This is a genomic window from Streptomyces mexicanus (genome assembly GCF_902506575.1).
Taxonomy (GTDB): domain Bacteria; phylum Actinomycetota; class Actinomycetes; order Streptomycetales; family Streptomycetaceae; genus Streptomyces; species Streptomyces mexicanus.
Genome location: NZ_LR732544.1, coordinates 2,702,232 through 2,748,109, shown reverse-complemented (window position 1 = coordinate 2,748,109; position 45,878 = coordinate 2,702,232). Strand labels below are relative to the sequence as shown.

Genomic DNA, 45,878 nt, shown 5'->3' with positions numbered 1-45,878 from the left:
GCTCCCACCCCGCCTCTTCCCAAGTCACCGTCATGCCGCGACGCTAGCTTCCCGGGACCGTCCTTGCCGCAGCCGTACCCGGCAGCCGTACACTGGGCGCGGGAATGCTGGCACTCGTATGCGCCGAGTGCCAGGACGGGCGGAGAGCCGAGGAAGGACTCTGGAGGTGTGCGCGATGCTCAGTGAGCGACGGCTTCAGGTACTCCGCGCCATCGTCCAGGACTACGTCGGCACGGAGGAGCCGGTCGGCTCGAAGGCGCTCACCGAGCGGCACAACCTCGGCGTCTCCCCGGCCACGGTCCGCAACGACATGGCGGCCCTGGAGGAGGAGGGCTACATCGCCCAGCCGCACACCAGCGCGGGCCGCATCCCCACCGACAAGGGCTACCGCCTGTTCGTCGACAAGCTGGCCGGGGTCAAGCCGATGACCGCGCCGGAGCGGCGCGCCATCCAGAACTTCCTCGACGGCGCCGTCGACCTCGACGACGTGGTGGCCCGCACGGTGCGGCTGCTGGCGCAGCTGACCCGGCAGGTCGCGGTCGTCCAGTATCCGTCGCTGACCCGTTCGACCGTGCGGCACGTGGAGCTGCTGTCGCTGGCGCCCGCGCGGGTCATGCTGGTGCTGATCACGGACACCGGGCGGGTCGAGCAGCGGATGATCGACTGCCCGGCCCCGTTCGGGGAGACCTCGCTCGCCGACCTGCGGGCGCGGCTGAACAGCCGGGTCGCCGGCCGCCGTTTCACGGACGTGCCGCAGCTGGTGGAGGACCTGCCGGACGGCTTCGACGTCGAGGACCGCGGGACGGTCTCGGCGGTGCTGTCCACGCTCCTGGAGACGCTCGTCGAGGAGAACGAGGAGCGGCTGATGATCGGCGGCACCGCCAATCTGACCCGCTTCGCCCACGACTTCCCCCTCACCATCCGGCCCGTGCTGGAGGCACTGGAGGAGCAGGTCGTCCTGCTGAAGCTGCTCGGTGAGACACAGGATCCGGGCATGACCGTGCGCATCGGTCACGAGAACGCCCACGAAGGACTCAACTCCACGTCCATCGTGTCGGTGGGCTACGGTTCGGGCGGCGAGGCAGTCGCCAAGCTCGGCGTGGTCGGACCGACCCGCATGGACTACCCGGGAACGATGGGAGCGGTACGCGCAGTGGCACGGTACGTCGGACAGATCCTGGCGGAGTCGTAAGTGGCCACGGACTACTACGCCGTCCTCGGCGTGCGCCGCGACGCGTCGCAGGAAGAGATCAAGAAGGCCTTCCGGCGGCTCGCACGCGAGCTGCACCCGGACGTCAACCCCGATCCGAAGACCCAGGAGCGGTTCAAGGAGATCAACGCCGCCTACGAGGTGCTCTCCGACCCGCAGAAGAAGCAGGTCTACGACCTCGGCGGCGACCCGCTCTCGCAGTCCGGCGGGGCCGGCGCGGGCGGCTTCGGGGCCGGCGCCTTCGGCAACTTCTCCGACATCATGGACGCCTTCTTCGGCACGGCGTCGCAGCGCGGACCGCGCTCGCGCACCCGCCGCGGCCAGGACGCCATGATCCGTCTGGAGGTCGAGCTGGACGAGGCGGCCTTCGGCACCACCAAGGACATCCAGGTCGACACGGCCGTCGTCTGCACCACCTGCAACGGCGAGGGCGCGGCGCCGGGCACCAGTGCCCAGACGTGCGACATGTGCCGCGGCCGCGGTGAGGTCTCGCAGGTCACCCGGTCCTTCCTGGGACAGGTCATGACCTCCCGCCCCTGCCCGCAGTGCCAGGGCTTCGGCACCGTCGTGCCCAACCCGTGCCCGGAGTGCGCCGGCGACGGCCGCACCCGCGCCCGCCGCCCCCTGACGGTGAAGATCCCCGCCGGTGTGGACAACGGCACCCGTATCCAGCTCGCGGGTGAGGGCGAGGTCGGCCCGGGCGGCGGCCCGGCCGGTGACCTGTACGTGGAGATCCACGAGCTGCCGCACCCGGTCTTCCAGCGGCGCGGCGACGACCTGCACTGCACGGTCACCCTCCCGATGACCGCGGCGGCCCTGGGCACCAAGGTGCCCCTGGAGACGCTGGACGGCATGGAGGAGGTCGACATCCGCCCGGGCACCCAGTCGGGCCAGTCGATCCCGCTGCACAACCGCGGTGTCACCCATCTGCGCGGCGGCGGGCGCGGCGACCTCGTCGTCCACGTCGAGGTGCAGACTCCGACCAAGCTCGACCCCGAGCAGGAGCGCCTGCTGCGCGAGCTGGCCAAACTGCGCGGCGAGGAACGCCCGCAGGGGCAGTTCCAGCCCGGGCAGCAGGGGTTGTTCTCGCGGTTGAAGGACGCGTTCAACGGCAGGTGACGGCCGGTGGCCGGCGGGCTGGGGGTCCGGGGGTCGTCCCCCGGGCGGGCACAGTCGGCCCGGGCAGCAGGGGTTGTTCTCGCGGTTGAAGGACGCGTTCAACGGTCGCTGAGGCGCGTGCGGCGGCTGCCTCGAGGCCGCCGCACCACCGAGTCGTACGCGGAGGCGGTCACGGCATCACCCGCCTGGCCGCCTCCGGCACATGCCGGAGGTCGGGCCGATTCGGAGCCGTCCCCGGGACGTGACACCATGCGGTCATGTCCTCCGCACTGACCGATCTCTTCCCGCACCCGATCGTGCAGGCGCCGATGGCGGGCGGCCCCTCCGTACCGCGGCTGGCCGCCGCCGTGTGCGACGCCGGCGGGCTGGGGTTCCTCGCCGCCGGCTACAAGACCGCCGACGGCATGTACCAGGAGATCAAGCAGCTGCGGAGCCTGACCGCCCGCCCGTTCGGCGTGAACGTGTTCATGCCGCAGCCGGAGCACGGGGAGTCCGGCGCGGTGGACCTGTACGCCCAGCAGCTGGCCGGCGAGGCCGCCTGGTACGAGACCGAGCTGGGCGACCCGGAGTGCGGCGGCCGGGACGACGGCTACGACGCCAAGCTCGCCGTGCTTCTGGAGGACCCCGTTCCGGTGGTCTCCTTCCACTTCGGCGTGCCCGCCCGCGAGGTCGTCGACGCCCTGCACCGGGTCGGCACCTACACCCTGGTCACCGCCACCACCGTGGAGGAGGCCCGGGCCGTGCAGCAGGCCGGCGCGGACGCGGTCGTCGCCCAGGGCGTGGAGGCCGGTGGCCACCAGGGCACCCACCGCGACCTGCCGGAGAACGACGGCGCCGGCATCGGCGTGCTGTCCCTCGTCGCGCAGCTGCGCGAGGCGGTGCACCTGCCGATCGTCGCCGCGGGCGGCATCATGCGGGGCAGCCAGATCGCCGCCGTGCTCGCGGCCGGGGCGAGCGCCGCCCAGCTGGGCACCGCGTTCCTCGCCACCCCCGAGTCCGGCGCGCACGACCTGCACAAGCAGGCCCTGACCGACCCGCTCCACCCGCACACCGAGCTGACCCGCGCCTTCACCGGGCGGCCGGCCCGCGGCCTGGTCAACCGCTTCCTGCGCGAGCATGGCCCCTACGCGCCCGCCGCCTACCCGGAGGTCCACCACCTCACCTCGCCGCTGCGCAAGGCCGCCGCCAAGGCGGGCGACCCGCAGGGCATGGCGCTGTGGGCGGGCCAGGGCCACCGCATGGCCCGGGCGCTGCCCGCCGGACAGCTGGTGGAGGTGCTGGCCGCCGAGCTGGAGGAGGCCCGGGCGGCGCTGGCGGGCCGCCGGCCCGCGGGAGGGGGCGCGCGATGACGGCACCGGTGTTCGTGGTCGACGACCTCGGCCGCATCGGACCGGAGTTGGTGCTGGACGGCCCCGAGGGGCGGCACGCGGTCTCCGTGAAGCGGCTGCGGCCCGGCGAGGACGTGGTGCTCACGGACGGGCGCGGCCGCTGGACGCAGGGCGTGGTCAAGGCCGCCGAGGGCAAGGACCGGCTGGTCGTCATGGACCTGGAGACCGTGCGGGAGGAGCCCGCCCCGTCGCCGCGGATCACCGTCGTGCAGGCCCTGCCCAAGGGCGACCGCGGGGAACTGGCCGTGGAGACCATGACGGAGGTCGGCGTCGACGCGATCGTGCCGTGGGCCGCTTCCCGCTGCATCACGCAGTGGAAGGGCGAGCGCGGCCTGAAGGCGCTCGGCAAGTGGCGCGCCACCGCCCGCGAGGCCGGCAAGCAGTCCCGGCGGGTGCGCTTCCCCGAGGTCGCGGACGCGGCGACGACCAAGCAGGTGGCGCGGCTTCTGGCCGAGGCGGACTTCGCCGCCGTGCTCCACGAGAGCGGCGAGGAACCCCTGGCCACCGCCGAACTGCCCGCCGAGGGCGAGATCGTGCTCGTCGTCGGCCCCGAAGGGGGCGTCTCGCCCGAGGAGTTGGCGCTGTTCGCGCAGGCGGGCGCGCGGCCGTACGTCCTCGGGCCCACCGTGCTGCGTACCTCGACCGCGGGTGTCGCGGCCACGGCCCTGCTGCTGGGCCGCACCGGCCGCTGGTCCTGAGGACGCGGTTTCTCGATCCAGGAGGGGGACGACTGTGGAACTCACCCAAGTGCGGCTGCTCGTCGACGACTTCGCCGCCTGCTACCGCTTCTACGCCGACGTGCTCGGCCTCGAACCGCAGTCCGGCGCGGACCGGGGCCCGTACGAGAAGTTCAGCCCCGGCACCGGCTCCGCGGGCATCGCCCTGCAGGACCGGGCGATGATGGCCCGGGTGCTGGGCGCACTGGGCGACCGCGCCACCGGTCACCGCTCGCTGGTGGTGCTGCGCGTGGACGACCTGGACGCCTACTGCGCCGAGATCACCGGGCGCGGCGCGACCCTGCTGCACGGCCCGGCGCCCATGACGGACCGGATGCGGGTGGCGCACCTGGAGGACCCGGAGGGCAACCTCGTGGAACTCCAGCAGTGGCTGCGGCCGCGCGCCTGAAGACACACGGGCGGCGCAGGCGTGCGGCGCGCGGACGTACGGGCGCAGGGGGCGCGGACGCAACGGGCGTACTGCACGCGGACGCACGGGCGCGCGACCGCGGAGTCGTGCGCGGGTGCGGGGCAAGTGATCCGACCCCCTGTCCCCGTCGGCCGCCACTGCATAGGGTGATCGGGTGACTCAGTCCGCATCGTCTGCATCGTCTGCATCGACCACGCCGTCCGCGCCGTCCCAGCCGTCCGCACCGTCCGTGCAGCCGTCCGGGTATCTCCGATTCCCCCACCTGCACGGCGAGTTGGTGGCCTTCACCGCCGAGGACGACGTGTGGCTCGCGCCCCTGGACGGTGGGCGTGCCTGGCGGGTCAGCGCCGACAACGTGCCGGTGAACCACCCGCGCATCTCGCCCGACGGCACCACCGTCGCCTGGACCTCCACCCGGGACGGCGCTCCCGAGGTGCACATCGCCCCGGTCGCCGGCGGACCCGCCAAGCGCCTGACGCACTGGGGCAGTTGGCGTACCCAGGTGCGCGGCTGGACCCCCGACGGACGGGTGCTGGCGCTGTCCACCCAGGGCCAGGCCAGTCTGCGGCGCAGCTGGGCGCGGGCCGTCCCGCTGGACGGCGGGCCGGCCGACACGCTGCCCTACGGGCCGGTCGGCGACGTCGCGTACGGGCCGCGCACCGTGCTGCTGTCCGCGCCGATGGGACGCGAGGCGGCCTGGTGGAAGCGGTACCGGGGCGGCACGGCGGGCAAGCTGTGGATCGACGCCGAGGACGACGGCGAGTTCGTACGGCTGCACGCGGACCTGGACGGCAACATCGAGTACCCGCTGTGGGTGGGGACGGGAATCCCCCCTGTCCCAGCGGATCCGGGAACGTGGGGGAGGATCGCGTTCCTCTCCGACCACGAGGGCACCGGCGCGCTGTACTCCTCCCTCGCCGACGGCTCCGACCTGCGCCGGCACACCCCGCTCGACGGTTTCTACGCGCGCCACGCGGCCACCGACGGCACCCGTGTCGTGTACTCCAGCGCCGGTGAACTGTGGATCCTGGACGACCTGGAGGGCGCCGAGCCGCGCCGCCTGGACATCCGGCTCGGCGGCCCCCGCGTGGACCTGCAGCCCTACCCGGTGAACGCGGCCCGCTGGTTCGGTTCCGCCGCGCCCGACCACACCGCGCGCGGCAGCGCGGTCGCGGTACGCGGCGCCGTCCACTGGGTCACGCACCGCTCGGGTCCGGCCCGCGCGCTGGCCGCCGAGCCGGGCGTGCGGGCCCGGCTGCCGCGCACCTTCCGCTCCGAGGGGGAGGAGTGGGTGGTGTGGGTGACGGACGCCGAGGGCGAGGACGCCCTGGAGTTCGCGCCCGCCACCGGCCCGGCGCCCGGCGCCACCCCGCGCCGGATCGCCGCCGGGCAGCTCGGCCGGGTGCTGGAGCTGGCCATGGCCCCCGACGGCAGCCGCGCCGCCGTCGCCTCGCACGACGGGCGGCTGCTGCTCGTCGAGCGGGAGACCGGGGAGGTCCGTGAGGTGGACCGCAGCGAGCACGGCGACGTCTGCGACCTGGCCTTCTCGCCGGACTCCGCCTGGCTGGCCTGGTCCCACCCCGGTCCGCGCCCGCTCAGCCAGCTGCGGCTGGCGAGCACCACGGACCTGACGGTCACCGAGGCGACCCCGCTGCGCTTCCACGACTACGCGCCCGCGTTCACCCTGGACGGCAAGCACCTCGCCTTCCTCTCCCACCGCTCCTTCGACCCGGTCTACGACGAGCACGTCTTCGACCTGGCGTTCGTGGAGAGTTCCCGGCCGTACCTGATCACGCTGGCCGCGACCACGCCGTCCCCGTTCGGACCGCAGCGCCACGGCCGCCCCTTCGAGGTGTCCGACAAGGAGGAGACTCCCGACAGCGAGGGCACTCCGGCGACCCGGATCGACCTCGACGGCCTGGCCGACCGCATCGTGCCCTTCCCGGTCGAGGCCGCCCGCTACTCCAACCTGCGCGCCGCCCGCGACGGCGTGCTGTGGTTGCGCCACCCGGTCACCGGCGTGCTCGGCGCCTCCCGCGCCACGCCCGACGACCCGGACCCGAAGACCGAGCTGGAGCGCTACGACCCCGCCCAGCAGCGCATCGAGCACCTCGCCGCCGACGCCGACCACTTCGAGGTCAGCGGCGACGGCAAGCGGATCCTGCTGTGGACCGACGGCAAGCTCAAGGTCGTCCCCAGCGACCGGCGTCCCTCCGGCGACGACGACAGCGACTCCAACATCACCGTCGACCTCGGCCGGATCCGCCAGACGGTGGACCCGGCCGCCGAGTGGCGGCAGATGTACGAGGAGACCGGCCGCATCATGCGGGACAACTTCTGGCGGGCCGACATGGGCGGCGTCGACTGGGACGGCGTCCTGGACCGCTACCGGCCCGTCCTCGACCGCCTGGCCACCCACGACGACCTGGTGGACCTGCTGTGGGAGGTGCAGGGCGAACTCGGCACCTCGCACGCCTACGTCACCCCCTTCGGCGCCTACGGCGACGGCGCCCGCCAGGGCCTGCTGGGCGCGGACATCTCCCGCCACGAGGACGGCAGCTGGCGCATCGACCGGATCCTGCCCTCGGAGACCTCCGACCCGCAGGCGCGCAGCCCGCTGGCCGCGCCCGGCGTCGCCGTTCGCGCCGGCGACGCGATCGTCGCGGTCGGCGGCCGGCCCGTCGACCCGGTGACCGGGCCGGCCCCGCTGCTGGTCGGCACGGCGGGCAGGCCCGTCGAGCTGACGATCTCGCCGGCCGGCGGGGGAGAGCCCCGGCACGCGGTCGTGGTGCCCCTGGAGGACGAGGAGCCGCTGCGCTACCACGCCTGGGTCGCCGACCGCCGCGCCTACGTGCACGCCGCCTCCGGCGGCCGGCTCGGCTATCTGCACGTGCCGGACATGCAGGCGCCGGGCTGGGCGCAGATCCACCGCGACCTGCGGGTGGAGGTGGCCCGCGAGGGCCTGGTCGTGGACGTGCGGGAGAACCGCGGCGGCCACACCTCCCAGCTGGTGGTGGAGAAGCTGGCCCGGCGGATCGTCGGCTGGGACCTGCCGCGCGGCATGCGCGCCGAGAGCTATCCGCGGGACGCGCCGCGCGGGCCGGTGGTCGCCGTCGCCAACGAGTTCTCCGGTTCCGACGGCGACATCGTCAACGCGGCGATCAAGGCGCTGGGCATCGGGCCGGTCGTCGGCACCCGCACCTGGGGCGGTGTCATCGGCATCGACAGCCGCTACCGCCTGGTCGACGGCACCCTGGTCACCCAGCCGAAGTACGCGTTCTGGCTGGAGGGCCCGGGCTGGGGCGTGGAGAACCACGGCGTGGACCCGGACGTGGAGGTGGTCCAGCGCCCCCAGGACCACGCGGCGGGCCGCGACGTCCAGCTGGACGAGGCGATCCGCATCGCGCTTCAGGCTTTGGAGACCACGCCCGCGAAGACCCCGCCGAGCCTGCCGTAGGGCCGGGTGAGGGCGGGCACCGCGCGGTCCCCGCTCGATACGATGCACCACAAGAAGATCACCACGTGAGGAGAACCATGGCAGGGGAACCGCAGGACGACTGCCTGTTCTGCAAGATCGTCGCGGGTCACGTCCCCGCGACGGTCGTCCGCGAGACCGACACCACCGTCGCCTTCCGTGACATAAACCCCCAGGCACCCACCCACGTCCTGGTGATCCCCAAGGCGCACTACGAGGACGCCGCCGCCCTGGCCGCCGGTGCCCCGCAGCTCGCCGCGGACGTGCTGCGCGAGACCCGGGCCGTCGCCGACGAGGAGAAGCTGGACAGCTACCGCATCGTCTTCAACACCGGCCCCGGCGCCGGGCAGACGGTCTGGCACGCGCACGCCCACGTCCTGGGCGGCCGCGGCCTGCAGTGGCCCCCCGGCTAGGGACGGCGGCTTCGTGTCCGTCCGTGAACTGGTCGTCCTGGGCACCGCCAGCCAGGTCCCGACCCGGCACCGCAACCACAACGGCTATCTGCTGCGCTGGGACGGCGAGGGCATCCTGTTCGACCCCGGCGAGGGCACGCAGCGGCAGATGCTGCGCGCCGGGGTCGCCGCCCACGACGTGAATCGGATCTGCGTCACCCACTTCCACGGCGATCACAGCCTGGGCCTGGCCGGGGTGATCCAGCGGATCAACCTCGACCAGGTGCCGCACGAGATCACCGCGCACTACCCGCGTTCGGGCAAGCGCTTCTTCGACCGCCTGCGGTACGCCACCGCCTACCGCGAGACGGTCGCCCTCACCGAGGCCCCCGTCGACGCCGACGGCACCCTCGCGACGACCCCGGCGTACCGCCTGGAGGCCCGCCGCCTGTCCCACCCGGTGGAGTCCTTCGGCTACCGGCTGGTCGAGCCCGACGGGCGGCGCATGCTGCCCGAACGGCTCGCCGCGCACGGCATCACGGGCCCGGACGTGGGCCGCATCCAGCGCGAGGGGTCCCTCGGCGGGGTGCCGCTGGAGGCGGTGAGCGAGGTCCGGCGCGGGCAGCGGTTCGCGTTCGTCATGGACACCCGGCTGTGCGAGGGCGTGCACGCGCTCGCCGAGGGCTGCGACCTGCTGGTGATCGAGTCCACGTTCCTCGACGCCGACGAACCGCTCGCCGTGGAGTTCGGGCACCTCACGGCCGGGCAGGCGGCCCGGGTGGCCCGGGACGCGGGGGTGCGCCACCTCGTCCTCACCCACTTCAGCCAGCGCTACACCGACCCGGGAGAGTTCGAACGGCAGGCGCGCGCCGCCGGGTTCGAGGGCGAGCTGACCGTGGCCCGCGACCTGCTCCGGGTGCCGGTTCCCAAACGCCGCTGACCAGGCCGTACGATGCTCTGATGCCCCTGCCCAAAGCCGAACTGCACCTGCACGTCGAAGGCACCCTGGAACCGGAGCTGGCGTTCGAGCTGGCCGCGCGCAACGGCGTGAAGCTGCCGTACGCGGACACCGACGAGCTGCGCGAGGCCTACCGCTTCCAGGACCTGCAGTCCTTCCTGAACCTGTACTACGAACTCATGGCCGTCCTGCGCACCGAGCAGGACTTCGAGGACCTGGCGAACGCCTATCTCGCGCGGGCCGCCGCGCAGGGCGTGCGGCACGCGGAGATCTTCTTCGACCCGCAGGCCCACCTTTCGCGCGGTGTGGAGATGGGCACGGTCGTCGAGGGGCTGTGGCGGGCGCTGGGCCGCAGCGAGGAGGGCCACGGGATCTCGACCCGGCTGATCCTGTGCTTCCTGCGGGACGAGTCCGCCGAGTCGGCGATGGAGACCCTCCAGGCCGCCCGGCCGTACCTGGACCGGATCACCGGTGTCGGCCTGGACTCGGCCGAGGTCGGGCATCCGCCGGTGAAGTTCCGCGAGGTGTACGAGGCCGCCGCCGCTCTCGGGCTGCGCCGTGTGGCGCACGCCGGGGAGGAGGGGCCGCCGCAGTACATCACCGAGGCCCTCGACGTGCTCGGCGTCGAGCGCGTCGACCACGGCCTGCGCTGCATGGAGGACCCGGAGCTGGTCGCCCGCCTGGTGCGCGAGCGGATCCCGCTGACCCTGTGCCCGCTGTCGAACGTCCGGCTGCGCACCGTCGACACCCTCGCCGACCACCCGCTGCCCGCCATGCTGGACGCCGGGCTGCTGTGCACGGTCAACTCCGACGACCCGGCCTACTTCGGCGGCTACGCCGGCGACAACTTCGACGCCGTCCAGCGCACCCTGGGCCTGACCGAGGAGCGGCTGCGCGAGCTGGCCCGCAACTCCTTCCTCGCCGCCTTCCTGGACGACGACGAGGAGCGCAGGCAGCGCTACCTGGCCGAGGTGGAGGCCTACACGTTCCCGTAGGCCGCGGGCCGTGCACGGGAGGCGGGCCGGCCGGGCGCTCAGCGCCAGTGCGGGCCGCCTCCCGCGCCCGGCGCCGACGCCTCGATGCGGGCCCGGATCTCCCGCATCACCGCGACGATCCGCTCCTCGTGCGCCGGGGTCAGCCGGGCCACCGGCACCGAGCAGCTGATCGCGTCCAGGGCGGGGGTGTCGTAGCGCAGCGCGAAGCCGAAGCCGACGATGCCGAGGACGCCCTCCTCGCGGTCCACGGCGTAGCCGCGCTCGCGCACCCCGGCCAGATCGGCGGCCAGCGCCTCGCGGCTGGTGCGGGAGTTCGGGGTCAGCGCCTCGTAGGGGCCCTCGGGCAGGTCCGCGTCGGGGCGCTCGGCGAGCAGCGCCTTGCCGAGCGCGCCCACGTGTGCCGGCAGCCGCCGCCCCACCCGGCTGATCGTCCTCAGGTACTCGTGCGACTCCCGCGTCGCCAGGTACGCCACGTCCCGCCCGTCCAGCCGGCCCAGGTGGATCGTCTCGCCCAGTTCCTCGGACGCCTGGTCCAGATAGGGCCGCACCAGGCGCACGCGCGGGTCGGAGTCCAGGTAGCCGGTGCCGGTGAGCAGGGCGCGGAGGCCGATGCCGTAGAGCGAGCCGGTGATGTCCGTGCGCACCCAGCCGCGCGCGATCAGGGTCTGCAGCAGCGCGTACATCGAGCTGCGCGGCACGCCGAGGGCGTCCGCCAGTTCCTGCAGCCGCGCCGGGCGGTCGCCGCGCGCCGCGAGCAGTTCCAGCAGCTCCACCGTCCGCGCCGCGGACTTCACCTCGCGCACGCCCGCGCCCTCCGCTGTCCCCGGCATGCCCCAGATCGTAATCGCGCCGGCGACCGTGGCCCCGGCCGCACCGTTGACGCCCTCTGTTCAGCTGCCTAACCTCTGTCTCCATACGTAGATGTCATCTACATAGGGAGATGAGCGTGCGCCGCGACCTGAGCCCCGCCCCGAGCCGCGACCTGACCGTCACCGACGTGCGGCTGACGCCGATCCTGGTCGCCGACGCGCCGCTGCTGAACACCCAGGGCGTCCACCAGCCGTACACGCCCCGCCTGATCGTGGAGGTGGTCACGGCCGGCGGGGTCACCGGCGTCGGCGAGACCTACGGCGACACCCAGTACCTGGAACTGGCCCGCCCGTTCGCCGAAAAACTGAAAGGGCATCAGATCAGCGACCTCAACGGCCTGTTCACCCTCGCCGAGCAGGTCGCCGTGGACGCCTCCCGGGTGCGCGACGCCGTGGACGTCGGCGGGCTGCGCGGTGTGCAGACCGCCGACAAGCTGCGCCTGTCCGTCGTCTCCGGCTTCGAGGTCGCCTGCCTGGACGCCCTCGGCAAGGCCCTCGGCCTGCCCGTGCACGCCCTGCTCGGCGGCAAGGTGCGCGACTCGGTCGAGTACAGCGCCTACCTGTTCTACAAGTGGGCCGCCCACCCCGAGGGCGTGCCCTGCGAGCCGGACGACTGGGGCGCCGCCCTCGACCCCGCGGGCGTCGTCGCCCAGGCACGCCGGTTCAAGGAGCGCTACGGCTTCACCTCCTTCAAGCTCAAGGGCGGTGTCTTCCCGCCCCAGGAGGAGATCGCCGCGATCCGGGCGCTGGCCGAGGCGTTCCCCGGGCACCCGCTGCGGCTCGACCCCAACGGCGCCTGGTCGGTGGCGACCTCGCTGAAGGTGGCGGAGGAACTCGGGGACGTCCTGGAGTACCTGGAGGACCCCACGCTCGGCACACCCGCCATGGCCGAGGTCGCCGCCCGCACCGGGGTGCCGCTGGCCACCAACATGTGCGTGACGACCTTCGCCGAGATCGAGGAGGCGTTCACCCGGGGCGCCGTGCAGGTCGTGCTCTCCGACCACCACTACTGGGGCGGCCTGCGCAACACCCAGCAGCTCGCCGCCGTCTGCCGCACCTTCGGCGTCGGCGTGTCCATGCACTCCAACACCCACCTGGGCATCAGCCTCGCCGCGATGACCCACGTCGCCGCGACCGTCCCCGGCCTCCACCACGCCTGCGACTCCCACTACCCCTGGCAGTCGGAGGACGTCCTGACCGAGCGCCTCGCCTTCACCGGCGGCCACGTCACCGTCCCCGACGCGCCCGGGCTCGGCGTCGAACTCGACCGGGACAAGCTGGCGTTCCTGCACCGCCGGTGGCTGGAGGACGACGGCGCGCTGCGCGACCGCGACGACGCGGCGGCGATGCGCGTCGCCGACCCGGGCTGGGTCACCCCGGCCGTACCGCGCTGGTGAGGGACCCGGCGGGGCGTGCGACCGCCGCCCCGCACCCGGGCGCGCCGCCCGCGGCGGGGCACACCCCCGTCCCGCACCCGACCGCGCCGCCCCCGGCGTGACCGCCTCCACCTTGTCGGTGCTCTGGTGCACACTGGCCTGATCCGCACCATGTCAGGAGCGCACCGTGACCGCGTCCCATACGCCCGCCGGAGAGGATCCGCAGTACCCGCAGGACAGGGAGTACATCGTCGGGGCACCGCACGCCCCCGTCGGCCCGCAGGTCGATCCGCTGGCCGCGATCCGCTCGGCCGACGACCCACCCTGGGACGTGTACCTGACCGGAACCGTCTTCCTCGACATCATCTTCACCGGACTCGACTCCGCCCCGGTGCGCGGCACCGAGTCCTGGGCGCGCGGCATGGGGTCGAGCCCGGGCGGCGTGGCCAACATGGCGACCGCGCTGGCCCGCCTGGGCCTGCGCACCTGCCTGGCGGCCGCGTTCGGCGACGACCACTACGGCGAGTACTGCTGGGACGCGCTGGAACAGGGCGAGGGCATCGACCTCTCCCCGTCCCGCACGGTCGCCGGCTGGCACTCGCCGGTCACCGTCTCCATGGCCTACGAGGGCGAGCGCACGATGGTCTCCCACGGCCACGAGCCGCCCCCGGAGGAACCCGCCCCCGACGGACGGTGGGGTCCCAGTCCGTCCGGTACTCGTACTTCTTGACGTCGCTGACACGCCGTTGCCGAGGGTGAAGGTGCCTTGGGTCCGCGCGGCGCGGGTGTCCGCGGGCCAGCCGTCGCTGCCGTCGGGGAACTGGGCCGATGTGAAAGGGACCTTCGTTCTGATGCGTCTGGCCCGCACCGCACCGCACTGCGGCCGTCGCTCTGCTCCTGCCCGCCACCGCCCACATCGCCACCGCCACCGCCCGCACAGCCGGCGCGGTCACCGTACCGCTGCGCGCCCCGGGCCAGAGGGTGACCCTGCCGGTCCGTGACGCTCTCGCCCAGCTCCCGTACGCGCGGAGGACCGCACCGGCTATGAGCGCAGCAAGTTCAAGCACTGGGTGGATGCCGACCATGACGGCTGCAACACCCGCCAGGAGGTTCTCAAGGCGGAGGTGGTCGTCACATCCGGGCATGGGCGCGCACTGCACCCTGGCCGGGGGCCGCTGGTACTCGCCCTACGACGACCGTTACATCGACGGTGCCGCAGTGTGGTGTCTGCGGCTTCGAACCGGTCGAAGGCGGACCAGGACCCGGCCACGTGGCTGCCGTCGGCGGCCGGGTACCGCTGCCAGTACGTCACCGACTGGGTGGCCGACAAACTCCGTTGGGGCCTGAGTATCGACGCCGACGAACAGATGGCCCTCGCGCAGACGTTGGGCCAGTGCCCGGACCGTCCTGTCACGGTCATTCCGGCCCGGTAGGGAGGGCAGTCTACAAGGGGCTGCTGGCGGTCATAGGCCGCCAGCGCGCCGACTGGCCGTTCGTAGGGCGGGCGCCGGATCGCGGTGATCCGAGCGTTCTCGCCGATCGCTCGCCGACACCACAGGCATCCTGTTGCCGAGCAGAGAACCAGACGTCTGGCGGGCTGCTGCGGAGGAGGATTTCGATGGAGATTTTCAGGGCCGGTCAGACGGTCGTGCGGCGTGACGTGCACTGCTCCGGCCGGGTGTGGAGCGAGCATGCACTGCGCGTTGTCGCTGACACGAGCCAAGCCCTGGTGGCCGCCTGCCCGCCGGGCGCCGAGACCCGCTGGCCTGCCCTGTACGTCAAGGCTCGTGACGACGGCGACCGCTCGGTGCGGATGGAGGTGTTCGACGCGATGGCGAGCGGCACGTGGGAGCTGGCGGCTTCAGTGTGGCAGGAGACCGAGCTGCTGATGTGGAAGCCGCCGGCTGCCTGGTTCAGCATCAACGCCTTCTACACGGGCGGCGGGCTGCGGAACTGGTACGTGAACTTTGAGCGCCCCGCCATCCGCACCGGCGACGGGTTCGACACCTTCGACCTCACCGTGGACCTGATCGTCGACCATGACTTGACCAGATGGCAGTGGAAGGACGAAGACGAGTACGCGCATGTGCGGCGGCTCGGCATCGTCACCGACACCGAGCACCGCGCCGTGGACGCCGCCCGCGAGGAAGTGCTTGCGATGCTCGCCGAACGCTGCGGGCCCTTCACCGACCTCGCGGCGTGGTCAGCCTGGCGGTGGAACCCGGCCTGGCCCGCCCCGCGACTGCCGCAGCCCGCGGCGGGCACGGGCAGTGCTGCACCGGCATGCGGCTGAGCCGGGGATTCAGACGGCCGGGACGCCACCGGCCGCGCGCAAACCCCGCTCGCCCCGCCGTAGCCGCCCACCCGGCCCTGCGGATAGCCCGCCGTCGCTGAGGTCCGCGCGGACGCTGCGGTCGATGCGGGGCGCTATCGGCACCCAGTTCGTCTCCTGCGGGCTGACAGCTGGTCGACGATCTCACCCCGCATCACACCCCGCGGTTCTGGCGCTGATTCCCCAGCGCCGGAGCCCGACGGAAGCTGGCTCACTCCGTGACGCCCAGCTTCTGCGCGAGCTTCTGCCCCATCAGGTAGTGCTCGCGCAGCGTCGGCAGGGCGTCCAGGGCAGCCTGCTTCAGCGACGGGTTATCACCGTCCTTGGCTTCCTTCTCGAACGCGGCGATGCCGATCCGGTGCGCCTCCAGACCGAGCTTGCGCACGTAGGCGCGGTCGAAGTCGGCGCCGACCAGGGGGCGCAGTGAGTCCAGGAGGGCGGTGTCGCTGTTGTCCTTGGGGACGGTCACGCCCTCAGGGGCGGTGCCCTTCAGCTGCACGGTCAGCCGCATGAAGTCGGCGATCATGTGCCGCGCGAAGGACCGCACGTCGGCGTTGCTCGTGTTCTTGTGGGCCGTCTTCCCCGCGTCGATCTGGGTGCTGTACAGCACCGTCGCGGCCTGGACGAAGTTCTGGTCGACGGGCGAGAGCGTGTTGTCCGCGGGGGTGGCGGCATCCTCGGTGGTCATGATGTGCTCCTTACTCGGTGATGCGCCGCACGCGACCGGACGGCCGGCGCGGCGTTGACGGTGATCGTCCAGGCTGCAGCCGCAAGTGTCCGACAGACACAGTGCACGGGGCCTGGGCGCTGTGTCGTACAGACTGCTCAGGCGCTGGTGAGGTACCAGGCCTGCGTGAAGTCGTTCTGGTCGGCCGGCTGCAGACCGGCCAGGGGCGGGAAGACGCCCAGCTTGTGCAGGCCGACCCCAGATCCGTACCGGAGGAGGCGTTGCGGACGGTGACGATGCCGTTGTCCAGCTCCTCCACCTGCCGCTGCCGCGCCTTTCCGGCCCGTGCGCACGGCGCACGGGCCGGCGGCACGCCGCGGGGTGTGTCCTCTGTGGCGCCTCGGCGGTGTTCCTTCAGGAGAAGACGACGGAGCGCAGGAGCAGGCGGTCGGATGCGCCCGTGCCGGCGGGCAGGGTGTAGTAGGTGTCGCCTTCGCAGTCGGCGTCGAGGAAGACGGTGGCGGTGGCGTCCGTGCGGTTCTTGGGTGCCCTGGAGGCCGTGCCGGGGGCGGAGCCCGGCGCGGGCAGGTTGATGCATTCACCGCTGGCGGGGTTGTTGAGGAAGCCGACGGCCTCGTATCCCTCGGCGGTGGTGTAGGTGTAGCGGAACTGGCCGGTTGCCGCGGAGGCTGAGCCGGGTGCGGCCAGAAGCAGAACGAAGGCGCTGCAGGCGGCGCTGACGGCCGCCGTGATCGATCGACGGGTCACGGTGGTCTCTTCCTGTCGGTGCTTGGGCGTTCCATGCCAGTGATTCCTGAGGAGGCGGGTGGCCACGGCAACCGGGCGGGGGCGGTCGGTGCCGACCCGCTGCAGCCGGGCTGGCCTCCGGTGAAACGGGTAGATCTCGCCGCCGGCGTAGATGTGCCAGACGGTGCCGTCGGCGGCTGCGCCGATGGCGGTCGCGCCGCCGCGGACCTTCTGTCAGGGGAGGCGTCGTTGTTGGTGCAGCGGTAGATGTTCCCGCCGGCGTTCACCCCCCACGTTCGTGCGTGAGCCTGCCGCAATCCGTACGAGAGCGCCGGAGACCCGCTGCCACTCAGCCATGGCGTTGACTCCCTTGTCGAGGAGGACTGTGCGGGGAAATGCTGACGGCATAACCGGAAGATACGGAAGGTCGGAATACGCATCCGAATTATTCTTTCGACGTAAAAGCGATGTTTGCTGGTTGAGGAGCGTGTTCCTGCCTGACCTCCGGCCCGATCCGCTGGGAAATGGATGGCCCGATGCAGGTCGCTCGCGTGGGCTACCCCAGCCCCAGCCGGTGCGGTGGTCCTTGGCTGTGCGGCGGGAACTGTCTGCCACCGGGGTTGCCCCCTCCAGCGACCGCAGGCCACTGCAGCAGTCACCCGGCTGCCACGGCCCCGCCCCCCGCCGCTACGCCATCTCCGGCGAACGGGAAACTGTCGCGTTGGTGGCGCCCGGGTTTCGGCCGCGGGGTGACGTAGCAGTCGCGGTCCCGGCGCGGGGGCGGGATCCGGCTTGTTCACTCGCTCGAATGGATCGTTCCGTTTCTGCGGTTCGTGTTCTTTGCGTGCGGTGCAGCATCGCTCTGCGGTGACCGTGACCAAGACGCCGACGGCACACGGTGCCGAAGCGTGGGGCGAAGGGGAGGGCGCTGCAGGCTATGTCGTTCGAGAAGATCTGCGGGTACCTCGGATGCCTGCACCAGCCATGCTTGATCTGGTGAATCACCTACGAAATTAGCTAGGTTGCGAGCGCCTGACTCGACGTCCGCAGGGGAGCGGCAGCCATGAGCCAACAGCAGAAGACCTTCCGTGCTATCGAGGTTGGCGACGGAAGTGACGGGCGATGGGCTACCCATACGCAGGCCCTGTGGCCGCTCGCGGAGGGGTGGATGACCGAGGAGAGCCGCACTTCAGAGGGCGCGGATCGTGCTCAGAGGCTGTTCGAGGCGCACATGCCCGAGCTGCTTCCCGTGCTCGACCGTCTCGCCGGTCAGCTCGACCGGCCTGAAGCGAAGACCTTCCTCACCCTCGCGACCTTGCGACCGTTCTTCTCGGGCTGCACCCAGATCGGCGGCAGTGGCAACCTGCTGCGCAACTACGACTTCAGCCCTGACGAGTGTGAGGGCACCATTGTCTCCTCCCACTTCCTTCGGCCGGTGATCGGAATGCAGGATGCCGCCTGGGGCTTGTTGGACGGGATGAACGATGCCGGGCTCGCGGTCTCACTCACCTTCGGTGGTCGATTCGCCCCACGGCCCAGGCTTCGCCATCCTCATCGTCCTGCGCTACTTGTTGGAGACGTGTAGCACCGTTGATGAGGCCGTCAGCAAGTTGAAGTCCATACCGATCGCCATCCCGCAGAACGTCACCCTTGTCGACCCCGAGCAGGCACTGACGGTGTTCGTGGGGCCGGACATCCCGCTGACTGAGGCCCCGGACGCCTGCGCTGCCAACCATCAGCACATGCCGGTGCCCGACGAGCAAGAGCAGTCCTCCCGGACCCAAGAGCGGCTGAGCGCTCTTCGCGCGGCCGGCACGGACGTGGCGGCGATGCTGAAGCCGCCGCTGTATCAATCCGCGTACGACAAGGGGCTGGGAACCCTCTACACCGCTCACTACCGACCCTCTGAGGGCTGTGTGACCTACTACTGGCCTGGCGAGTCCTGGGAACAGTCCTTCGGCGACTTCGTTCCGGGATCCCGCACCGTGGCCATCGGTCAAGCCGGCTGAGAAGGTCCTCTTGGCCTTGAGCGGAGGAACACCACGCCGACGAAAACCGGGTGGGTCCGGTCCGGCATCGGACGCTGCTCAGTGGCCGACGGGACCGAGCAGGCCCAGTACGGTGCAGGCACCGGCCGCCGGTTCGCGGTCGGGGGCCGGCGGGCCGAGGTCCGCGGGCGCGCCGTGCAGGAGAGCCGGGCGCCGTCCAGGTCGCCGTCGAGGGCGGTGGCCTGGGCGAGATTGACGTAAGTGACGAGGGCGGCGGTGTCACCGGCTGCGGCCGGCGCAGGGCGCTCAGTCCGCCGGCGGCGATGCCCGGTGCGCCGGCGGCGACTTTGCCGCTGCTGAGGCGGCCCAGCAGTTCGTCGTCCGCTTCCCCTTCCTGGGCACATCGCTCCAGCAGGGCGCGGCCGGCGCGGTCCGGCGCCCTCCGTGCCGGGACGGCCGGAGGGGGCCCGTGGTCCGAGCGCCCTGCGCGGCGTCAGACTCTGTCCACGGCCTCGTGCCGGCTGCGCCACTGCGGCGTGGCCACACCGGCGAGAACGACCTCCACGACGTCCTCGGCCAGGGTGGGGGTGAGCGGCAGGTGCCCGAAGAGCACCCGGTAGTAGGCCGTGGCGCCGAGCAGGTCCAGCAGCAGGTCGATGTCCGCGTCGGGGCGGATGTCGCCGCGCTGGATGCCCCGGCGCAAGGCGGCGGCCGTGGCAGCGCGACGCGGATGGAACAGCTCGTTCAAGAACTCCGACTCCAGTTCCGGGTCGTCCGTGAGGTCCGCGATGAGCGCGGGCAGCGCCCGCCGCCCGATGGTGGTCGTGAAGGCGTGGCTCAGGGTGCGGATCCCGGCGATGAGGTCGCAGTGGGTGCAGCCGGTGTCAGGGGTGGGCGAGGAGCCCATCGTCTGCACCAGCGCGCTGACCACGAGGTGCTGCCGGGAGCGCCAGCGGCGGCGCAGGGTCGGCTTGCTGGTGCCCGCCCGGGCGGCGACGGCCTCCAGCGTCAGCCGGCCGTAGCCGACCTCGTTGAGGATCTCGATCACCGCCTGCCGTACCGCCGCGTCGATGCGTTCGTCGCGCGGTCGGCCTCTCGAACGCTGCTGCGCCGTCAGCGGGGCGGCACCCGCGGCGCCCTGTGGCGTGCTCACCATGCCTCCAGTATGTTTATGATTCCGTTCCGCATCGGAATGTAATTCTCTCACACGAGGTGACGTCATGTCCCAACACGTCGGCGAGTTACCCGAAGACCGGGAAGGGCCCGCCGCCTCCGCACAGGCCACGCGGCCGAAGCCTGCCGAAAGCGTCTTCTCGGGCCCGTACCGGGCGCTCAGCCTCGGCGTGATCCTGTCGGTGAGCATGGTCGCGTTCGAGTCCCTGGGCGTGGCCACGGTGCTGCCCGACATCGCCCGCAGCCTGGACGGCCTCGGTGCCTACGGGTGGGGCCTGTCGGCGCTGATGCTCGCCAACATCATCGGCACCGTGCTCGCCGGGCGGGCCGCCGACCGCCGCGGCCCCTGGGGGCCGGTCGCGGCGGGCACGGCCGTCTTCGCGGTGGGCTGCGCGGTGGCCGGGGCGTCCGGCTCCTGGCGGCTGTTCCTGGTGGGCCGCTTCCTGCAGGGCCTGGGCGTCGGCGCCGTGATGGCCATGGCGTACACAGTGATCGGGCTGGCCTACCCCGAGCATCTGCGGGCCCGGATGTTCGCCCTGCTCTCCTCCGCCTGGACGATCCCGTCGCTGATCGGCCCGGTCGTCGCGGGCACCCTCGCGGACAGCGTCAGCTGGCGCGCGGTGTTCCTGCTGATGCTGCCGATCGTGGCGGCCGCGGCGCTGCTCACGCTGCCCGGCCTGCACCGCCTGGAGCGCCCGCGGGACCAGGGGCCGGCCGGGCCCGCCACACCGTGGTGGAAGGGCCCGCTGGCCAGTGCCGTGCTGCTGACCCTCGGCACCGGCGTCATGCTCCAGGCGCTGCTGCTGAAGAACGTGGGCCTGCTGGTCGCGCTCGCGGTGGTGGGCATCGCCGTCGCCCTGCCGGCGCTGCGCCGGGTCACCCCCGAGGGGACCCTCACGGCGCGCGCGGGGCTGGGTGCCGGTGTGGTCATCCGGGGGCTGCTGTGCGGGGCGTACTTCGGCAGTGAGGCCTATCTGCCGCTCGGGCTGCAGGAATTGCGCGGCCAGAGCGCCTGGGCAGCCGGTCTCGGCCTGTCGGCGGGTGCGATCACCTGGGTGCTGGGCTCGGCCTGGCAGGCCAAGCGGGACGCCGAGGCGGGCGGGCGGACCGCGAGCGTGGCTCTCGGGTTCGTCGTCCTGCTGCTGGGCGTCGCCGTGATCGCCCTGGCCATCCTGTCCGACACCGTGCCGGCGTGGATCGCGGTGGCCGGCTGGGCCGTCGGCGGCATCGGGATGGGTGTGGCGTTCAACGCGGCCACCACCGACACCCTCGAACAGGCACCGGCGGAACGGCAGGGCGAGATGAGCGGGGCGCTGCAGCTCGCGCAGACCCTCGCCACGGGCGTGGTGGCCGGCCTGGGCGGCGCGGCGCTGGCCGTCGCCAGGCACTACGACTCCTCGGCCCGTACGGCGCTGGCCGGGCTGTTCGCCTTCACGGCGCTGCTGGCCCTGGTCGGCGTCCTGCTCTCCCGGCGACTGCGGCCCACCGCGGCGTCCGGGTGAGGGCCGGCCGTGCCCCGGGTCCGGCCGAGAACGGCCGGTGCCCCGAAAAGCTCCGGCAGCGCGGCCCAAGGGGTGCTCCGCCGCTCGGGCCGCCGCGGGAGCACCGCCGTCCCGAGACGTCCGGCACCCCGGCGAGCGGACGTGCCGGACGCCGACGGCCCGCCGTGCGCACGAGGGCGGCAGGGCGGGCCGTCGCCTCTGCCTCTTCGAGCTGCGATTCCCCCTTGAGCTGCCGCCGGGTCGATCCGGGCGGACGGTGGGCGCGTTCCATTCCCCCGTCGCGCGCCGCCGGACCGAACCGGTGAAGCCCGGCGGCACAAGGAAGTCCTCGTCCTGCCGTTGCGCATGGCAGGACGAGGACTTCCGCCTTCTGTGTCCGGGCAGCGCGCGGTCAGGCCCGGCCGTGGAACTTGGTCAGCGGCGCGTTGGCGCGGGCACGGATGGCTTCGCTGATGGTCCGCACCGCACGGTCGACAGCTCGCACCGTGGCCTCGGGGGCGAGCTGTTCGGATCTGTAGATGAACGCTGTGGAGCCGCGTTGGCTGCCGCAGTAGTCCACGATGCCGTGCTCGATCTGCGTCCGCAGTGCGCTCTCGTACCCGTGGCGCTCGTACGCACCGCAGTCGTCGCCGGCGATGGGGAGAAGATGTGTGGTGAGACCCTGCAGTTTCGGCCGCAGGCCCGAAGCGGGGGAGTATTCGAAGGCCCAGCCGTTGACGAAGACACGGTCGATCCACCCCTTCAACAGTGCGGGCATCGACCACCAGTAAACGGGGAAGACCAACACAAGGTCGGTAGCGCGCTCAAGACGACGGTGTTCAGCCGTGACGTCAGCCGGATAGTTGCCGCCGTCGTGGTACGCCCGACGATCCGCCGGAGTGAACCGGGGGTCGAATCGCTCCTCGGCCAGGTCGGCGATTTCTACCGAACCGGGTTTGAGCGCTGCCTCAAGTCTTCCCAGGACGTAATGCGTCAGGGACCGGGGGGCGGGGTTGGCGGCCACCAGCAGGGTATGCATGGCAATGGCTCCGGTTACGTGAGAACGGACGTCTGGAAGTGGTGTGGGTGCAGGATGGGGTGCGGTGCTCCTCCTCGCGGAGCCCTGTTGCGTTAGGCCGGGCGCGTGGGACTCAGCACCGCCAGGCCTCCGCTGCCGTGGCCCGCAGGAGGCATCGAGGCCGGTGAACGGCTCGGGGACCGCACCCACCGGAAGCGCCAGCTCGCCAGCGGCCGGTGGGACGCGGAAGGGGTGCCCGCCGAAGTCCTGGACGAAGTTCGAGGCACACAGGATGGTCCGTCCCAGCGCCGAGCCGCGTACGGCGTTCTCGGCCGAGCGCATCCAGCCCGAACGCGGAGTCGCACCGGCCGTCGGCGCCGTGACCGGAGAGCAGGACCAGGCGCCGCACACCGGCGGCCTCGGCCCGCGCCACGAAGTCGTGCACAGGACCGGGCACGGGCGGGGGCACCACGTAGGCGGTGGTGACGCCCCGCAGGACCTGGTCCCAGCCGTGCTCGGGGTGGAACCCGTCGAACGGGGTCCGACTGGAACGGGAGGCGGCGCGGATGGGCGTGTCGCGCAGCCGCAACCGGGCGGCCACCCGCCGGCCGGTGTGGCCCGTCGCGCCGAGGACAAGAGTGATGTCGTTGCTCATGACCGCGAGTCAACGGCACGGACGCGGACGGTTCCATAGGTGATGAGCCAGATCACCTGGGTGATCGTCTGAATCGTTTAGCCTTTGCCGGGTGGATGCTTTCGGCGACCTCCTGCGCGGAGTGCGGGCCCAGGGCTCGTTGTTCGGCAGCTCGACCCTGACCCCGCCCTGGTCGCTGCACTTCGTGGACGGCGCGCCGCTGACCTTGTGCACCGTCCTCTCCGGGGGCGGCTGGATCGTGCCGGAGCGCCGTCCGCCCGAGCGTCTGGGCGTCGGCGAGACAGTGATCGTGCGGGGACCCGCGCCGTTCCTCTTCGTCGACGAGGTGAGCACTCGGGCCGAACCCGTCGAGTGCGGTGCGTTCTGCTCGACGCCGGAGCAGGGCGGGACCCGGTACCGGCTCGGATGGCACGACGCCGGTACCGGCGGGGACGACACGACGACCCTGGTCGTCGGTGCCTATCCGGTGCGCGGCGAGATCAGTCGCAGGCTGCTGGACGCACTGCCCGTCGTACTGCGCGTGGGGTCCGGCGACGGGCCCGACCCGGTGTGGGACCATCTCGCCGCCGAGGTCGCCGCCGACACGCCGGGCCAGCAGGTCGTCCTCGACCGGCTGCTGGACTGGATGCTGGTGTGCGCGCTGCGCGAGTACTTCGACCGGCCCGGCGGTACTCCGCCGGGCTGGTACTCCGCAGGGCGCGACCCGGTGGTGGGCGGCGCGCTGCGCCTGCTGCACGAGGAACCGGCAGCGCCGTGGACGGTTGCCTCGCTGGCCCGCCGGACCGGGGTGTCGCGGGCCACGCTGGCGAAGCGGTTCACCGAACTGGTCGGCGAACCGCCGCTGACCTACCTCACCCACTGGCGCATGACGCTCGCGGCGGACCTGCTGACCGAGCGCGAGACGGCGACTGTCGCGGAGATCGCCCGCGCCGTGGGCTACTCCGACGCGTTCGCGTTCAGCGCGGCGTTCAAACGGACCCGCGGCATCAGCCCCAGCGCGTATCGGCGCACCGCGACGACCCCATGCCCACAGCCGACCGGCACACCCCCATGACAAGTCCTCAGGCATCTGCCCCCACGCCCAGGACCTTGGGGTCGCCCACCAGGAGGGGACTGATGGCGGCGGCCGCTTGCAGCAGGGCCACGGGGACGCACCGCCGGAAGCAGATCCACAAGCGGCTGGTCGGTGAGCTCACGCTCATTGGGGCCGGGCAGGCCCGTACGGCTTCGGGCCCATCGACGCCTTGACTTGCGAGACCCCGGGCCTGACAGCGGGCCCGGCCTCTCTGGCAGTGGGGGAGCGGTCAGAGGTTGTCCCAGTAGCCATTGCCACGCGGCGCGGCGGTCCGGGGAAGGATGGGCAGTGAGGTGGCGTGACGCGAAAACGCGGCTCTGGCCGCGTCACGCCGCCGCGCGAGTCCTGTGGGTCGGCCGGCACCGCCCCCGCTGCCGCTGTGGCCCCGGCTACTACGGCTGGGTGGCCGGCAGCTCGTGGATCCGCTGGGCGTGGGGAACAGTGCTGCACGCGCCGCCTGCCAGAAGCCGCGCAGCGGACGTCGGCGTCGTTACCCGAGTGGCCCCGCCTGTCGGCGGCGGGCGTGGCGGGAGGGCGCCGGTGCACCTAACGTCGGCAGTGCACACCAGTGGCGGTGTCCGGGGCGGCTCGGCGTCGTCCGCGGATACCGGTTCGGCGTGGGAGGCCGGTCAGCGATGAGACGCACCACAGCGCGCCGACGCGACGGCGAGGGGCCTCCGCTGGTCGACAAGTGGCGCCGAGCGGCCGACCGTCATCTCTCCTCTGCGCAGCGATCGTTGCTGATCACGTGGATCTCCTTCGGCGTGACCTTCGGCACCGTCCGGGTCATCACGCACGGGATCCGCGGCGGCTGGCTGCCCTGGGGCAACATCTCCACGGGTGGCCAGCACCTGCACCACTACAACATCGGGATCGCCACCCTCGCCGGGCTGGGGCTGATCGCGGTGCGCGGTGACGAACGCGCCGTCGGGCACCCCGCCGTCGCGGTCGCCTATGGCTGCGGTACCGCGCTGATCTGCGACGAGTTCGCGCTCCTGCTGGACCTGCAGGACGTCTACTGGGCCAAGCAGGGTCGGCTCAGCGTCGACGTCTCCCTCGGAGTCCTCTCCACACTGGGCGCCTACCTGACGGCAAAGCCGTTCTGGCACGAGATCGGCCGGATCACCAGGCATCACCTTGTCACCGCGGCTCGTGGCGCCGTCACCACCTGACCGCCCATCGCGTCAGAACCTGACGGGCCATCGGGGCGCGGCCGAGCCGGCCGCCTGACCGGCATCACCCCGCAGACAGCCGGCCTCGTCGACGCCGACCAGGCCGCCCAGCAGATCAGCCTCGGCTCCGCCCGAGAGGCACGCCTGGTCGCCGAGGAGGCCATGGCCCGCGTCCGCGACAGTACGGGCCCGGCCGCATCGATCCGGCCGCCGTCTTTCGCCACGTCTCATGACGCACACACCGGGGCGGTGGACGTGAGGACATGGCGTCAGCCTGGATCGACACGTCCCGGGAACCGGCTGCCAGGACGTGAGCCCAGCTCGTCTTCGGTCTCACGGCGCTGACGGAGCGGCTCCGGCAGCGCAGACTCCGGCGTCTGGGCTGATGGGACGGATCCTGAGCAGGGCTGCGAGCCGCTGGGGCTGGCACACGCGCCGGCGGGGCGCGACGCGGACGCCCACGTGCCGAGCGGAACGCGGCACCCCGCAAGGAACGCGTCCTCCAGCTCAACGGCGCTCGGACCCGGCTGTCAGTCGACGCTCTTGTTCAACACGCGAGTCATCTGCGTGCCCACTTCGCGGGTGAGACCGCCGTCGCACGGGATGCCGAGGGCCAGTGCGAGGTCTTTGCCATGTATGTCGGCGAGGGCTTCGGCGAGATCGGCGAACGCGGAGGCGGCGGCGCGACCCCGGGGGACCGCGGTGACGGCGGCCAGCACACCGATGACCGCGGCGGGCCACCAGCACGCTCCGAGCAGGAGGTAGGCCACCGCCCAGGCGTGCAGGCGAGCGGCCGATCTGAAGGCGGTACGCGCGGCGGAGAGTTCGTCCCGGGTGCCGTCCGGGGCGAGGAGCCACAAGTGTGGCCAGGCGACGGTGAGATCGAGACGGTAGGCGCGCCAGACGCGGTGTTCGGGGGCGGTGATGCGGTCGCCGGTCCAGAACGGGTGGCGGGGCACGGCGAGCGCGATGCGCGAGCGGGCGGCGTGGCGGCGTTCGGCGGCCTCGGTGAGCCGTTCACCGAGAGCCGCGCGCTGTTGTGGTGGTACGCCGAGGAGGTTCGGGGCGAGTTTACCGATGACCCCTGTGACCCGCGGGCGCTGCTGTTCCGGCGGCCGCCACATCGTGATCCGGTAACAGGTCCACTGGCCTGCGGGTCGCAACGTCGAGCAGAGCGGTCCCGTAGACACGGGCCTCGCATCACGTACTCGTCGACGCCGACCACACGCGGGACGTGTGGCTGGGGCTCCGGGAGAGCGTCGACCAACTGTAGGACTGTGTTCCGGCTGACCCTCGTCCCGAAGACGTCGGCCATCCGGACACCGGCGCGACCGGCCAGGGCGAGGCCGACCCTGTGATCACCTACCGCATTCGTTCGGGCCATTGGCTTTGTGGAAGGTCGGGGCCTGGCCGCGCTTGTTCTCAAGGCCGGAAACGTGGTAGCGAGCGGCAGGCCGAGTTGCTCAGGAGGGTCGGCACCCGGACGCCGACCGGCTCGAGCGCGGGCCCTGGCCCAGGGCAAGAGCCCGGCGCAGGCCCAGCGGGCGACTGTGCTGGGCAGGCCCATCGAGCACAACTGCTCACCCAAGACCGACAAGGCCAACGCACCCCTTCGGGTCCTCGGCCGGTGCACCGAAGCTTTCCCGGCCCGGCCAGGAAGGCTGCCGGCCTCGAAGAACCGCCACCTGGCCACCCGGCAGGACGTGGGGGAAAGCCCTCGCCACCGGCGAGGCGTTCAGCCGTCCCGACCACCACAGAGTCGACACAAAACCACGCCGAACTGGATAAATAACAATCTAGGTGGATGTTCCTGAGCGACTGACGATATGAATCGGCGTGTACTCAGTCTGGCTTGTGTCACACTGAGCGCGCGCTTCCCGATTTTATGGAAGTGTATTCAGACAGGCAGAGGCAAAATGGAGATCGAGCGCGTGAAAAGATTGCGCATGAAAAGCAAGCGGATGTGGGCTATAGGGGGGCAAGTGCTCATCGTGTGCGCTGAAGCGCTCATTCAGATTTCTCTGAACGGAGCCTCATGGTTCCTTCGTGCTGGTGCACTCGCTCCTGCGGTTTTGATCTTGTACTTCATTTGGCGGCTTCAAGTGCACCCATATCTGGCTTTCGCTGAAAATTATGTCGTAGTCGAAAATGTTGTAGCCACGTATCGCATCCCGTATCGCATGATTGAAGCATGTGAGGGCAAGCGTAGCTTGCTTATTCGAGTGACGGGGCGAGGGGTCATTCCAGTGCTTGCTTTTGACGCCTCTTTCGTTGGGGGGCGGTGCAAAAGTGCTACTCGAGAAGAACTGCTGCGCCGAATAAACGCAGCAGACTTGAACGGCCGTGAAACCTTCAGCAAGGCGACCGGTATGGGAACGCTGGATATCCTTGCGATTTCTTTCGTCTTTCTGCTCATTGTATTCTACTGGGTTGGCTGATTATTCCGTTTGGGCACCTATTGGGTGACGGTCGGTGCTCCGTAAGGGGCAAGGCTCCCGGCTGGTTGGTCGAGGTGCCTGACCTTTAAGTCGGCCAGCCTGGGCGCGTTGAAACCATTTCGTGGCCCCGGGATGCTTGCCAGGCTGGCCGGGGCCGCGCGGAGGCTCTGCCGTGAGTAGTCGCTGGAGCGTCTGGGCCGAGACCCCGCTTAGGTGGTAGTGCCGAATTAATTCCAGGCGTCCGCGGCTTCGTCGGCGGCACCTTCACGCCTGGCTCCGGGCTGAGTTGGACGCCGTGAAGCTGATGATGCAACAACCACCACCGCCTCGTGGACTGCGGTCTCCTAGGGCGGCCACCGCCACCGATGAACCCCACCTGCAGCCGGGGCTGCGATGACACCGTGACGGCAACTGGGCGGGCCTTCGTTGGCCTGGCGGAGCCCTGACGCTGCTGTCACGGTCGGAGGCTCCGTGCTGCTGCCGGGTGGCCGATGGAGTGGCGTCAGTGACGACGGCCCGCCCATCGGCGTCCGAACCGTCACCGGCGTGCCGTCGAACCGCCCCTGGCCCGTTCACGCACTCGGCGCACCAGTTCCTCGGCGGCCTGCGGCCACTGGGGATACTCGAAGGCGAAGCCCGCCTGGGTGAGACGACCAGGGACGACGCGGCGGCTCTTCAGCAGGAGTTCGGTGTCGGAGCGCAGAGCGAACGCGCCGACCTCGGCCATCCATTTGGTCGCCGGGAGACCCACTGGTACTCCCCACACGGAACGCAGGGTTCGCATGAACACGCGCTGCGGCAGGGGATGGGGAGCCGCCAGGTTGACCGCCCCGGTCAGGTCCTCCCGGTCCATCAGGAACTCCACCGCACGCACGAAGTCGTGTTCGTGGATCCACGACACGTACTGCGCTCCGCCGGCGACCGGGCCGCCGAGACCCAGGCGGGTCAGCCCCAGCAGGACGGCGAAGACCCCGCCGGGGTCCGGACTCATCATCATGGCCGAGCGCAGGGCGACCTTGCGGGTGGCCGGTGTATCGGCCTCTTGCTGAGCCCGCTCCCAGGCCTTGGCAATGTCGACGCTGTACGCCCAGTAGCCCGGCACGCCGGCCTCGGCACCGCCGATCACGCCGGTGGCTTCGTCGTTGGGTGCGTCGAAGCGGTGTGCGTACACCGTGGCGGTGCTCATCTGGAGCCAGACCCTGGGCGGGCGGGCAGCGGCTGCGATGGCGGCGCCCACCACCCGGGTGGAGTCGACCCGGGAGTCCATCATCTCCTGCAGATTGGCCGCCGTGTATCGACAACTCACACTGCGTCCGGCCAGATTGATCACGACATCGCTGCCGTCGACCTCCGCCATCCACGGTCCCAGAGTCTTGCCGTCCCATGGGACCTCGCCCTCGCGCCCGGGACGTCTGGTGACGATCACGACCTCGTGCCCGGCGGCGCCGAGTGCGCGCTTCAAGACCGCGCCGACCTGTCCGGTCCCGCCAGGAATCACGATTTTCATAGGCTCCCCCCTCGCTCAGGGTGAGCCTAGACCAAGGAGTTGAACGCGTTCAAAACCGGGTGCCCGTGAAGTCACGCTCTGAGCCGACCTCGCCGTGCGGCGCACGAGCCTGGACGACGACCTGCGCGACCCTGCGCACGCGGCCGCCCGCCGTCGTCGTACCGGCCTGGTAGCGTCCGGGGCGTTCACTGGGCCGGGCCGATCCTGGCGCTCACCGCTGCGGCCGTGGAGCCGGAAGTGCGGCAGCGAGAGGGCGAGGGTCGTCCGATGCGGTCAGGTGGGGCGCGTGGAGCGTCGGGGGTGCGAGCGGGCGCTCGGCACGCCGCTCCGCGCCACCAGGCGCCGTTGGGCAGTGACCGATCGCGGGCAGGATCGCCGTGGACCCCGACAGAAAGGGCAGGCCGTGGCAAGTGAGTTCCAGCGCGCCAAGCTCGTCAGCATGTTCCGCGCCTTCGACGCCGACGACAACGGCTACCTCGACCAGCGCGACTTCCAGGCCCTCGCGGAACGCTGGAAGAGCCTGCCCCGCGTGCGACCGGGATCCGAACTGGCCGCTCGCGTGGACACGGTCATGCTGCGCTGGTGGGACCACCTCGCGGCCCACGTGGACACGGACAACGACGGCAAGGTCGACCTGGAGGAGATCCTCGCCATGGTGGACCGGCTCCCCACGATGCGCGAGGTCGTGGCGGCGACCGCCGAGACCGTCTTCGACGCCGTCGACGACAACGGCGACGGCCGTATTTCCCCTGCCGAGCATCGGAGGCTGGTCGACACGTGGTACGGCGAGAGCGTCGACGTCGCTGACGTCTTCGACCATCTCGACCAGGACGGAGACGGTTACCTCGGCCGTCCGGAGTTCATTGAGCTGTGGATCCAGTTCTGGACCAGCGACGACCCGGCCGACCCGGGCAACCATCTGTGCGGTCCGGTGCCGACCCGCACCTGACGACCACCGCCCGGACCGCGCCGGAGGCCGGCACACTGAGGCCGGGGAGCGAGGGGCAAGGAAGCCGGCGTCACAGCCCCCTGGCCCCGCTGCCAGGAGCTGTCCGCCCCGGCGCCGCCGCCGACCGGTGACGGGGCCACCCGTGGTGGAGAGCGCCCTGTGCCGGCAGGGCCAGGGTGGTGACGGGCCACTTGCCCGGCCCGGGGGCGATGCCGGGAACCATTCCGTGGGCCGCACTGATTCTGTTGTGCCACCCGGAGCGATCAGGAGGAGTTCCGAGCTTGCTGATCGCTGTTCGAGTCGGCCCGACCCGTAGGGGTGTGGAGCCTCGCCGGCCTTCCGTCGGGTGAAGGGAAGCGGGCACCGGGGTCTCGAAAAATGCTGATTTTGAAAGCGGCAGGATCACCTAAGCTGTGCCGCCATGACGACCTCACCGGACGACAGCATCCGACCTTTCCGAGTCGCGATCCCGGACAGCGACTTAGCCGATCTGCACGATCGCCTCGACCGCACTCGCTGGCCGGACGAGTTGCCCGGCGTCGGCTGGGACTACGGCGTTCCGCGTGACTATCTGCGGGAACTCGTGCACTACTGGCGACACGAGTACGACTGGCGGGCGGCGGAGAGCCGCCTGAACCAGTGGCCGCAGTTCATGACCACGATCGATGGCGCAAACATCCACTTCGCGCACATCCGCTCACCGGAACCGGATGCCATGCCTTTGATCATCACGCATGGCTGGCCCGGGTCCATCGTCGAGTTCGAGCGGATCACCGGCCCGCTCACCGACCCTCGGGCGCACGGCGGTGATCCCGCGGACGCCTTCCATCTGGTCCTGCCGAGCATCCCTGGCTTCGGGTTCTCCGGCCCCACCCGCGAAAGGGGATGGGAGTACCAGCGTGTCGCGGCTGCGTTCGCCGAGTTGATGCGCCGCCTGGGCTACCAGCGTTTCGGGGCCCAGGGCGGCGACTGGGGAGCGGCCGTCTCCCGCGAACTGGGCCGCCTTTGCCCCGACCGCGTCATCGGCGTCCATCTGAACCTGATCCCCGGTGCCGGTGCGACGGCCGAGCCGTCGCAGGAGGAACTCGCTGCCCTCAGCCCCGCGGAACGGGAACGCACCTGGGCCTCCTGGGAGCGGATGCAGGCGTGGAGCCGCGACAAGCAGGGTTATGCGGACATCCAGTCCACACGTCCGCAGACGCTCGCCTACGCACTCTCCGACTCACCGGTCGGCCAGCTCGCGTGGATCGTCGAGAAGTTCAAGGAGTGGACGGATTCCGTGGACCGGCCGGAGGACGCCGTCGATCGGGACCATCTTCTGACCAACGTGATGCTGTACTGGCTGACCGGGACCGCCGGCTCCTCGGGGCGCATCTATTACGAACGCGCTCACTCCGCTTACTGGGGGAAGCCGCCCGAGCCCTCGATGGTGCCCACCGCGTTCGCCTCCTTTCCGCAAGAGAATTTCATCGTTCTGCGTCACATCGCCGAGCGCACCAACAACATCGTCCGCTGGACGGAGTTCGACCGGGGAGGCCACTTCGCCGCGATGGAGCAGCCAGACCTGCTCGTCGGTGACATCCGGGCCTTCTTCCGCAGCCTGCGGAACGCAACCGCATCTTGATCGGGCGAGCTCCGGCCGCACCACGCGGCAGCCAAGCAGAACCTGGTACACAGGCACTGTTCGCCGGGGGTGCGGCCGTCAGCCCGCCTGCTTGAGGACCTGCTGGAGCCGGCCGCTGCGGCCGGCCCGCTCGTGGCCGCGCCACTGCCCTCGCAGGCGCCCCGGACGCGGGCGGCGCCGGCCACGCCCTGCTGCCGGCCGCCACCGTCATCGGCGGTGTCGGGAAGAAACTGGCTTCCCTTGACGGCATCACCGACATCAACCGTGTCCCACCCAAGGCCGGCAGGCGGACGTCCTGTCGACCTTCTACGTCGTCCTCTACCTCGGTGTGGGCGACCCCGTCATCGGATTCGGTTTCCTGGCCACGGCGACCGGCCTGCTGACGGTTGTACAGCTCTTCGCTGCGGTCGTGGCGGCGCTGTGCCTGCTGGACACGCTCGCACTGGCCCGCAAGCGCCGCCGGCTCGCCTGAGCGCCCCAGCCCGAATGTCCACCCGATGTCTCGATTCGTCGGTACAGACGACGGCCTCGTGGTTGCGCTCTGCCGCACTGGCTGTGGGAGAAGCAGGTGTGGCACCTGCGATCAGCGGGGATGTCGACGCCGCAAGCACAGCGAAAGACCTGCGAATGCGTCGATGTCCGCTCATCACGAACGCGAACGGACGTCGCCCGCCTTCGCCGGCCGCATGGATCTTGCAGGCCAACCCGCCGCTCGATCGGCCCAGGCCCTCGTCGAGTCGATGGTGAAGTGGCCGGCCAGGCCGGCGCACGCGGGTCGTAATTCTTGCCGGTGCCGCCGTCCGGCACGACGGCCCGGTGAGTACAGGGCGTTGACATGTCCATCGCTCGACGCGATGCTGGGGCGGGTGGCTTTCATCGGTGCAAGCACTGGCGGAGCCGAGTGGCGGGCGGGATCGCCGCACCGTCTCCTCCAGGCGGTCCGGACCGGACGCCGTCCCCAGGCCGCGGCCTCGCGTCGGCCCGGCGTCGAAGCGGAGGCCGACCAAGGAGCCGGAGGATGATGTCCTTTCGCGGTCTGAGGAGCGCTGCCGCCCTCTTGCTGTCCGGCGTTCTCGCCGCCGCACTGTCCCTGACATCCGCCGAACCCGCCCGGGCCGGCCAGACGAGCCTGCGGGCCGCCGACCCGAGCGTGCTGCGAGTCGGCGGAACCTACGTCGCGGTGCAGTCCGTCGGGGACGGCATCGTAGTGCGGCAAGCGGCCTGGACGGACGCCCTCGCCGCGGCGCCCGCCCGCCGGGTGTGGTCGGACACGCGCAGCCTCGGTGAGGTCTGGGCCCCGGAGATCGTTCGGGACGGCGGCCGCTACTACATCTACTTCACGGCAGGCCGCGGAGCGGCCCACCGGATGTACGTCATCAGCTCCGCCGACCCCGACAGCGGCTACACCGGCGAGACGAAACTGGCCCTGCCGGACGACAAGTGGGCCATCGACGGCTCACTGTTCAGTTTCAACGGGCAGCGGTGGTTCGTCTGGTCCGGCTGGGCCGGTGACACCAACGTCGAGCAGAACCTGTACATCGCCCGTATGAGCAGCCCGACCACGCCGACCGGCGCGCGCTACGTCATCTCGCAGCCGCGCGAGTCCTGGGAACGGGTAGTCGGCGACCCGTTCATCAACGAGGGCCCGGAGCCCATCAAGGACCCGAACGGGCAGCTGCACGTCGTGTACTCGGCCAACGGCAGCTGGAGCGATCAGTACTGCCTGGCCGACCTGAGGTTGCGGGCCGGCGGTGACCCGACGTACGTGTGGGACTGGTACAAGTCCAACGGCTGCCTCTTCGGGTCGAACCGCGCCACGATGATGTCCGGCTGGGACCCGACGCTGGGCGTCAACGGGCCCGGCCACCACAGCTTCGTCCTCCTCGACGGCGACATCGCCACGAGTCCGCCCGCCGGTCCGAGGTTCCCCCTGATGTTTCACGCGGTGCCCAAGGGAACGCCGTACGCCTGGGAGAACCGGTACTGGTACACGGGCACGTTCTGCTGGTGGGGCAACACCACCTACAGCCGCGCCAACGTTCCCGGGCCGAACGCCGACACCGGCTGGAGCCTCAAGTTCTTCGAGTAGTCATGAGTGTTCGTGAGTGGCTCCTGCTCGGCCTGGACGTGTGGTTCTCCCTGGGATGAGCTCGCCCGATGTGGCATGAGCGTGGTCGGGCGGATGTCGCGGTGGCCTAGAGGGGTGAATGATCGCTGCTGGACCGGTGCGGCTGTCCCGCGAGCGGAGTGTCGGTCGTCGGGGGAGACCGCTGCGGTGTCCGGTGGTGTTCAGCACGATGGTGCGGACGGACAGCCGACTGGGCAGGAGCCGGCCGTGGGTGAGCCGGTGTATGAACAGGTCGCTTCCGGGCAGCAGATGTGGGGCGATCCGGGCGAAGGCGCGGCTGGCGCCGAGGGGTCTTCAGCTCGGCTCGCGTTCCGCCAGCCGGTCCCCTTGCTCGATGGCGGCCCCGTACCGTCCCAGGTGCCGGGGCCATCCGCTCCGGCACACCGCCGGCTGTTCATCAGTGCTGCGTCACTCCGCTCTGTTCAGGGTTGTCGGCGGGGGGGAATGCCTCGTAGCCGAGGACGAGGTCGCCGGCGACGGGGGGGTGCAGGTGCTTCGGCGCACCTGCCGCGGCCTGCTGCGTGCCGCGGGCCTCGCGGCGAGCAGCACCGCGCCTGCTGCCGGGGCTGTTGGCAGGGCTTCCAGGACACGGCGGCCGCGTCGCTGGGCGACCTTGCCCTGTGTGCTGCTCACCGAGAAGCAGGATCCGCGCAGGCTTCCCCTTCGCCCCAGGGGGAGAGGCAACCTGTCACGCCGTAGGCGGATTGCAGCACCTTGCCCACACGCTCCGGTGCCTGGACATCGCCGTCGGCGGCAGTGATGACGAGGAGCTGCTGTCCCGGTCCGTTCAGTCACTCGGCTGATGGGGGGCAAGTCCGACTTCTTCGTTGTCCAGTCGGGTCACCAACTGGCGCAGCACGGTGTCGTCGATCCGGCGTTCGTCCCGGAGCCGTACGAGTGTCGCGCGCTCGCTCGCGACGAGGGCCAGCCGCAGGGTCCGGTACTCCTGCTCCTTGCGCAGAGCAGGGTGTTCCTCGTCGCCGTCGGCGCGTGCGCGGATGAAGGTGAGGTGGTTGTCGTACTCCACGCGTAGCCGGTCGGCCACGTCGTCGCTGATGCCGAGAGTGGCGGTGAGCCGGGGAAGGGCCTCGAGGGCCTCCTGCGTGGCGATGGTCTCCGCGAGGTGAAGCTCCTGTTCGGGCGTGGTGTCGCGTGGCAGCTGAGCCCAGCGCACCGCGGCCGGCAGCACGAGACCCTGCAGCAGAGTCAGCACGATCACTCCGCCCGTCACGAACACGATCACGTCCCGGTCCGGGAAAGGGGCGCCAGAGCCGTTGCGGAGGGGCACGGCGAGCACCGCCGCGAGGGAGACGGCGCCGCGGAAACCGCACAGGCCGCTGACCAGCCGGGACCGGTTGCTGAAGCGCAGCGTCCGCTGTTTCGGACGGCGGTCGAGCGAGCGGATGAGATAGGCGCTGGCGTACAGGTGGCACAGACGCACGCCGATCACGACGGCGGTCGCGGCGAGGGTGGGGAACACTGCCCACGACAGGTCGTCAGCGGACAACCTCTTGACGGAGGAGTGGAGTTCGAGTCCGACCAGCACGAACAGGGAACCGTTGAGCAGGTGGGTGGCCACGGTCCAGAACGCGTTCGCCTGCAGGCGCATGTCCGCGCGCACCGCGCGCGGCACCACCTGGCTCATGATCAGTCCGCAGACGACCACGGCGACGACTCCGGAGGCACCGATCTCCTCGGCGATCAGGTAGGTGGTGAAAGGGACCAGCAGCATCAGAGCCTGGCCTTGCAGGGGGTCCTCCCGGATCCGCCGCCGCGCCCGGACGGCCATCCAGGCGATGGCCGCACCGACCAGCGCGCCGCCGGCGTAAGCCCGCACGAACAGCCCCCCCACGTGCGAAGCGACTAGGTGTTCCCGGCCGATCGCGATGCCGACCGCCACGCCGTACACGACCAGCGCGGTGCCGTCGTTGACCAGGCTCTCGGCGCGCAGCACGGTGACCTGGCTCCGCGGAAGCAACCGCCCGACGATGCCGAGGGCCGTCGCGTCGGTCGGGGCCACGGCGGCGCCCAGCACCCAGGCGGGCCCCCACGGCAGGCCCAGCGCGTGAGCGGTGGCGGCGACCGACGCGGCCGTGGTGATGACCAGGACGGTGCTCAGCAGAACGATGCCCCGCAGGTGGATCCGGACCTGGCTCAGCGAGGTGTTCAGGCTCTCCCAGTACAGCAGCACCGGGAGAAACAGCAGCAGTACGACGTCCGGGCGCAGATGCACCTCGCGCAGCGCAGGGATGAAACCGAGCAGCACGCCCGCGACGAGCAACACAACGGGAGGTGTGATGCGCATGTGCTTCGAGAGAACGTTGCCGAGCAGCGTCGCCAAGCCCAGCAGTACGACGAGTTCAAGACCGAGCATGGTGCTCCGGGGTCGGCGGCAGATGGGGCGGCCCGGATGCAGCCCCGGCGGTAGGGCAGCAGGCCCGTCGCTCCGGAGTATGCCGGGCGGGGCGTGTTCCGCGGGTGTGGCAGGGGGCGTGTCGGGTGGCGCGGAGGACTGGCCGGCGTCACTGAGTCCCGTTGCGTCCGCACGACCGACGGTCTCCGGCTGCCGCTCCGCTGCGCCTGCCCTGTCGCACGCGGCGATCACGGCGCACGTCAGCCGGACGGCGGACTACGACCGGGGGTCCGGACAACACGGTGGCCGGATCGGCGAAGGCGTCACTGCCCGAGTCGGCCGACGGCTCCCGGCATGTCCCGCGCCGTCGGCAGCACCGCACCACCGGCCGTATCACCACACGCTCAGTGGTCGCCCACGGGACCGACCGGCAGCACGGGAACAATGCCTTCGCCGTCCGCACCCGGACGAGGCCGACCTCTGTCTCCCCTTCCGACGGACACACTCATGTCACGCAGTCGGTGCCAGGGAAGGGGACACATCGACGAAGTCTTGGATGAACCGGGAGCGGTGCGTGGCGACCCAGGCGAGGCACACCCGGCTCGGACCGATGCCGTCGACGGGTACGGCGACGACATCGGGACGCGTGTAGAAGGCGGCGGTGGAGAGCGGGAGGACGCAGATGCCCGCCCCGGCGGCGACCAGCTCGAGCTTCTCTTCCACGCTGTGCAGGGCAGGGACGTCGTCGCGTTCACCCGTACGCAGTTCGCGTGCCACGTCACGCCACTCGGGCACCGCGTCCGGATCCTGCAAGAGGTGGTCGTCCGCCAGGTCGAGGACCGTGACGGCGGACCTTCCGGCGAGCGGATGGTCGATGGGAAGGACGGCCAGGCGAGACTCGGTGAACAGCGGCTGCACGTGCAGACCGCTCTGGTCGACGGGCAGGCGGATGATGCTGACGTCCGCCCGTCCGTCGCGCAGCACCTCGACCTGGTCGCTCCAGCCGGTCCGCAGCAACCGGACGCTCAACGAGGAATGCCGCGCCTTGAGCATACGCACGGCCGGAGTGACGGTGATACCCGGCATGAAACCTATGGTGAACACGGGCTTCTCCCCAGCGGCGGCGGCGACCCTGCGCACCATCGCCGCCGACGCGGCGAGCAGCGACACGGCATCGTCGAGAAGCTGGGCCCCGGGGGGGGTGAGAACGGTGCCCCGCCGGTCACGGCGGAAAAGCTGAACACCCAGGTCCTCTTCCAGCGCGCGCACCTGCCGGGACAGAGCCGGCTGGGCGACGAAGAGCCGTTCGGCCGCGCGGCCGAAGTGAAGCTCCTCGGCGACCGCTACGAAGTAGCGCAGCTTTCGCAGATCGATGTCCACATCGATTGCGCGTTCCGTCACCATGTGTCCCTGAGTTCTCACGCGCCCACCACCAGGAAACAACGGACATTCTAGCCGTGTGCGAGGACGGACAAGGGATCGGTGTGGGTCGGGACCCACCCGAGGTCGGCACGGGCGCGCGCCGGCGTCAGCTGCTGGTCCAGCGCGAAGGCGTCCGCGATGGGGCCCATCTGCTGACGCGCCTGGTCGATCGTGAGGGAGGTGGTCCTGCCGTCGAATCCCGCGCCGTGGCTGAGGGCCTCGGCGACCTCCTTGGCCGTCGGGTTCACGCCGCCGACACCGACGTAGACGGACCCGGCCGGCGCCCGCAGGGCGGCGGCGTACAGCCTGGCGAGGTCGACGACGTGGACGAGAGCCCAGTGCTGTGTGCCGTCGCCGATGTACGGCATGGCGCCTGCTTCCTTGCCGGGTCGGGTGACGAAGGCGTCGATGAGGCGGTTCACGCCGCCGTACAGCAGCCCGGCCCTGATGATGACGGGCCGGCCGCCGTGAGCGGCTCGGGCAAGGACGGCATCCTCGACGGGACGGCGCCAGGCGACCACGGCGGGCGGGTTCCAGGGGGCATCCTCATCGACGACCCCATCGGTGTCCCCGTAGACCCAGGTGCCACCGGTGTGCACATACGTGCCGACACCGATGCCGTCCTGCATCGCGCCCGCCGCGGCGAGGTCCTCCTCGCCCGTCTCGGCCTGCGCGAGGTGAATGACCGCCTCGGCGTTCGCGGCGGTTTCGTTGAGCAGGTCCACATCCGACAGGCTGCCGCGTACCGGTTCTGCGCCCAGGGCCTGGACCGTTCGTGCGGCCTGCTCGCTGCGGGCCAGAGCCCGAACGGTGTGACCGCTTTCCTGCAGCTCGCCGATGACCGCCTTGCCGATGTAACCGGAGCCGCCGGTGACGAAGACCTTCATGACATACAACCTTTCGTTCGCAACCAGTGCGTTGTTGTCAGCTTGCGCTCGGCCGGGCACCGGCGTCCAAGACCTGTTCCCGTCGCTGTCATGCCGTCTCGGCATCAGCCGTGCGGCTGCTGTCACCACTGGCGCCACCTGGCTGCACACGGTGTGCAACCGCGGACACACCTCCGCCCGTGCGGGCCTACCCCTGCCATGCCACGACCTCGATGGTGGCAAAACGGGATCACGTACCTACCGGTAGCTCCAAGCCGCACTCCGCCGGGCTGCTCGCACACGGAGACTTCCTGTCGCCCGTGTCCATGCCTTCCGGGCATCACAGATCCCGGATTCGGTATTGGACGTCTCCAGGGCACGCGATCACAGTGGACCGCGTGGGCAAGTCTCGGACACCACATGCACCGAAGTTCACGCGAATTCACATCTGTTCCGGACCGGGCCATGAAGTGTCGCGACGCGAGATCGACGACCTGACGGAATTCGTCCGCCGTCAGATCCCCTGACGGACGTCCCGAAAAGAGAGCTGAAAGGTCACTATGGTGCGGCACGACATCGAGTTCGACGCCGAGGGTGCGCTCCTGCGCGGCTGGTTCTATGAGCCGCAGCCCTCCGCATCACCCGCCCCGTGCGTCGTGATGGCCCACGGCTGGTCGTCCACCAAGCGCATGCATCTCGATCGGTTCGCCGAGGTGTTCGCGGCAGCCGGCCTCGCCGTGCTCGTCTACGACAACCGCGGCTGGGGCGAGTCCGAGGCCGCCCCCGGAAAGCCCCGGCACGAAATCGACCCGTGGGAGCAGATCCGGGACTACCAGCACGCCATCACCTACGCGCAGAACCACCCGGACGTCGACCCGGACCGGATCGGGGTGTGGGGCACCAGTTTCTCCGCCGGACACGCCTTCGTCGTCGCCGCAATCGACCGACGGGTGAAAGCCGTCAGCGGACAGGCGCCGTTCATCAGCGGCCGTGGCACGTACGCCAACCTCGCCCGGGTGCACAACCTGGTGGTCGGACCCGAGCTTTTCACCGCCGACCGGCGTGCGCGCGCGAAGGGGGAGCCGCCGGCCACCGTACCCGTCGTGGGAACCGACCCGGGACAGCTGGTGGGCCTGCCCACCCCCGACTCCTACGCATTTTTCACCCACGCACGCAAAGAACTCGATCCGACCTGGCCGAATGAAGTGACCCTGCGCAGCATCGACAACTTCTACGGCTACGAGCCCGCACGGTACCTGCCCGACATCACACCGACGCCCCTGCTGATGATCGTCGGCCGGGAGGACGGCCTGACCGGAGGAAACCTGGCGGCATCGGCGTACGGAACGGCAGCCGAACCGAAGAGGATCGTCTTCCTCCCCGGTGGGCACTTCGCCGCATACACCGGTGACGGCTTCACCCGCGCCTCGCAAGCCTCCCGCGACTGGTTCCTCGAGCACCTCACGAGGTGACGCACCCGACCTCGCCCGGGTGGCCGGGCCCGACTCTCGCCTGGCTGGGGGAACCGCTCTCCGGTCCGGTGCGGACTCAGGGCGCGGGCGAATCCACCGTGGAGTCCGGCCGGGACGCGGGGGCGTGCCCGTCGTGCGGTGGTTTTGCCGGCTCGTTCGGCTGGAGGGCCAGGCGTGGCAGGAAGAAGCCGACGAGGGGTCCGATGCCGATGGCGTACACGGCCGTGCCGATTCCGGCGGTGCCGCCGAGCAGCCATCCGCTTGCCAGGGCCGAGGCTTCCACGAGGGTCCGGGCGAGGCGGATGGAGAGTCCCCGCCGGGCCAGTGCCGTCATCAGCCCGTCGCGGGGGCCCGGTCCCCAGCCGGCTCCGACGTAGAGTCCGGTGGCCACCGCGGTGCCGATGAGTCCGGCGGCGAGGAAGAGCAGTCGGTAGGGCCAGGGCTGTGGCGTGGGCAGTACCCGCAGGGCCTGGTCGAGCGCGGGGCCGACGAGGACGGCGTTGGCGAGCGTACCGATGCCGGGCCGTTGTCGCAGGGGGAGCCAGAGGAGGAACACGCCGGCCGAGATGAGGACGACGACCGCTCCGAGGGTCAGCCCGGTGGTACGGGCGATGCCCTGGGTGAGCACGGTCCATGGGTCCGTTCCCAGGCCTGCCCGGACGAGCAGGGCCGTACTGATGCCGTAGAGAGCCAGCCCGGTCAGGAGACGGGTGGCGCGCTGTGCGATGCGGTCCCCGGCCCACTTCATGAGGTGCCGGTCAGCAGTACGGCGGCGGCGTCCGCGGCGTCGGCCACCGCCCGTGCGGCGGCCTGGGGCCCCTCGACGACCACGCGCCCGGCCACGCCGTCGATGAGCAACAGCAACTGGGAGCCCAGGAGTTCGGGCCGGGCCGCCCCTGCCTCTGTGCACAGGGTGGTGAGCAGTTCCCGCAGCCATCGTTTCTCCTCCCGGACCGCCCGGCGTACGGGGTCCTCGGGATCGACCACTTCGGCCGCGGCGTTGAGGAAGGCGCAGCCCCGCGCGCCCTTCCTCTCGTACCGGTGAGCCAGCCAGGAGAAGACCGCCAGCGGCCGGTCGGCGGGATCGCGCACGCCGGCCAGCCATTCGTCCAGTTCGGCGGCCGCCTCGTCGTGCCGGTGCCGCAGTGCCGTGGCGGCGAGTTCGCTCTTGCCGGAGAAGTGGGCGTACAGCGTCGGTTTCGACACGCCTGCCTCGTGCGCGACGGCGTCCACCCCGGTGGCACCGAGGCCCCGGTGGTAGAAGACCTCCTCCGCGCTCTGGATGAGCTGGTTCCTGGCACTCCTTCGAGGACTCATGAAACTTAACTTACCGGTAAGGCAAGTTTCTGTCACTACCGGAGGGACCACAACGGGTGCCGACCGGCAGACCGCCGCTTCCTGCTCCGCCGCTGCTGCGCCCGTCGTGACGCGCGGCCGCGTTGCCCGGGTGCTGCAACGAGGCTGTGACCAGCACTTTCACAACAGGCCTCAGGCCGGACCCGGTGCGGGACCGCCCACGGCTGCGGGAACGTGCACGCAGGCCACGACATCCGTGAAGGCGGGGGCGCCACCGGCCCGTCCGGCGGTGAGATGAAAAGCCGACGGCCGGCACTGGCGGTCGGCCGCGAGGTGGCCGAGCAGCAGCTGACAGGCGCGCTGTCAGCGCCGGCGGTCGGCTGCTGAGGTGACCAGTCGGGCGAGCTGGGTGGAGTCCGGCAGGCCGGTGAGTTCGGCGCGTGCTCGTTCGGCGCAGGAGGCCGCCATCCGGGCCGCCTTGGTGAGAGCCCCGGTACGGGTCAGCACGGCGAAGGTGTCGCGGTGTGCGGCGACAGGATCGGTGCCGCCGCGGAATACGGTGGTCAGGCGGTTGCGGTCGGCTTCGTCGGCGGTTTCGTAGGCCAGCAGGGCAGGAAGCGTGGGCTGGAGGTTGGCGACGTCGCTGGTGGCTGTCTTGCCGGTGATGTGGTCCTCGGCGGTGTAGGGGAGCAGGTCGTCACGGATCTGGAAGGCCATGCCGAGTTGTTCTCCGTACCGGCGCAGGGCCTGATGCTGCTGCGGGCTTGCTCCGGCCAGGATCGCCCCGGCCTGGCAGGCGGCGCCGGTCAACGCGGCGGTCTTGGCTTGCATGACGTTCAGGACGGTCGACACTCCGCAGTTCAGGTCGCCGCGGATCTCGGTTTCCCGCATGAGGCCATGACACATGCGGCGCAGGGCCTCGATGGTGACCCGTGCTGCGTGCAGCACCCGCTCGTCAGCGCCGGAGCTGAGCAGGGCCGCGATTCCGGCCATCGACAGGCCGTCGCCTGCTACCAGGGCTTCGGCGAGGCCGTACTGCTCGGCGGTGGAGGCCCGCCCGCGGCGTACCGGGTCCTGGTCGATGATGTCGTCGTGGATGAGGCTGGCGACGTGCAGGCACTCGATGCCGGCCGCGAAAGCCAGCACCTGGTCGGCGGTGCCGCCGACGGCTTTGGCCGACTCCACGCACAGGAGGGGGCGCAGGAGCTTGCCCGGGGGGAACAGGGCGTCCAGGCAGGCCAGCTCCAGCAGGCTGTCGCCGCTGCCCACCCAGCGAAGCAGCTCGGCTTCCAAGAGCGGAACATACGTGGTGCCGACGGGGGTCACAGCAACAGACATGACGCGTCCTTTCACAGGTCAGCAGGGGATCACGGCGCGCATGAAGGGGCGCCACACATTGAGCAGCGATCCCAGGGAGGGCTGCACCGGTCGGTGGAGGACGTCCTGGCCTGCTGCCAGCACCGCGGCGATGACCAGAGCCATGTGCTCACGGTAGACGTGCCACGAGGGGTTCATGGGACCGTGGTCCACTTCAGCGGCCTTGTGCAGGTGCCGGGTGACACGCTCGGCCTCGAACGCGATGAGATCGGCCACAGCCGGTGTCCAGCGTTTGGCCTTGACGTCCTCGGCACGCACTTTGAACCGGTCGAGGTCTTCCAGCGGCAGGTAAAGGCGCCCGTCGTCGAGGTCCTCCGACAGGTCGCGCAGCGCATCCGTCAACTGTGTGTACACCGAGAACTCGCGTACCAGCAGCTCATCCGCGGCCTCGGTCGCTGCCCCCGTCACCCGGTAGGCCATGGCCATCGTGCCGCCGGTCATCTGCATGCACCACCGACGGAATTCCTCGAAGGTGGCGAAGTCGCGGAAGTCGAGATCACGCTGCATCGCTGTGAACATGTCCTCGACCACCGACAGCGGGATGTCGAAAGTCCGGTAGGTGTGGACCGTGGCGTGCAGGACGGGATCGTGGGAGCCGCCGGCGGCGAAGGCTGCCCAGGTGGCCTCGACGAAGTCGGTGAAGCGTCGCCGGCGGCCTTCGACCGAGCCGCGGTCCACACAGAGATCGGCGCGGCACCCGTGCGCCAGTACCGCCGCCGTGTGCGGCCGGGCCGCTGCGGGAGCGGTACGCAGGCCGTGCCAGCGTGCGGTCCCTCCGTCGGCGCTGTCCAGCTCGCGCACGCACACCGTGTAACAGTGCCGAAGGACGGGATCGGTGATCCCCGCCGCGTCCAGCCATCGCCTGACCAGCATCTGTGAACTCTTTCTGCTCGAACCGGTTCCCTTTTCGGGGCCAGGACTTCGCTCTGCGTCGAGCGCGCAACCGTCACTCGTAGGGCGCTTTGTCAGCCGCCGCGCGCCGGGGTGTTGCTCAGGGGGTCGTCGACGAGGCCCGGGCGGGGCGCGCAGGTTGCCGGTGCCTGGGCGGCCACGGCAGACGGAAGGGGGGTCTTGCGGTCAGAGCGTCCTTGGTGCGGCGGCGGAAGGCGAACAGGCCCACGAGCGCGGCGCCGGCGAACCACAGGATCTGGACGGCCAGATCGCCGGGCAGGGGTGTGCGGGTGAAGCCTGCCGCGGTCGCAGCCTGCATGGTGCCGTAGGTGGGCAGGAATTCCACGGCCGCGCTCCTGGTGCCGCCGCTGGCCAGCGGGCTTTGCAGGCCGACATCGACGAGGCTGGTCATGACCAGGGCGAACATGCCCTCCACCTCCCGGCGCAGCAGGGAACCGAAGACGACGCCGAGCGCCCCGTAGGTCAACGCCCCGCAGAACAGAGCCGCGGCGAGCTGCACGGGCTGACGCGGGCTCCAGGCAGCGCAGATCACCGCGGTGGCATAGGCGGCGACGGCGCCGGAGGCCAGCGCCAAAGAGGTGGTCTTGGCCAGGACGAGGTGGATGCGGGGGTAACCGGCCATGGCCAGGCGGCGGTCGAAGCGTCCGCCGTTGAACGTGACGGCGAACATCATGAACCCGGTGATCAGGGTGACGGCGTTGATCGCACCGGTGATCTGCGTGATCTGGTTGCCTGCGGGTGCCAGAAGCCGACCGGTGGCACGCAGCCTGAAGGTCACGGTCGTGCTGGGGATGACGGCGTAAGCCAGGCTGATCCAAGACGGGATGAACAGGGCGACCAGGACCATGGCGAGCCTGTTGCGGGTGTGCTCGACCAGATCGAAGCGGCACGCTGTGACGAAGAGATGCAGGTGTCGCCTCACGCCGGCACCGCCGTCGCCGGATGCAGAAGGCCGCCCTGAAGCCGCCACAACTCGTCCAGCCGTTCGGCGTCATAGGCCAGGTGCGAGACGACGAGGACTGAGCGGCCCGCATCGCGCAACCGTGCCGCCAAGTCCCAAAAGCGCTGGTAGGTATCCCAGTCGAAACCTTGGTAGGGCTCGTCCAGCAGCAGCACCCGCGGGTTGTGCATCAGCGCCAGGGTCAGGTTCAGCTTCTGGCGGGTGCCGCCGCTGAGCAGGCCGGCACGCTCATCGGCGTGCTGCGACAACCGCAGCACGTCCATGACCTCTTCGGCGTGTCCAAGGTCCGGCAGCCCTCGCGCGACGCGGAAGAACTCCAGGTGCTGGCGTACGGTGAGGGCGTCGTTGATCACCACGTCCTGTGGGCAGTAGCCGAAGGTGCCCTCGTGACGCACGGTGCCACGCTGCGGGCGCAGCTCACCGGACAAGATCTTCAACAGCGTCGATTTGCCCGCACCGTTCTCCCCGACGATCCCGGCCAGCACACCAGGCCGCAGGTCGAGCTCCAACCCCCGCAGAACCTCACGACGACCGTACGCGTGACGTACGCCCCTGACCTCCACCGCACCCCCGGACCCGTGCTGTGTCACGCACTCGCTGCTGACCACTCGCCGTCGCGGCAAGGTTAGGCATCACACATGGTCAAAGGTGCAGCTGAGGCCGCTGGTTAGCCCGCACGAGTGAAGCCTGCGTCGTAAACACGGCCGAGAGCTGAGCCGGGAACGGCATCAGCGTCGCAGTGCCGTGTGGCGACAGGACGCAGGGCTCACGCGGCCCCCGCACGCGGCGCCCTTGGCTGGGGCCGCCCCTCCGGCTGCGGAGGTACGCGTCCAGGCCGGCCGGCGGGTCGCCGGCTGCAGACAGACCTGCGGACCACGTACGCGGGCAGGTTCGCTTCCTGGCTTCACCCCTGGTCAGTGGGCGAGGCGAGGGAAGAGTGTCTCTGCGTTCTTGCGGTCGATGGCCTTGGCCTGGCCGGGCGTGAAGTCGGGGTAGGTCTCCAGGAAGTGGTTGTAGTAGCTGCCGGCCTCCTGCGGAGCGAAGGGCCAGTCGCTGCCGTAGAGGACGTGGCCGGGTTCGGCGAAGGCGAGCAGGGCGGGAAGGGCGCTGGGGCTGGCGGACAGGGCGGTGTCGAAGTAGAACCTCTTCAGGTCGCGCAGGATGTCCTCGGTGCTGCGGTCGGGGTCGATGACCGTGGAGGTCAGCCCTGAGAAGCGGTAGGCGGCGTAGGGGAGGAAGCCGCCGCCGTGCGAGAGGATCACTCGCATGTTCGGGTAGCGGCTCATGACACCGTTCAGCACCAGGTTGAGGGCGCTGCGGGTGGTGTCGAAGACAAA

40 protein-coding genes and 2 pseudogenes are annotated in these 45,878 nt (G+C 70.9%); 24 read left to right on the top strand and 18 right to left on the bottom strand.

The annotated features are described in order from the left end of the window. Positions 1-175 precede the first annotated feature (175 nt). From hrcA to GV126_RS12305, 9 genes are all read left to right on the top strand, one after another. Complete coding sequence (gene hrcA, locus GV126_RS12345; protein WP_028422165.1) at positions 176-1,192, top strand: heat-inducible transcriptional repressor HrcA; 1,017 nt, start codon at positions 176-178, stop codon at positions 1,190-1,192. Further along, positions 1,193-2,329, top strand: a complete 1,137-nt coding sequence (dnaJ, locus tag GV126_RS12340) for a molecular chaperone DnaJ (RefSeq protein WP_159665593.1) — start codon at positions 1,193-1,195, stop codon at positions 2,327-2,329. It begins immediately after the preceding gene. A 257-nt stretch (positions 2,330-2,586) separates the two neighbouring features. Then, positions 2,587-3,678, top strand: coding sequence for a nitronate monooxygenase (locus GV126_RS12335; RefSeq protein WP_159665591.1), 1,092 nt, complete (start codon positions 2,587-2,589; stop codon positions 3,676-3,678). Beyond that, positions 3,675-4,415 (top strand): 16S rRNA (uracil(1498)-N(3))-methyltransferase, encoded by a 741-nt coding sequence (locus GV126_RS12330; protein ID WP_159665588.1) that lies wholly within the window; start codon positions 3,675-3,677, stop codon positions 4,413-4,415. Before GV126_RS12335 ends, GV126_RS12330 begins: the two co-directional genes overlap by 4 nt. A 34-nt stretch (positions 4,416-4,449) precedes the next feature. After that, positions 4,450-4,842: a VOC family protein gene (locus tag GV126_RS12325; RefSeq protein WP_159665585.1), complete on the top strand. Its 393-nt coding sequence runs from the start codon at positions 4,450-4,452 to the stop codon at positions 4,840-4,842. 250 nt (positions 4,843-5,092) lie between these two features. After that, on the top strand, positions 5,093-8,320 hold the full coding sequence (locus GV126_RS12320; RefSeq protein WP_201299932.1) for a S41 family peptidase: 3,228 nt from the start codon (positions 5,093-5,095) through the stop codon (positions 8,318-8,320). Positions 8,321-8,397: 77 nt separating this feature from the next. Then, positions 8,398-8,751: a histidine triad nucleotide-binding protein gene (locus GV126_RS12315; RefSeq protein WP_159665579.1), complete on the top strand. Its 354-nt coding sequence runs from the start codon at positions 8,398-8,400 to the stop codon at positions 8,749-8,751. Between the two features lie 13 nt (positions 8,752-8,764). Then, positions 8,765-9,670, top strand: coding sequence for a ribonuclease Z (locus GV126_RS12310; protein WP_159665576.1), 906 nt, complete (start codon positions 8,765-8,767; stop codon positions 9,668-9,670). Positions 9,671-9,690: 20 nt separating this feature from the next. Then, on the top strand, positions 9,691-10,683 hold the full coding sequence (locus GV126_RS12305) for an adenosine deaminase (RefSeq protein WP_185947958.1): 993 nt from the start codon (positions 9,691-9,693) through the stop codon (positions 10,681-10,683). Positions 10,684-10,721: 38 nt separating this feature from the next. Here GV126_RS12305 and GV126_RS12300 read toward each other — a convergent pair whose 3' ends face one another. Then, positions 10,722-11,513 (bottom strand): IclR family transcriptional regulator, encoded by a 792-nt coding sequence (locus GV126_RS12300; protein ID WP_159665573.1) that lies wholly within the window; start codon positions 11,511-11,513, stop codon positions 10,722-10,724. Positions 11,514-11,623: 110 nt separating this feature from the next. Between GV126_RS12300 and GV126_RS12295 the strand changes: the two genes are divergently transcribed. From GV126_RS12295 to GV126_RS12280, 4 genes and pseudogenes are all read left to right on the top strand, one after another. After that, complete coding sequence (locus tag GV126_RS12295) at positions 11,624-12,949, top strand: glucarate dehydratase family protein (protein ID WP_159665570.1); 1,326 nt, start codon at positions 11,624-11,626, stop codon at positions 12,947-12,949. A gap of 166 nt (positions 12,950-13,115) precedes the next feature. Further along, a pseudogene (locus GV126_RS12290) lies at positions 13,116-13,616 on the top strand (carbohydrate kinase family protein); the annotation flags it as partial. Positions 13,617-14,151: 535 nt separating this feature from the next. Next, positions 14,152-14,361 (top strand): hypothetical protein, encoded by a 210-nt coding sequence (locus GV126_RS36400; RefSeq protein ID WP_236569967.1) that lies wholly within the window; start codon positions 14,152-14,154, stop codon positions 14,359-14,361. Between the two features lie 185 nt (positions 14,362-14,546). Beyond that, on the top strand, positions 14,547-15,221 hold the full coding sequence (locus GV126_RS12280) for a ribonuclease FAU-1 family protein (protein WP_159665567.1): 675 nt from the start codon (positions 14,547-14,549) through the stop codon (positions 15,219-15,221). Positions 15,222-15,471: 250 nt separating this feature from the next. Here the strand turns inward: GV126_RS12280 and GV126_RS12275 are convergent, their stop codons facing one another. Both GV126_RS12275 and GV126_RS12270 read right to left on the bottom strand, forming a co-directional pair. Then, positions 15,472-15,948, bottom strand: coding sequence for a DUF4142 domain-containing protein (locus tag GV126_RS12275; protein WP_159665564.1), 477 nt, complete (start codon positions 15,946-15,948; stop codon positions 15,472-15,474). A gap of 393 nt (positions 15,949-16,341) precedes the next feature. Further along, entirely contained in the window at positions 16,342-16,695 is a 354-nt protein-coding gene (locus GV126_RS12270) for a hypothetical protein (RefSeq protein WP_201299833.1), read from the bottom strand. A 1,042-nt stretch (positions 16,696-17,737) separates the two neighbouring features. On the opposite strand from GV126_RS12270, the gene GV126_RS37165 reads away from it, so the two are divergent. Together GV126_RS37165 and GV126_RS12265 are read left to right on the top strand one after the other, a co-directional pair. Beyond that, entirely contained in the window at positions 17,738-18,259 is a 522-nt protein-coding gene (locus GV126_RS37165; protein WP_268977404.1) for a carcinine hydrolase/isopenicillin-N N-acyltransferase family protein, read from the top strand. Next, complete coding sequence (locus tag GV126_RS12265; protein ID WP_268977403.1) at positions 18,159-18,683, top strand: carcinine hydrolase/isopenicillin-N N-acyltransferase family protein; 525 nt, start codon at positions 18,159-18,161, stop codon at positions 18,681-18,683. Before GV126_RS37165 ends, GV126_RS12265 begins: the two co-directional genes overlap by 101 nt. Positions 18,684-19,155: 472 nt before the next feature. Here the strand turns inward: GV126_RS12265 and GV126_RS12260 are convergent, their stop codons facing one another. Beyond that, entirely contained in the window at positions 19,156-19,818 is a 663-nt protein-coding gene (locus tag GV126_RS12260; RefSeq protein ID WP_159665561.1) for a TetR/AcrR family transcriptional regulator, read from the bottom strand. A 64-nt stretch (positions 19,819-19,882) separates the two neighbouring features. Here GV126_RS12260 and GV126_RS12255 point away from each other — a divergent pair, with 64 nt between their 5' ends. Beyond that, positions 19,883-21,337: an MFS transporter gene (locus tag GV126_RS12255; protein ID WP_159665558.1), complete on the top strand. Its 1,455-nt coding sequence runs from the start codon at positions 19,883-19,885 to the stop codon at positions 21,335-21,337. 391 nt (positions 21,338-21,728) lie between these two features. Here GV126_RS12255 and GV126_RS12250 read toward each other — a convergent pair whose 3' ends face one another. Then, positions 21,729-22,355 (bottom strand): NAD(P)H-dependent oxidoreductase, encoded by a 627-nt coding sequence (locus GV126_RS12250; RefSeq protein ID WP_159665556.1) that lies wholly within the window; start codon positions 22,353-22,355, stop codon positions 21,729-21,731. Between the two features lie 725 nt (positions 22,356-23,080). Between GV126_RS12250 and GV126_RS12245 the strand changes: the two genes are divergently transcribed. Further along, positions 23,081-24,043, top strand: coding sequence for an AraC family transcriptional regulator (locus GV126_RS12245; protein ID WP_159665552.1), 963 nt, complete (start codon positions 23,081-23,083; stop codon positions 24,041-24,043). Positions 24,044-24,699: 656 nt separating this feature from the next. Beyond that, positions 24,700-25,236, top strand: a complete 537-nt coding sequence (locus tag GV126_RS12240; RefSeq protein WP_159665549.1) for a hypothetical protein — start codon at positions 24,700-24,702, stop codon at positions 25,234-25,236. A gap of 530 nt (positions 25,237-25,766) precedes the next feature. On the opposite strand, the gene GV126_RS12235 is transcribed toward GV126_RS12240, so the two are convergent. Beyond that, a complete protein-coding gene (locus GV126_RS12235; RefSeq protein WP_236569966.1) occupies positions 25,767-26,360 on the bottom strand; it encodes a hypothetical protein in 594 nt (197 codons plus the stop codon). A 792-nt stretch (positions 26,361-27,152) separates the two neighbouring features. Here GV126_RS12235 and GV126_RS12230 point away from each other — a divergent pair. Next, the gene (locus GV126_RS12230; protein WP_159665546.1) at positions 27,153-27,674 is read left to right on the top strand and encodes a hypothetical protein; all 522 of its coding nucleotides are present in this window, start codon (positions 27,153-27,155) and stop codon (positions 27,672-27,674) included. 538 nt (positions 27,675-28,212) lie between these two features. Here GV126_RS12230 and GV126_RS12225 read toward each other — a convergent pair. Beyond that, positions 28,213-29,181, bottom strand: coding sequence for a TIGR01777 family oxidoreductase (locus GV126_RS12225; RefSeq protein WP_159665543.1), 969 nt, complete (start codon positions 29,179-29,181; stop codon positions 28,213-28,215). 403 nt (positions 29,182-29,584) lie between these two features. On the opposite strand from GV126_RS12225, the gene GV126_RS12220 reads away from it, so the two are divergent. The 3 genes from GV126_RS12220 to GV126_RS35730 all read left to right on the top strand — a co-directional run bounded on the left by GV126_RS12220 (position 29,585) and on the right by GV126_RS35730 (position 32,226). After that, positions 29,585-30,130, top strand: coding sequence for an EF-hand domain-containing protein (locus GV126_RS12220; RefSeq protein ID WP_159665541.1), 546 nt, complete (start codon positions 29,585-29,587; stop codon positions 30,128-30,130). Positions 30,131-30,551: 421 nt separating this feature from the next. After that, positions 30,552-31,754: an epoxide hydrolase family protein gene (locus GV126_RS12215; RefSeq protein WP_159665538.1), complete on the top strand. Its 1,203-nt coding sequence runs from the start codon at positions 30,552-30,554 to the stop codon at positions 31,752-31,754. A 328-nt stretch (positions 31,755-32,082) separates the two neighbouring features. After that, positions 32,083-32,226 (top strand): hypothetical protein, encoded by a 144-nt coding sequence (locus GV126_RS35730; RefSeq protein ID WP_185947625.1) that lies wholly within the window; start codon positions 32,083-32,085, stop codon positions 32,224-32,226. Positions 32,227-32,395: 169 nt separating this feature from the next. Here GV126_RS35730 and GV126_RS37650 read toward each other — a convergent pair. After that, positions 32,396-32,563: pseudogene (locus tag GV126_RS37650) on the bottom strand (IS5/IS1182 family transposase); the annotation flags it as partial. A gap of 209 nt (positions 32,564-32,772) precedes the next feature. Here GV126_RS37650 and GV126_RS12205 point away from each other — a divergent pair. Continuing rightward, complete coding sequence (locus tag GV126_RS12205) at positions 32,773-33,843, top strand: glycoside hydrolase family 43 protein (protein WP_159665536.1); 1,071 nt, start codon at positions 32,773-32,775, stop codon at positions 33,841-33,843. A gap of 826 nt (positions 33,844-34,669) precedes the next feature. Here GV126_RS12205 and GV126_RS12200 read toward each other — a convergent pair. From GV126_RS12200 to GV126_RS12190, 3 genes are all read right to left on the bottom strand, one after another. After that, positions 34,670-36,256 (bottom strand): Na+/H+ antiporter, encoded by a 1,587-nt coding sequence (locus tag GV126_RS12200; protein ID WP_159665534.1) that lies wholly within the window; start codon positions 36,254-36,256, stop codon positions 34,670-34,672. A gap of 489 nt (positions 36,257-36,745) precedes the next feature. Further along, positions 36,746-37,636, bottom strand: coding sequence for a LysR family transcriptional regulator (locus GV126_RS12195; RefSeq protein WP_438947839.1), 891 nt, complete (start codon positions 37,634-37,636; stop codon positions 36,746-36,748). A 50-nt stretch (positions 37,637-37,686) separates the two neighbouring features. Then, positions 37,687-38,544 (bottom strand): NAD-dependent epimerase/dehydratase family protein, encoded by an 858-nt coding sequence (locus tag GV126_RS12190; RefSeq protein ID WP_159673592.1) that lies wholly within the window; start codon positions 38,542-38,544, stop codon positions 37,687-37,689. A 539-nt stretch (positions 38,545-39,083) separates the two neighbouring features. Here GV126_RS12190 and GV126_RS12185 point away from each other — a divergent pair. Next, positions 39,084-39,995, top strand: coding sequence for an alpha/beta hydrolase (locus tag GV126_RS12185; RefSeq protein WP_185947622.1), 912 nt, complete (start codon positions 39,084-39,086; stop codon positions 39,993-39,995). Positions 39,996-40,071: 76 nt separating this feature from the next. Here GV126_RS12185 and yczE read toward each other — a convergent pair whose 3' ends face one another. The 7 genes from yczE to GV126_RS12150 all read right to left on the bottom strand — a co-directional run. Then, positions 40,072-40,743 (bottom strand): membrane protein YczE, encoded by a 672-nt coding sequence (yczE, locus tag GV126_RS12180; protein ID WP_201299832.1) that lies wholly within the window; start codon positions 40,741-40,743, stop codon positions 40,072-40,074. Beyond that, entirely contained in the window at positions 40,740-41,312 is a 573-nt protein-coding gene (locus GV126_RS12175; RefSeq protein WP_159665532.1) for a TetR/AcrR family transcriptional regulator, read from the bottom strand. The genes yczE and GV126_RS12175 overlap by 4 nt, the downstream gene beginning before the upstream one ends. Before the next feature lie 342 nt (positions 41,313-41,654). Continuing rightward, the gene (locus GV126_RS12170; protein ID WP_159665530.1) at positions 41,655-42,629 is read right to left on the bottom strand and encodes a polyprenyl synthetase family protein; all 975 of its coding nucleotides are present in this window, start codon (positions 42,627-42,629) and stop codon (positions 41,655-41,657) included. 18 nt (positions 42,630-42,647) lie between these two features. Next, positions 42,648-43,469 (bottom strand): phytoene/squalene synthase family protein, encoded by an 822-nt coding sequence (locus GV126_RS12165; protein ID WP_236569965.1) that lies wholly within the window; start codon positions 43,467-43,469, stop codon positions 42,648-42,650. A 190-nt stretch (positions 43,470-43,659) separates the two neighbouring features. Beyond that, entirely contained in the window at positions 43,660-44,502 is an 843-nt protein-coding gene (locus tag GV126_RS12160) for an ABC transporter permease (RefSeq protein ID WP_159665526.1), read from the bottom strand. Further along, positions 44,499-45,104, bottom strand: a complete 606-nt coding sequence (locus GV126_RS12155) for an ABC transporter ATP-binding protein (RefSeq protein ID WP_159673589.1) — start codon at positions 45,102-45,104, stop codon at positions 44,499-44,501. The genes GV126_RS12160 and GV126_RS12155 overlap by 4 nt, the downstream gene beginning before the upstream one ends. 351 nt (positions 45,105-45,455) lie before the next feature. Further along, positions 45,456-45,878: amidohydrolase family protein (locus GV126_RS12150; protein ID WP_159665524.1), on the bottom strand; the 423-nt coding region annotated here is incomplete at its 5' end.

What these genes read in the sequence shown, in the direction of transcription:
- GV126_RS12265 (WP_268977403.1), top strand. Translation starts at nt 18,159, where the DNA reads ATGCCGGGCTCGCGGTCTCACTCACCTTCGGTGGTCGATTCGCCCCAC.
- GV126_RS12300 (WP_159665573.1), bottom strand. Translation starts at nt 11,513, where the DNA reads ATGCCGGGGACAGCGGAGGGCGCGGGCGTGCGCGAGGTGAAGTCCGCG.
- GV126_RS12295 (WP_159665570.1), top strand. Translation starts at nt 11,624, where the DNA reads ATGAGCGTGCGCCGCGACCTGAGCCCCGCCCCGAGCCGCGACCTGACC.
- GV126_RS12235 (WP_236569966.1), bottom strand. Translation starts at nt 26,360, where the DNA reads ATGTGGCGGCCGCCGGAACAGCAGCGCCCGCGGGTCACAGGGGTCATC.
- GV126_RS12315 (WP_159665579.1), top strand. Translation starts at nt 8,398, where the DNA reads ATGGCAGGGGAACCGCAGGACGACTGCCTGTTCTGCAAGATCGTCGCG.
- GV126_RS12305 (WP_185947958.1), top strand. Translation starts at nt 9,691, where the DNA reads ATGCCCCTGCCCAAAGCCGAACTGCACCTGCACGTCGAAGGCACCCTG.
- GV126_RS37165 (WP_268977404.1), top strand. Translation starts at nt 17,738, where the DNA reads ATGAGCCAACAGCAGAAGACCTTCCGTGCTATCGAGGTTGGCGACGGA.
- GV126_RS12280 (WP_159665567.1), top strand. Translation starts at nt 14,547, where the DNA reads ATGGAGATTTTCAGGGCCGGTCAGACGGTCGTGCGGCGTGACGTGCAC.
- GV126_RS12255 (WP_159665558.1), top strand. Translation starts at nt 19,883, where the DNA reads ATGTCCCAACACGTCGGCGAGTTACCCGAAGACCGGGAAGGGCCCGCC.
- GV126_RS12260 (WP_159665561.1), bottom strand. Translation starts at nt 19,818, where the DNA reads ATGGTGAGCACGCCACAGGGCGCCGCGGGTGCCGCCCCGCTGACGGCG.
- GV126_RS12200 (WP_159665534.1), bottom strand. Translation starts at nt 36,256, where the DNA reads ATGCTCGGTCTTGAACTCGTCGTACTGCTGGGCTTGGCGACGCTGCTC.
- GV126_RS12215 (WP_159665538.1), top strand. Translation starts at nt 30,552, where the DNA reads ATGACGACCTCACCGGACGACAGCATCCGACCTTTCCGAGTCGCGATC.
- yczE (WP_201299832.1), bottom strand. Translation starts at nt 40,743, where the DNA reads ATGAAGTGGGCCGGGGACCGCATCGCACAGCGCGCCACCCGTCTCCTG.
- GV126_RS12225 (WP_159665543.1), bottom strand. Translation starts at nt 29,181, where the DNA reads ATGAAAATCGTGATTCCTGGCGGGACCGGACAGGTCGGCGCGGTCTTG.
- GV126_RS12205 (WP_159665536.1), top strand. Translation starts at nt 32,773, where the DNA reads ATGATGTCCTTTCGCGGTCTGAGGAGCGCTGCCGCCCTCTTGCTGTCC.
- GV126_RS12185 (WP_185947622.1), top strand. Translation starts at nt 39,084, where the DNA reads ATGGTGCGGCACGACATCGAGTTCGACGCCGAGGGTGCGCTCCTGCGC.
- GV126_RS12230 (WP_159665546.1), top strand. Translation starts at nt 27,153, where the DNA reads ATGGAGATCGAGCGCGTGAAAAGATTGCGCATGAAAAGCAAGCGGATG.
- GV126_RS12190 (WP_159673592.1), bottom strand. Translation starts at nt 38,544, where the DNA reads ATGAAGGTCTTCGTCACCGGCGGCTCCGGTTACATCGGCAAGGCGGTC.
- GV126_RS12275 (WP_159665564.1), bottom strand. Translation starts at nt 15,948, where the DNA reads ATGACCACCGAGGATGCCGCCACCCCCGCGGACAACACGCTCTCGCCC.
- GV126_RS12175 (WP_159665532.1), bottom strand. Translation starts at nt 41,312, where the DNA reads ATGAGTCCTCGAAGGAGTGCCAGGAACCAGCTCATCCAGAGCGCGGAG.
- GV126_RS12330 (WP_159665588.1), top strand. Translation starts at nt 3,675, where the DNA reads ATGACGGCACCGGTGTTCGTGGTCGACGACCTCGGCCGCATCGGACCG.
- hrcA (WP_028422165.1), top strand. Translation starts at nt 176, where the DNA reads ATGCTCAGTGAGCGACGGCTTCAGGTACTCCGCGCCATCGTCCAGGAC.
- GV126_RS12170 (WP_159665530.1), bottom strand. Translation starts at nt 42,629, where the DNA reads ATGTCTGTTGCTGTGACCCCCGTCGGCACCACGTATGTTCCGCTCTTG.
- GV126_RS12250 (WP_159665556.1), bottom strand. Translation starts at nt 22,355, where the DNA reads ATGCATACCCTGCTGGTGGCCGCCAACCCCGCCCCCCGGTCCCTGACG.
- GV126_RS12240 (WP_159665549.1), top strand. Translation starts at nt 24,700, where the DNA reads ATGAGACGCACCACAGCGCGCCGACGCGACGGCGAGGGGCCTCCGCTG.
- GV126_RS12335 (WP_159665591.1), top strand. Translation starts at nt 2,587, where the DNA reads ATGTCCTCCGCACTGACCGATCTCTTCCCGCACCCGATCGTGCAGGCG.